48 protein-coding genes and 2 tRNA genes (1 of these 50 only partly in view) are annotated in these 51,301 nt (G+C 33.7%); 31 read left to right on the forward strand and 19 right to left on the reverse strand.

Features of this window, described 5'->3' with window-relative positions:
* Positions 1-98: 98 nt before the first annotated feature.
* The 4 genes from obgE to hpt all read right to left on the reverse strand — a co-directional run bounded on the left by obgE (position 99) and on the right by hpt (position 3,898).
* The gene (gene obgE, locus QLQ96_RS01990; RefSeq protein WP_482494240.1) at positions 99-1,100 is read right to left on the reverse strand and encodes a GTPase ObgE; all 1,002 of its coding nucleotides are present in this window, start codon (positions 1,098-1,100) and stop codon (positions 99-101) included.
* Positions 1,101-1,247: 147 nt separating this feature from the next.
* On the reverse strand, positions 1,248-2,522 hold the full coding sequence (locus QLQ96_RS01995; RefSeq protein WP_482494242.1) for a hemolysin family protein: 1,275 nt from the start codon (positions 2,520-2,522) through the stop codon (positions 1,248-1,250).
* Between the two features lie 201 nt (positions 2,523-2,723).
* Positions 2,724-3,296: an adenylate kinase gene (locus QLQ96_RS02000; RefSeq protein ID WP_482494243.1), complete on the reverse strand. Its 573-nt coding sequence runs from the start codon at positions 3,294-3,296 to the stop codon at positions 2,724-2,726.
* A gap of 71 nt (positions 3,297-3,367) precedes the next feature.
* The gene (gene hpt / locus QLQ96_RS02005) at positions 3,368-3,898 is read right to left on the reverse strand and encodes a hypoxanthine phosphoribosyltransferase (RefSeq protein ID WP_482494245.1); all 531 of its coding nucleotides are present in this window, start codon (positions 3,896-3,898) and stop codon (positions 3,368-3,370) included.
* A gap of 186 nt (positions 3,899-4,084) precedes the next feature.
* Here hpt and QLQ96_RS02010 point away from each other — a divergent pair, with 186 nt between their 5' ends.
* From QLQ96_RS02010 to QLQ96_RS02040, 7 genes are all read left to right on the forward strand, one after another.
* Positions 4,085-5,356, forward strand: coding sequence for a PQQ-dependent sugar dehydrogenase (locus tag QLQ96_RS02010; RefSeq protein WP_482494247.1), 1,272 nt, complete (start codon positions 4,085-4,087; stop codon positions 5,354-5,356).
* Between the two features lie 305 nt (positions 5,357-5,661).
* On the forward strand, positions 5,662-7,764 hold the full coding sequence (locus tag QLQ96_RS02015; protein WP_482494248.1) for a TonB-dependent receptor: 2,103 nt from the start codon (positions 5,662-5,664) through the stop codon (positions 7,762-7,764).
* A gap of 22 nt (positions 7,765-7,786) precedes the next feature.
* On the forward strand, positions 7,787-8,338 hold the full coding sequence (locus QLQ96_RS02020) for a hypothetical protein (protein ID WP_482494250.1): 552 nt from the start codon (positions 7,787-7,789) through the stop codon (positions 8,336-8,338).
* Positions 8,339-8,507: 169 nt separating this feature from the next.
* Positions 8,508-9,662 (forward strand): 5-(carboxyamino)imidazole ribonucleotide synthase, encoded by a 1,155-nt coding sequence (locus QLQ96_RS02025; protein WP_482494252.1) that lies wholly within the window; start codon positions 8,508-8,510, stop codon positions 9,660-9,662.
* A gap of 349 nt (positions 9,663-10,011) precedes the next feature.
* Positions 10,012-10,497: a 5-(carboxyamino)imidazole ribonucleotide mutase gene (gene purE, locus QLQ96_RS02030; protein ID WP_482494254.1), complete on the forward strand. Its 486-nt coding sequence runs from the start codon at positions 10,012-10,014 to the stop codon at positions 10,495-10,497.
* A 122-nt stretch (positions 10,498-10,619) separates the two neighbouring features.
* The gene (locus QLQ96_RS02035; RefSeq protein ID WP_482494256.1) at positions 10,620-12,647 is read left to right on the forward strand and encodes a M3 family metallopeptidase; all 2,028 of its coding nucleotides are present in this window, start codon (positions 10,620-10,622) and stop codon (positions 12,645-12,647) included.
* Between the two features lie 136 nt (positions 12,648-12,783).
* Positions 12,784-13,443 (forward strand): SanA/YdcF family protein, encoded by a 660-nt coding sequence (locus QLQ96_RS02040; RefSeq protein WP_482494257.1) that lies wholly within the window; start codon positions 12,784-12,786, stop codon positions 13,441-13,443.
* A 98-nt stretch (positions 13,444-13,541) separates the two neighbouring features.
* On the opposite strand, the gene QLQ96_RS02045 is transcribed toward QLQ96_RS02040, so the two are convergent.
* The gene (locus QLQ96_RS02045) at positions 13,542-14,804 is read right to left on the reverse strand and encodes a cation:proton antiporter (protein WP_482494259.1); all 1,263 of its coding nucleotides are present in this window, start codon (positions 14,802-14,804) and stop codon (positions 13,542-13,544) included.
* Positions 14,805-14,985: 181 nt separating this feature from the next.
* Here QLQ96_RS02045 and QLQ96_RS02050 point away from each other — a divergent pair, with 181 nt between their 5' ends.
* The 9 genes from QLQ96_RS02050 to QLQ96_RS02090 all read left to right on the forward strand — a co-directional run bounded on the left by QLQ96_RS02050 (position 14,986) and on the right by QLQ96_RS02090 (position 22,320).
* Entirely contained in the window at positions 14,986-16,398 is a 1,413-nt protein-coding gene (locus tag QLQ96_RS02050) for a hypothetical protein (RefSeq protein WP_482494261.1), read from the forward strand.
* Between the two features lie 18 nt (positions 16,399-16,416).
* Positions 16,417-17,583 (forward strand): hypothetical protein, encoded by a 1,167-nt coding sequence (locus QLQ96_RS02055; RefSeq protein ID WP_482494263.1) that lies wholly within the window; start codon positions 16,417-16,419, stop codon positions 17,581-17,583.
* Between the two features lie 2 nt (positions 17,584-17,585).
* Positions 17,586-18,080: a hypothetical protein gene (locus tag QLQ96_RS02060; protein WP_482494265.1), complete on the forward strand. Its 495-nt coding sequence runs from the start codon at positions 17,586-17,588 to the stop codon at positions 18,078-18,080.
* 91 nt (positions 18,081-18,171) lie between these two features.
* The gene (locus QLQ96_RS02065; protein WP_482494267.1) at positions 18,172-18,675 is read left to right on the forward strand and encodes a GbsR/MarR family transcriptional regulator; all 504 of its coding nucleotides are present in this window, start codon (positions 18,172-18,174) and stop codon (positions 18,673-18,675) included.
* A gap of 55 nt (positions 18,676-18,730) precedes the next feature.
* On the forward strand, positions 18,731-19,060 hold the full coding sequence (locus QLQ96_RS02070; RefSeq protein WP_482494269.1) for a hypothetical protein: 330 nt from the start codon (positions 18,731-18,733) through the stop codon (positions 19,058-19,060).
* Positions 19,061-19,065: 5 nt separating this feature from the next.
* Positions 19,066-19,806 (forward strand): YqjF family protein, encoded by a 741-nt coding sequence (locus QLQ96_RS02075; RefSeq protein WP_482494271.1) that lies wholly within the window; start codon positions 19,066-19,068, stop codon positions 19,804-19,806.
* Between the two features lie 27 nt (positions 19,807-19,833).
* Positions 19,834-20,652: a thiol-disulfide oxidoreductase DCC family protein gene (locus tag QLQ96_RS02080; protein WP_482494273.1), complete on the forward strand. Its 819-nt coding sequence runs from the start codon at positions 19,834-19,836 to the stop codon at positions 20,650-20,652.
* A 133-nt stretch (positions 20,653-20,785) separates the two neighbouring features.
* Positions 20,786-21,691 carry a TIGR01777 family oxidoreductase gene (locus QLQ96_RS02085; protein ID WP_482494275.1) on the forward strand — a complete coding sequence of 302 codons (906 nt, stop codon included), beginning with the start codon at positions 20,786-20,788 and terminating at the stop codon, positions 21,689-21,691.
* Positions 21,692-21,870: 179 nt separating this feature from the next.
* The gene (locus QLQ96_RS02090; RefSeq protein WP_482494276.1) at positions 21,871-22,320 is read left to right on the forward strand and encodes an SRPBCC family protein; all 450 of its coding nucleotides are present in this window, start codon (positions 21,871-21,873) and stop codon (positions 22,318-22,320) included.
* Positions 22,321-22,871: 551 nt separating this feature from the next.
* Here the strand turns inward: QLQ96_RS02090 and QLQ96_RS02095 are convergent.
* A complete protein-coding gene (locus QLQ96_RS02095) occupies positions 22,872-23,687 on the reverse strand; it encodes a UbiA prenyltransferase family protein (RefSeq protein ID WP_482494277.1) in 816 nt (271 codons plus the stop codon).
* 196 nt (positions 23,688-23,883) lie between these two features.
* On the opposite strand from QLQ96_RS02095, the gene gcvP reads away from it, so the two are divergent.
* The 6 genes from gcvP to QLQ96_RS02125 all read left to right on the forward strand — a co-directional run bounded on the left by gcvP (position 23,884) and on the right by QLQ96_RS02125 (position 31,512).
* Complete coding sequence (gene gcvP / locus QLQ96_RS02100; protein WP_482494279.1) at positions 23,884-26,733, forward strand: aminomethyl-transferring glycine dehydrogenase; 2,850 nt, start codon at positions 23,884-23,886, stop codon at positions 26,731-26,733.
* 539 nt (positions 26,734-27,272) lie between these two features.
* On the forward strand, positions 27,273-28,331 hold the full coding sequence (locus QLQ96_RS02105) for a 3-oxoacyl-ACP synthase III family protein (RefSeq protein WP_482494281.1): 1,059 nt from the start codon (positions 27,273-27,275) through the stop codon (positions 28,329-28,331).
* Positions 28,332-28,467: 136 nt separating this feature from the next.
* Positions 28,468-28,989 (forward strand): methyltransferase, encoded by a 522-nt coding sequence (locus QLQ96_RS02110; RefSeq protein WP_482494282.1) that lies wholly within the window; start codon positions 28,468-28,470, stop codon positions 28,987-28,989.
* An 87-nt stretch (positions 28,990-29,076) separates the two neighbouring features.
* Positions 29,077-29,925, forward strand: a complete 849-nt coding sequence (locus QLQ96_RS02115) for a glycosyltransferase family 2 protein (RefSeq protein WP_482494284.1) — start codon at positions 29,077-29,079, stop codon at positions 29,923-29,925.
* 79 nt (positions 29,926-30,004) lie between these two features.
* Entirely contained in the window at positions 30,005-30,751 is a 747-nt protein-coding gene (locus QLQ96_RS02120) for an MlaE family ABC transporter permease (RefSeq protein WP_482494286.1), read from the forward strand.
* The gene (locus QLQ96_RS02125; RefSeq protein WP_482494288.1) at positions 30,751-31,512 is read left to right on the forward strand and encodes an ABC transporter ATP-binding protein; all 762 of its coding nucleotides are present in this window, start codon (positions 30,751-30,753) and stop codon (positions 31,510-31,512) included. Before QLQ96_RS02120 ends, QLQ96_RS02125 begins: the two co-directional genes overlap by 1 nt.
* Before the next feature lie 108 nt (positions 31,513-31,620).
* Here QLQ96_RS02125 and QLQ96_RS02130 read toward each other — a convergent pair whose 3' ends face one another.
* The 5 genes from QLQ96_RS02130 to QLQ96_RS02150 all read right to left on the reverse strand — a co-directional run bounded on the left by QLQ96_RS02130 (position 31,621) and on the right by QLQ96_RS02150 (position 35,387).
* Entirely contained in the window at positions 31,621-32,223 is a 603-nt protein-coding gene (locus QLQ96_RS02130; RefSeq protein ID WP_482494290.1) for a SprT-like domain-containing protein, read from the reverse strand.
* A gap of 78 nt (positions 32,224-32,301) precedes the next feature.
* Positions 32,302-32,415 (reverse strand): hypothetical protein, encoded by a 114-nt coding sequence (locus QLQ96_RS02135; protein WP_482496906.1) that lies wholly within the window; start codon positions 32,413-32,415, stop codon positions 32,302-32,304.
* Between the two features lie 2 nt (positions 32,416-32,417).
* Complete coding sequence (locus QLQ96_RS02140) at positions 32,418-33,095, reverse strand: SDR family NAD(P)-dependent oxidoreductase (protein ID WP_482494292.1); 678 nt, start codon at positions 33,093-33,095, stop codon at positions 32,418-32,420.
* Positions 33,096-33,130: 35 nt separating this feature from the next.
* Positions 33,131-34,108 (reverse strand): M20/M25/M40 family metallo-hydrolase, encoded by a 978-nt coding sequence (locus QLQ96_RS02145; RefSeq protein ID WP_482494294.1) that lies wholly within the window; start codon positions 34,106-34,108, stop codon positions 33,131-33,133.
* A 136-nt stretch (positions 34,109-34,244) separates the two neighbouring features.
* Positions 34,245-35,387 carry an acyl-CoA dehydrogenase gene (locus QLQ96_RS02150; protein ID WP_482494296.1) on the reverse strand — a complete coding sequence of 381 codons (1,143 nt, stop codon included), beginning with the start codon at positions 35,385-35,387 and terminating at the stop codon, positions 34,245-34,247.
* A gap of 490 nt (positions 35,388-35,877) precedes the next feature.
* Between QLQ96_RS02150 and QLQ96_RS02155 the strand changes: the two genes are divergently transcribed.
* The 3 genes from QLQ96_RS02155 to QLQ96_RS02165 all read left to right on the forward strand — a co-directional run bounded on the left by QLQ96_RS02155 (position 35,878) and on the right by QLQ96_RS02165 (position 39,349).
* On the forward strand, positions 35,878-36,453 hold the full coding sequence (locus QLQ96_RS02155) for a chalcone isomerase family protein (protein WP_482494298.1): 576 nt from the start codon (positions 35,878-35,880) through the stop codon (positions 36,451-36,453).
* Between the two features lie 142 nt (positions 36,454-36,595).
* A complete protein-coding gene (locus tag QLQ96_RS02160; protein ID WP_482494300.1) occupies positions 36,596-37,822 on the forward strand; it encodes a Glu/Leu/Phe/Val dehydrogenase dimerization domain-containing protein in 1,227 nt (408 codons plus the stop codon).
* Positions 37,823-38,443: 621 nt separating this feature from the next.
* The gene (locus tag QLQ96_RS02165) at positions 38,444-39,349 is read left to right on the forward strand and encodes an energy transducer TonB (RefSeq protein ID WP_482494302.1); all 906 of its coding nucleotides are present in this window, start codon (positions 38,444-38,446) and stop codon (positions 39,347-39,349) included.
* Positions 39,350-39,503: 154 nt separating this feature from the next.
* On the opposite strand, the gene QLQ96_RS02170 is transcribed toward QLQ96_RS02165, so the two are convergent.
* The 3 genes from QLQ96_RS02170 to QLQ96_RS02180 form a co-directional block, all read right to left on the reverse strand.
* Positions 39,504-41,765, reverse strand: coding sequence for a tail fiber domain-containing protein (locus tag QLQ96_RS02170; protein WP_482494304.1), 2,262 nt, complete (start codon positions 41,763-41,765; stop codon positions 39,504-39,506).
* Between the two features lie 358 nt (positions 41,766-42,123).
* Positions 42,124-42,519: an ExbD/TolR family protein gene (locus QLQ96_RS02175; RefSeq protein ID WP_008464192.1), complete on the reverse strand. Its 396-nt coding sequence runs from the start codon at positions 42,517-42,519 to the stop codon at positions 42,124-42,126.
* Between the two features lie 3 nt (positions 42,520-42,522).
* Positions 42,523-43,218 (reverse strand): MotA/TolQ/ExbB proton channel family protein, encoded by a 696-nt coding sequence (locus QLQ96_RS02180; RefSeq protein WP_482494306.1) that lies wholly within the window; start codon positions 43,216-43,218, stop codon positions 42,523-42,525.
* A gap of 130 nt (positions 43,219-43,348) precedes the next feature.
* Between QLQ96_RS02180 and QLQ96_RS02185 the strand changes: the two genes are divergently transcribed.
* The 5 genes from QLQ96_RS02185 to QLQ96_RS02205 all read left to right on the forward strand — a co-directional run bounded on the left by QLQ96_RS02185 (position 43,349) and on the right by QLQ96_RS02205 (position 46,080).
* Entirely contained in the window at positions 43,349-44,575 is a 1,227-nt protein-coding gene (locus QLQ96_RS02185; RefSeq protein WP_482494310.1) for a bifunctional folylpolyglutamate synthase/dihydrofolate synthase, read from the forward strand.
* Between the two features lie 178 nt (positions 44,576-44,753).
* A tRNA-Val gene (locus tag QLQ96_RS02190) sits at positions 44,754-44,828 on the forward strand.
* 59 nt (positions 44,829-44,887) lie between these two features.
* Positions 44,888-45,139: a GIY-YIG nuclease family protein gene (locus QLQ96_RS02195; protein ID WP_482494311.1), complete on the forward strand. Its 252-nt coding sequence runs from the start codon at positions 44,888-44,890 to the stop codon at positions 45,137-45,139.
* A 183-nt stretch (positions 45,140-45,322) separates the two neighbouring features.
* Positions 45,323-45,880, forward strand: a complete 558-nt coding sequence (locus QLQ96_RS02200; protein WP_482494313.1) for a hypothetical protein — start codon at positions 45,323-45,325, stop codon at positions 45,878-45,880.
* Positions 45,881-46,005: 125 nt separating this feature from the next.
* Positions 46,006-46,080: transfer RNA gene (locus tag QLQ96_RS02205), tRNA-Val, on the forward strand.
* Between the two features lie 257 nt (positions 46,081-46,337).
* Here QLQ96_RS02205 and QLQ96_RS02210 read toward each other — a convergent pair.
* Positions 46,338-46,697, reverse strand: a complete 360-nt coding sequence (locus QLQ96_RS02210) for a MerR family transcriptional regulator (RefSeq protein WP_482494315.1) — start codon at positions 46,695-46,697, stop codon at positions 46,338-46,340.
* A 240-nt stretch (positions 46,698-46,937) separates the two neighbouring features.
* On the opposite strand from QLQ96_RS02210, the gene QLQ96_RS02215 reads away from it, so the two are divergent.
* Complete coding sequence (locus QLQ96_RS02215) at positions 46,938-47,501, forward strand: adenylate kinase family protein (protein ID WP_482494317.1); 564 nt, start codon at positions 46,938-46,940, stop codon at positions 47,499-47,501.
* A 94-nt stretch (positions 47,502-47,595) separates the two neighbouring features.
* Here QLQ96_RS02215 and QLQ96_RS02220 read toward each other — a convergent pair whose 3' ends face one another.
* From QLQ96_RS02220 to lpxA, 4 genes are all read right to left on the reverse strand, one after another.
* Positions 47,596-48,681 carry a serine hydrolase domain-containing protein gene (locus tag QLQ96_RS02220; RefSeq protein ID WP_482494319.1) on the reverse strand — a complete coding sequence of 362 codons (1,086 nt, stop codon included), beginning with the start codon at positions 48,679-48,681 and terminating at the stop codon, positions 47,596-47,598.
* A gap of 203 nt (positions 48,682-48,884) precedes the next feature.
* Complete coding sequence (locus QLQ96_RS02225; protein WP_482494321.1) at positions 48,885-49,985, reverse strand: acyltransferase family protein; 1,101 nt, start codon at positions 49,983-49,985, stop codon at positions 48,885-48,887.
* A 99-nt stretch (positions 49,986-50,084) separates the two neighbouring features.
* Complete coding sequence (locus QLQ96_RS02230) at positions 50,085-50,678, reverse strand: YdeI/OmpD-associated family protein (protein WP_482494322.1); 594 nt, start codon at positions 50,676-50,678, stop codon at positions 50,085-50,087.
* Positions 50,679-50,737: 59 nt separating this feature from the next.
* Positions 50,738-51,301: the 3' portion of an acyl-ACP--UDP-N-acetylglucosamine O-acyltransferase gene (lpxA, locus tag QLQ96_RS02235; RefSeq protein WP_482494324.1), read on the reverse strand. It continues 210 nt past the right edge of the window; the window shows 564 of its 774 coding nt (coding positions 211-774); its start codon lies beyond the right edge, outside the window — the gene reads right to left on this strand; its stop codon occupies positions 50,738-50,740.

Here is a 51,301-nt window from a genome sequence, read left to right on the forward strand (position 1 = left end):
ACACCTTTTTTTGTTTAAAGTTACTAAGCGGCTAAGTTTCTAAGATTCTAAGTTTTTTCTTTGAACTTAGAATCTTAGAAACTTAGAAACTCAGAATTTTATTCATTAAGCATTTTCCAAAGTGTGTCTTTCAAATCTGTCAGCCCTTGCTGAGCAACAGAAGAAATAAACATATAAGGAACACCTTTGAAAGAAACATCTAATTCTGCTTTCAATTCTGCTTTCAATTCATCATCCAACATATCACATTTTGAAATAACAACAAGACGTTCTTTATCCAACATTTCTGGATTGTACTTCGTTAATTCATTAACCAAGATATCATATTCTGCTTTAATGTCTGGCGTATCAACAGGAACTAAAAACAATAAAGTTGAATTACGCTCAATATGACGCAAGAAATAATGTCCAAGACCTTTTCCTTCTGCAGCTCCTTCAATAATACCAGGAATATCGGCAATTACGAAAGATTGGAAATCTCTGTAAGCTACGATTCCTAAGTTTGGTTTTAAAGTCGTAAACGGATAATCTGCAATTTTTGGTTTTGCCGAAGTTAATACAGATAATAAAGTAGATTTTCCTGCATTTGGAAAACCAACCAATCCGACATCTGCCAAAACTTTAAGCTCTAGAATAATATCCATTTCGATACCAAGTAGACCTGGCTGTGAATAACGAGGCGTTTGGTTTGTAGAACTTCTAAAATGCCAGTTCCCTAAACCTCCCTTTCCTCCTCTTGCAAGAATCTGTTTCTCTCCGTCTTCAGTAATTTCAAAAAGTGTTTCACCAGTTTCTTTGTCCTTTACAACAGTTCCTAATGGCACTTCAATGTATTTATCATCTCCATCTGCTCCAGTACTACGGTCTCCTCCACCGTCTCCACCGTGTCCTGCTTTAATGTGACGCGCAAACTTTAAATGAAATAATGTCCAGAGTCCTTTATTTCCAACTAAATAAACATGCCCTCCACGGCCACCGTCTCCACCGTCTGGACCTCCTTTTTCAATAAATTTCTCTCTATGTAAATGCGTAGAACCTTTCCCTCCTTTTCCGGAAGAAACATATATCTTAACGTAATCTACAAAATTTCCTTCTGTCATTTTTCTAAGTATTCAGTCGCAGTCGCAGTTTTCAGTATCCAATTGTGATAAAAAAACTGTGACTTAACTATAATTTATTTTTGATTCAACCTCAACCTAAATTCCCAGTTCAAACTGAGACTGTAAACTGTGACTGAAAACTTTACTTTACTCTTTAAGCGCTTTCACAAGCACTTTATCAATCTTAACACCGTCCATGTCGACTACTTCAAGAACGAATTTCTGCCAAACTAATTTCTCGCCTTCTTTTGGAATATGAGAAAGCTCCGTCATAATCATTCCGCTTACGGTGTTTACTTCGTAATCGTTAGTCAACTCGTCCAATTCAAAATAAGTCAAGAAGTCGTGCAACGAATAATGTCCGTCAACCAGCCACGAACCATCTTCTCTTTCTATAAGCTGGAATTCATCTTTATAGAATTCTGCAGCATCTCCAACTAAGGCTTCTAAAATGTCGTTCAATGTAATTAAACCTTGAAAAACACCATATTCATCTGAAACCAAAGCATAGTGTACACCCGTTTTTTTGAAATTTTCTAAAGCTTTGTAAGCTGTAGTCTGTTCCATTAAATAAGGCGCATCAGTCATTATTGATGCTAAATCGAAATTATCTTTTTCAATAGTTGCGAAAATATTTTTAAGTGTTACCACACCCACAATATCATCATAGTTATCATTGTAAACAGGATAAACGGCATGAAGATCCTGAACGACCAATTCTTTAATTTTAGCCTTATCTTCTTTTAATGGCAACATATCAACCGACTTGCGGTGTGTCATTAAAGAGTTTACTTTTCTGTCTCCAATATGGAAAACACGCTCCACAATATCTTGTTCAATTTCTTGAACTTCCCCTACTTCTGTTCCTTCTTTAATGATGGCTTTAATTTCTTCTTCGGTAACTTTTCCGTCAGCAGTTGGTTTTATTTGAAAAACATTCAATAAAAAATCTGTTGATGAAGTTAACAGCCAAATAAAGGGAGCCGTAATAATTGAAATTACTTTCATTGGCATTGCAACCATTTTTGCAATTGCCTCTGGATAATTTAATCCGATTCGTTTTGGAAGCAATTCTCCTAAAACCAATGAAAAGAAAGTTAAAACTACAACTACAATTCCTACCGCCACTGAATGTGCATAAGGTTTCAAAGCTGCAAATCCTGCTACAAAAAGTTCAACATCAGCGGTGATTTTGTCACCAGAATAAATACCCGTCAAAATTCCGATTAAGGTAATTCCGATTTGTACTGTAGATAAAAACTTATTTGGGGAATTGGCTAGATCGAGTGCTGTTTTAGCACTTTTGTTGCCTTTTTTCGCTGCTGTTTCCAACCTGTTTTTACGGGCCGAAATCAAAGCGATTTCAGACATGGAGAAAACTCCGTTTAATAGAATTAGAAAAAATATAATTAGTATTTCCAATTGATAGGGGATTCGTTATAAAATAGTTTTTGTTAAATGTAATTCGCAATCTTGATTTTTAGCCCAGATGGAAGTGAAAAGCCCGGAGCTAAAAAAACTAATTTTTCCTGCCAGAAAACAGCGACCAACGGAAGCTCGTTTTATGGTTTGGAAAAATAGTTTTTTTAGCGAGGACTTGTAACGTACAGCCGGAATAAGCTTCTACAAATTATCTATAACTGACGTTAATCGTTCTGTAATTTGTTCAATAGTTCCGATACCGTCTACAGCATGAAACTTGTTTTGTTCTTTATAATATCCAATAAGAGGAGCTGTTTTCTCATTGTATTCTTGATATCTTACACGAATTTTTTCTTCGTCTTGATCGTCAGCTCTTCCGCTTGTTTTTCCTCTTTCTAATAATCGTGCTACCAAAATTTCGTCATCTGCTTCTAAAGCGATTGTTGCTGTTACGCTAGATCCGATTGTTGGTAAAAATTGATCTAAAGCCTCTGCTTGATTGATTGTTCTTGGGTAACCGTCGAACAAAAATCCTGCTGTATCTGGGTGTTTTTTTACCTCATCAATTAACATTGCAGTTGTTACTTCGCAAGGAACTAATTCTCCATTATCCATGAAAACTCTTGCTTTTTTTCCTAGTTCAGTATCATTTTTTAAATTAAAACGAAAAATATCTCCTGTTGAAAGGTGTGTTAAATTATATTTTTCTTTTAAAAATTCTGCCTGAGTTCCTTTTCCTGCACCAGGCTTTCCAAATAAAACGATGTTAATCATAATTGAAATGAGTGTTGTTACTTCTGTCTTTCAGAAGTCTTAAAATGAATATTTAGTTGTGTTTTGTTTTTTTATTCTGCTAATTTGTAAACTTCAGTTAGGTTTCTTCCTAAACCATCGTAGTCTAAACCGTAACCTACAATAAATTTGTTCGGAATACGAATTCCGACATAATCTATTTTAATGTCTTTTTTATAAGCTTCTGGCTTAAAGAACAACGTTGCTATTTTAAAATGCTTTACATTTTGCGCTTTAAACAAATGCTTCAATTCTTCTACTGTATTTCCAGTATCTACAATATCTTCAATAACAATGACTGTTCGTCCAGAAAGATCATGATTGATTCCGATTAATTCTTTAACCGAATCTGTACTTTCTGTTCCTTCATACGAAGCCATTTTGATAAACGAAACCTCGCATGGTTTTTTATATTTTTTCAAAAAATCTGACACTACCATAAAAGCACCATTCAAAACCCCAATAAAAATTGGAGTATCATCTCCAAAATCGTCTTCTACCTGAGCTACCATTTTAGTCAAAGCAAAATCAATTTCTTTAGCCGAAATAAACGGAACAAATTGTTTATCGTGAAGTTGTATCATTATTTTTCTTTTTAAAATAATGGACAAAGATAAAGAATTAGAAATTAACAGCTTCTATCAAAATAAACTGTATCGAGATATTTTTTATGAATGTTAAATATCAGTTAATGTTTACAAATTCTTTTTTGAAGCCGTCTGAAATTTCCGTAAATTGTTGTGATATAATTATTTAACTCCAAGAAACCAATGAAAAAATCCTTAGCCTTATTTTCGATACCCTTATTAGCCTTAATGACAGCCTGCAATGGACAAGTAAAAAAAGAAGAAAAAGAAGCTTTGGCCAAACAGCCAGGCAATACTGTGAAAACTGCCATTGGAGACATTACACTTCCTCCTCCCTATGCAACCGAGTCTAAAAGCAACAACAGCAAAGTGATTGGCTGGCCTGCCGGAAAAACTCCAAAAGCTCCCGAAGGTTTTACTGTAACTAAATTTGCAGACGGATTTGAAAATCCGCGCTGGACTTATATTGCTGCCAACCAAGATATTTTTGTGGTTGAAAGTAGCACGCGCATGAGTAAAAACCAAATTACCGTTTTACGAGATAAAGATAAAGACGGAAAATTTGAAACTCGTCAAGTTTTCATTTCTGGACTGAACAAACCTTTTGGAATGCTAATTCTAAAAGACTTTTTTTACATTGCAAACACCGACGGATTATACCGTTATCCTTATAAAAATAATCCGTTGAAATTAGAAACTAAAGGAGAAAAAATCCTTGAACTTCCTGCGGGCGGTTACAACAATCACTGGACAAGAAATTTATTAGCAAGTCCTGACGGAAGCAAAATTTATGTTTCCGTGGGTTCTGGAAGTAATAATGGCGAAAACGGAATGGATAAAGAAGTTCGCCGTGCTGCAATTCTAGAAATTAACCCTGACGGAACTGGAGAAAAAATCTATGCTTCGGGGTTAAGAAATCCTGTTGGAATGGATTGGAATCCTGTTAATAAAGAATTGTGGACTGCGGTAAATGAACGCGATGAATTGGGAGATGATTTAGTTCCCGATTATATTACAAGTGTAAAAAGAGATGGTTTCTACGGATGGCCATATTCGTATTTTGGAAGCATTCCCGATCCGAGGATGAAAGGCGAAAGAAAAGATTTAGTCGAAAAAACAATTGTTCCTGATGTTCCGGTCGGTTCTCACACCGCTTCTTTGGGATTGGCTTTTTACACTAAAGATGCTTTTCCAGCGAAATATAAAAACGGCGCTTTCGTTGGTCAGCATGGTTCTTGGAATCGTTCTAAAATTTCGGGTTATAAAGTTTTATTCGTTCCTTTTAAAGACGGAAAACCTTCAGGAAAACCAGAAGATTTTTTGACTGGTTTTATCTCTGATCAAAATAAAGCCGAAGTTTATGGGCGTCCAGTTGCTGTTACAGTAATGAATGACGGATCGCTATTAGTGAATGATGACAGCAGTAATACGATTTGGAAAGTCACCGTGAAATAAATCGTTAAGATTGCTTTTAACCACAAATTACACAAATTTTCGCAAATTTAATTTGTGTAATCTGTGTAATTTGCGGTTAAAAATATTTTCAATTTTTAATCCGATGCCCATCAAAACAACCAAAATATTTTAAACACATAGAAACATAGATTTTTTTAGTACTAAAGTTGATTTTAAGAAGACTCGTTTATACATATCTCAATACTTTGGAAATATGTGGATTACAATTAGCAAAACGCCTTTTTTGCCTCAATCAATGCTACGTTTCTATGTGTTAAAATTATTTACGGCCTTAATCTCATTTTATGATTTCTAAAAAATATTTTCTTCTTCTTTCCACTCTTTTTATTTTTCAAAATATCATCTCGCAACAAAAAGAAGTTCAAAATATTGATTCGGTTAAAACTCAAAAACTGAATGAAGTTTTAATTAGTCCGCTTCATATTAATCGGGATTTACAGAACAGCCCGGCTTCAATTGGCATTTTATCCGAAAAAGAATTACTTCGAAATAATACTACTGACATCAGCAATGTCATCAATACGATTCCTGGCGTTTTTATGCAATCGTCTAATATTACGACAACCCGAATTTCGATTCGCGGAATTGGCGCGAGAACTCCATACGGAACGAATAAAATTCGCGCTTTTTACGGAAGTATTCCGCTAACTTCCGGAAACAGCGAAACCGTAATTGATGATATTGATCTTCAAAATATCAATCAAGTTGAAATTATAAAAGGGCCACTTTCGAGTGTTTATGGCGCTGGATTGGGTGGTGCGATTTTGATTTCGCCACAATCTTTAAAAAAAGGAAATTATCAAGCCGAAGTCAGTTCTGTTTTTGGATCTTACGGATTATTGAAAAATAGAATAAGTTTCGATTTGAATGAAAAAAGTTCGTCTTTAAATCTGACTTATCATAATTTAAAAACTGACGGCTGGCGCGAAAACAGTGCTTACAATCGGGAAGGAATTACGCTTGGCGGAGAATTATTCAGAAAGAAAAACAGCAAACTGACTTATTTCTCAAATTACACTTATTTAAAAGCGTACATTCCGAGTTCGATCAACAAAACCACTTTCGAAAATAATCCGCAAGCTGGCGCGCCGACTTGGGTTGCTTCAAAAGGATTCAAAGAATATAAATCGACTTTGGGTGGATTGGCTTATGATTTTAAAATTAACGATCATTTGAATAATTCGACTTCTGTTTTTATTAATTATAAAGACAGCAACGAACCACGACCTTTTGATATTTTGCGTCAATATACTTTTGCTTCGGGTGCAAGAACCCAATTTTCGGGAGATTTTAAAATCGGAAAAATCAACAATCAATTTATTGGCGGAATTGAATATTTCGCAGATAATTATAGCGGAAATACTTTTCAGAATCTGTATCAGCAAAATAATGGGAACGGAAGTTTACAAGGCGATCAGCTTTCTGCAACGAATCAGAAAAGGCATTTTTACAATATTTTTTCGCAAATCAGAACGTTGCTTTCTGACCGATTTGAGATTCAGGCAGGTTTAAATTACAACAAAACCAAATTTGAACTTCAGAATGATTTTCCCGCTTCCGCGAATAATCCGACGGAACATTATAGTTATGATGGAATTTTTTCGCCACAACTTTCTTTTTTGTTCAAGCCGAATGAAATTCAGACATTCTACTTTTCTGCAAGCCGAGGATTTTCTCTTCCAGCAACCGAAGAAACTTTAACAAGCACAGGAAATATCAATCAAAACATAAAACCAGAAACGGGCTATAATTTTGAATTGGGAAGCAAACTCCATCTTTTCACCAAAAAATTATATGCTGAAATTACGGTTTATCGAATGGAAATTAAAGATTTATTGGTTGCCAAAAGAATTGGAGACGATCAATACGAAGGTGTAAATGCTGGAAAAACATTTCATGAAGGAATCGAAATTGCATTAAAACACAATTGGCAAATCAATCGAACTTTCAATTTGAATTCTTATGTAGGAACTTCTATCGGAAATTACGAATTCAAAGAATTTGTAGATAACGGAAATGATTATTCTGGAAACAAATTAACCGGAGTTCCTGCCAATACCGCAAGCGCAGGTTTTAATTTCAACACCAATTCAGGATTTTATTTTTCAGCCGATTTTCAGTTCACAGATAAAATTCCGATGAATGATTCAAACGCCAATTTTTCAGATTCTTATTCTTTACTGAATTTAAAAACAGGATATCAATTTGAGATTTTATCTGGATTAAAAGCGCATTTGGATGCTGGAATCAACAATGTCACCAACGAAAAATACGCTTCGATGATTTTGACCAATGCCACGGGAGTTGGAAGCGCGCAACCAAGATTTTATTATCCAGGTTTACCAATAAATTATTACGGAATTATCTCATTAAATTACTTATTTTAGCAAAATACTAAACACCCGAACAATGCAGTCTGAATTGCAAAAAAAGCTAGATTACGTAAATGCTTATAGAGAAAATCGTCTAAAAGCGGCACAAGATATTTTGGAAAATCCAGCGCTTTTCAGCGAATTAGTTTCGATATGTTTTACGCCTTCAGACAAAAACAACCATAAAGCCTGCTGGATTTTAGAATTTGTTTCTTACGAAGAATTGCTTTGGCTACAGCCTCATCTTGATTTTTTCTGTTCAAATTTGAAAATTTTGAAAGATGACAGTTCGCTTCGTCCAATTGCAAAAGTGCTTCAGCTTTTAGTAAAATCGCATTATAAGAAAAACGAAAACTGCATTAAACTCTCCGAAGAAAATCTTCAGGATTGCATCGAAGCAAGTTTTGATTGGTTAATTAATGATGTAAAAGTCGCCACAAAAGCCTATTCCATCAGAACATTATATGTTTTAGGAAATCATTACGATTGGATTCATCCCGAATTAAAAGTTATAATCGACAAAGATTTCGGAGATCATTCAGCCGCATACAAAGCAGTGGCAAAAGAAGTTTTGAAGAAAATAAAGTAGAGTTTTGATAGCCACGAATTCACGAATTATTTTTAGACAAAGCGAAAAAGAAAATTCGTGAATTCGTGGCGGAAAAACTTTAAAATACAATTCGTGAATTCGTGGTGAAAAAAACTAAATTTTGGCTGAAAAAAGATTAAAAAGTATCTTTGCAAAAACACAACACAAAATGAATTATTTTTCTTCTGATTTTAAATTAGGAATATTGGGTGGCGGACAATTAGGTAAAATGCTTTTGTTCGACACTAGAAAATTTGATATACAAACTTACGTTCTAGATCCGAGCGACGAAGCGCCTAGTAAAATTGCCTGTAACAAATTCTTTCAAGGTGATTTAATGGATTACGATACGGTTTACAACTTCGGAAAACAAGTCGATGTTTTGACTTTCGAAATCGAATTGGTAAATCTTGAAGCTTTAACGCAACTAGAAAACGAAGGTTTAAAAATATATCCATCTCCAAAAACCTTAAAAGGAATTCAGAATAAAGGTGTTCAAAAAGACTTTTATGCTCAGAATAATATCCCAACTGCGCCATATAAAAGATTCGAAAATTTAGAAAATCTAAAATCAGCTGTCACATCGAGCGGAGTCGAGATGCCTTTCGTATGGAAATGTACCGAATTTGGTTATGATGGAAATGGCGTAAAAATAGTTCGCCAAGTTTCCGATTTAGATACACTTCCAAATGTAGAATGTATTGCAGAAACTATGGTTCCATTCAAAAACGAATTGGCGGTAATTGTGGTAAGAAATCCATCAGGAGAAATTAAAACATATCCGGTTGTAGAAATGGAATTTCATCCAGAAGCCAACCAAGTTGAATACGTAATTTGCCCAGCAAGAATCGACGATAAAGTGGCAGAAAAAGCTAGAGCAATTGCTTTGGAAGTTTCTAAAAACTTCAATCACGTTGGACTTCTAGCGGTTGAAATGTTCCAAACGCAAGACGACGAAATTTTGGTTAACGAAGTTGCTCCGCGTCCGCACAATTCTGGTCATTATTCTATTGAAGCAAGTTATACTTCACAATTCGAAAATCATTTACGTGCCATTTTAGATCTTCCGTTAGGAAACACAGACAGCAAAGTCGCTGGAATTATGGTAAATTTAGTCGGTGCCGAAGGTCATTCTGGAGATGTAGTGTATGAAAACATCGAAACCATTTTAGGATGGAACGGCGTTACGCCACATATTTACGGAAAAAAACAAACACGCCCTTTTAGAAAAATGGGTCATGTGACGATTGTAAACGAAAACATGGCCGAGGCGAGACGAATTGCAGAAGATGTAAAAAATACGATTAAAGTTATTAGTGCCTAGTAATTTAAATGAAAAAAGCATTAAAAATCTTTGGATTAATAATCATAATTTATCTTACAGTACAATTAATAACTATAACTAAACACAGAAGAGGTTTTAATATAGGTTTTCCATTTCATGCATATGGAAAAGTTGATGCGGAATGCTATGTTACCACATATTTTTATCCAGAATTTTTGATTGTAAATTTCATAGTAATTACAATTATCGTATTTATAATCTATTTCATAAGTAAATTAATCAAGTCTCGATTAAAAAAATATCCTGTAGACAGGAAAGTATAGAACAAATGCAATTTTCAGGCTTAACAAAACTTGAAACCTGAAACTTGAAACAAAAAAATAAAAACATGAGCAAAGTAGCCATTATCATGGGAAGCATCTCAGACATGCCAGTTATGCAAGATGCAATCGACATATTAAAACAATTCAATATTGAAGTTGAAGTAGATATCGTTTCGGCACACAGAACGCCAGAGAAATTATTCGATTTCAGCAAAAATGCACACAATCGTGGGATTTCGGTAATTGTTGCCGGTGCGGGCGGTGCAGCACATTTACCAGGAATGGTGGCTTCAATGTCTCCGCTTCCTGTAATTGGAGTTCCAGTAAAATCAAGCAACTCGATTGATGGTTGGGACTCTGTTTTATCAATTTTGCAAATGCCAGGCGGAGTTCCTGTTGCAACTGTTGCTTTAAACGGAGCAAAAAATGCTGGAATTTTAGCAGCGCAAATCATCGGAAGCCACGACAAAAAGGTTTTGGATGCGATTATTGCTTATAAAGAAGAATTGAAAGCTGCGGTTAATAAAGCGGCTGAAGGATTGAAAAAATAATTTTCCTATAAATTACTGCAAGGTTTTCAAAACCTTGTAGGTTTGATTATTGCAATCAAAAATTAGAATACTTAAAAACACCTACAAGGTTTTGAAAACCTTGCAGGACAAAAATATACAATATGAGTATCTTAACACAATATTTCAACACCAAACATAACACCGCACCTTTTTCGCAGATTAAAATCGAAGATTACGTTCCTGCTTTTCAGGAAGGGATTGCTTTGGCTAAAGCCGAAATTGATGCGATTGTAAATAATCCAGACGCGCCGACTTTTGAAAACACAATTGTGGCAATGGATTTTTCAGGCGATATTTTAGATCGTCTTTCTAGTGTTTTCTTCAATTTGAATTCGGCTGAAACGAATGACGAAATGCAGAAAATTGCTCAAGAAGTTTCACCTTGGCTTTCAGAATTCGGAAATGATATTCGCTTAAATGCGGAATTGTTTGCGCGCGTAAAAGCCGTTTACGATCAAAAAGAAAGCTTGAACCTCAACCCGGAACAAACGACTTTATTAGATAAAAAATACAAAAGCTTTTCTAGAAACGGAGCTAATTTGCCAGAAGACAAGAAAAATCAATTGAGAGAAATCGACAAAGAATTATCAAGATTGAGTTTGCAGTTTGGCGAAAATGTTTTGGCAGAAACCAACAACTTCGAATTGCATTTAACGGATGAAAAAGATCTTTCAGGTTTGCCAGAAGGAACAATCGAAGCGGCTAGAATATTAGCTAAAAATCAGGAAAAAGAAGGCTGGATTTTCACTTTAGATCATCCAAGTTATGTTCCGTTTCTGACTTATGCTGACAATCGCGAATTGCGTAAAAAAATGGCAATCGCTTTTGGAGCAAAAGCTTTTCAAAACAACGAATTTGACAATCAGGAAAATGTTTTAAAAATCGCAAAATTACGTTTTGAAAGAGCTAATTTATTGGGATATAAAACGCACGCCCATTTTGTTTTGGAAGAAAGAATGGCCGAAAGTCCAGAAAAAGTATTTTCTTTTTTGAATGATTTATTGGCAAAAGCAAAACCTGCAGCTCAAAAAGAATTTGCAGAATTAACCGCTTTCGCGAAAGAATTAGACGGAATCGAGCAATTGGAAAAATGGGATGGCGCTTATTATTCTGAAAAATTAAAACAACAGCTTTTTAACTTAGATGATGAAAAACTGAAACCTTATTTTCAATTAGAAAAAGTTTTAGACGGTGCTTTCACAGTGGCAAAAAAACTATACGGTTTAACTTTTACTGAGGTTTTTGATATCGATAAATATCACGAAGAAGTTACAACTTACGAAGTTCGAGATGCTAAAAATGATTTAGTTTCGATTTTCTATGCTGATTTCTTCCCAAGAAAAGGAAAAAGAAACGGCGCTTGGATGACTTCATTCAAATCACAATATGTAAAAGACGGCGTAAACGAGAGACCACACATTTCGAACGTTTGTAACTTTACAAAACCAACCGAAACAAAACCTTCGTTATTGACTTTTAATGAAGTAACAACTTTATTCCACGAATTCGGTCACGGATTACATGGAATGTTGGCCGATACGGTTTATCCAAGTTTATCTGGAACTTCTGTTTACTGGGATTTCGTAGAATTACCAAGTCAGATTATGGAGAATTGGTGTTACGAACCAGAAGCTTTGGCTTTGTTTGCGAATCACTATGAAACAGGAGAAATTATCCCGATTGAGTATGTTCAGAAAATTAAAGAAAGTGCGAGTTTCCAAGAAGGTTTGGCAACGTTGCGCCAATTAAGTTTCGGATTATTGGATATGGCTTGGCACGGACAAGATCCAACCAATATTACAGATTTGAAGATTTTCGAAACGGAACAATTTGCAAACACGCAATTGTATCCTGATGTAAAAGAAAATGCAATGAGTACCGCTTTTTCTCATATTTTCCAAGGCGGATATTCTTCTGGATATTACAGCTACAAATGGGCTGAAGTTTTAGACGCTGATGCTTTTGAATATTTCCATGAAAATGGGATTTTCAACGAAGAAGTTGCGAAGAAATTCAAAGATAATGTACTTTCTAAAGGAGGAACAGAACACCCGATGACTTTGTACAAACGTTTTAGAGGTCAGGAACCAAAACCTGAAGCATTGTTGAAGAGAGCGGGATTATTATAAAGATTCTAAGCTTCTAAGTTGCTAAGCAACTTAGGGAATCAAATAAAAAAACCGAAGCAAAAAATGCTTCGGTTTTTTTATTTGATTTTGTCTAGCTATCTTAGCATTTTTGAATCTTAATCTTACAAAATACATTTTGAAAAAATATTTTAAAATAGCCCTTTACCTTGCGATTATCGGATTGGTTGCGATTGTTTCTGTAAACTATTACGTTAAAAATTCTACCAAAAAATACATTCATTATTCTATTAAAAAATTTCCGAAGAATGATGTCGGAATTATTTTTGGAGCTGGAATTAACGGAAATCAGCCGAGCAAATATTTAAAAGATCGACTAGATACAGGAATTATGCTTTGGAAAGCAAAACGCATCAATAAAATTCTGCTTTCGGGAGATAATGGTCGCGACGAATATGATGAATTAACGGTTATGAAAAATTACTGCTATTCTCACGGAGTTGATACTACAAAGATTTTTATTGACTATGCTGGCTTTGATACTTATTCAACGATGTATCGCGCGAAACATATTTTCAAAATAAAAAAAGCCACTTTAATTTCTCAAGAATATCATTTGAACCGTGCGATTTACATCGGAAATAAATTGGGAATAAAATCTGCTGGTTATTCTGCGAATCAAGGAGAATATTTAGGTTATAATTATGTTCGTTTTAGAGAATCTCTTTCGATTTGCAAATCCTTTTTTGACGTTTTAAGAAATCGAGAACCAAAGTTTTTAGGTGGAGAAATTAATATCAATGGAGAATCTAACTATTCTAAAGACGATAAGAGATAAAAAACAAAACCCTGCAAAAGAACTTGCAGGGTTTTTATTTAAAATCTAAAGACAAAGAATAAAAATCTTGCGTCTTTACTCTTTCTTCAATTTTCGATTTACTCTTTCTCTAAAACTCGTTTTGCCAGTTTTCCAACAGTCAATCCTTGCACTACAATTGAGAATAAAACCACAATATAAGTTACCTCAAGCAGTAAGTTTTTATATTCCCCTTCAGGCATAGAGAGCACAAGTGCGATCGAAACTCCACCGCGAATTCCGCCCCAAACTAAAACCATCAAAGAACCTTTGTTATAAGCCGATTTAATTCCGAAGAACTTAAAGATATCAAAGAATTTCCACGGTAAAACAATAGAAGTTAATCTTGAAAACAACACAATAAAAATTGCTACAAAACCTGTCAATAATTGTTTATTTAAGTCTGGTAATAATAACAATTCGAAACCAATAAAAAGGAATAAAACAGCATTTAAGATTTCATCAACAAGTTCCCAGAATTTTCCTAGATAATCTTTGGTGACTTCGCTCATGGCCACTTTTTTACCATAATTTCCAATAATCAATCCGGCAACAACCATCGCTAGCGGACTAGAAACATGCAACGCTTGTGCTACTAAAAATCCTCCTGTTACAATAGAAAGCGTTATTAAAACCGAAACTTTATAGTCATCAACTTTTTTCATGACTCTTGAAGCTGTAAATCCGAAAACCGTTCCTAATAAAAGTCCGCCGATTCCTTCTTTTATAAACAGCCAAGTTATTGAGCTAAAAGTAGCGTCAAATGTTGGATCGGTTGCCATTTTTAGAACTACCGCAAACATTACTACCGCTACTCCATCGTTAAACAAAGATTCACCAACGATTTTAGTTTCAATTCTTTTAGGAACTTTCGCTTCTTTTAAAACTCCCAAAACCACAATCGGATCGGTTGGAGAAATTAAAGTTCCAAAAACCAAGCAAAATATGTACGGTATTTTTATTCCCAAAAATGGCGTGACATAATATAGTATCATTGAGATAATCAAGGCTGACAGTACAACACTTACAGTAGAATAAATCATAATGGACACCTTTTGCTCTTTAAGATCGGCCATATTTACGTGTAGCGCTCCAGCAAACAAAAGAAAGTTCAACATAGCGCCCATAAGGATTTCGTTGAAATCAAATTGCTTTATTAAATCAAAAAAATGTTTGGTGGTTGAAGGAAAATAAGAATCTCCCAAAAGGCGAATTCCTACTGAAACCAGCATAGCAATAATCATGATTCCGATCGTTCCCGGAAGTTTTAAAAATCTTAAATTCAAATAGGCGAAGAAAGAAGCCAGTACGATAAGTACCGAAAAAGTGTAGTATAATTCCATAAAATGTGATTTTTACAAAAATAGCTGTATCATTATTTAATCAAAATTTCGCGGGTTGAATTAACATAACTTTATTATTTGTCAAATCTATTTGTATTGAGAAAAATCCTAAAAAATATTTTGATATCATTTTAAAAAGAATATTTTTGTACGTAATTACCCCTAATTGTAAAACTAACCTATGAAATTAATTTTTAGCGAAACTCAAAATAACGTAATCGATAAAATTTGGGTGTTCGGAATTGTACTTTTCTTATCAAGCATGCTTCTGTATTACATCGAAGTTTTTACCCCAAACACATTTATTTTTACACAAATTTGGCAAATCCTTTTTTGTTTTTTCAACACACTAATTCTTTCCTGGTATTTTTATAAAAACAATAAAATAAAGACTGGAATCATTTTACAATTATTGGGCGCTTTTTATTTTTTCAGAAATAATATTTCATTTTTCTTAGACTATAATTTCACACAATATCTTTACTCTTTTATCTGGTATAAAAGCACTTACATCTACAAAACCATCCGTTTTTTATCATTCATTATTTATTTTGGTTATTTTGTTAAGCACTACTTTACAGTAGAAAACTTTAATGTTTCCAAAAAAACAAAATGGATTTTCCCCATACTGATATCTATACTTTTATTCAACGTTATTGATCTTGAAGTTGCGAATACATTTGGAAATTTTACCTTTTTAACCTTCAGCGAACCTTTTCATCAGGATATCTTCATGACGGTTATGGAAGTTCTAAATACCTTCAAAATTTTATTTGTTCTTATTGGCTTTTTCTACATTACCAATAGATATGAAGGATTTAAAAGTATTCGAAAACCAATCGACCAGCAATTTATTGATGCGAAATTCTTTAAATGGGGTTTTATAATCAGTTTCTCTTTTTTGATTCTTACTCTCTTAAATTTGGGTGAATCTATATTTACAATTTCTATTTTCTCGTCAGATCTTGATTTGTTTGAAATAAGCAAATTAGTTTCAAATTATTTTTTAGTGCTTTATTCAGGAAGATTTTTAGGCAACTTGATTCAATTTCGCGGCTATTCCTTAAAAAAATACTTCGGAATTATGAATGTCTTTACTCTTGTTCCTATCTTGAATATTTTTAGTTTTTTAGTTTTATTACTAACCAAAAGAAGAGAAAACATTACGCAATATTTTCTTAGTTTAAAGAAAAACAAAAAGCTTCATCTAGCTATTTATTGTCTTTTGCTGAGCGCTTTCTTATTATACGACTATTTTACAAGTGAAGTAAAAACCATAAACGATTTGATAAAAATTCCTGTATTTGTAATGGCAATACTTTTGGTTGCGAATTATAAAATCATGACCAAAATTGTTCCTTTTGTAATAGTCCTATTTTTATATTTTGAAGACATAAAATCCTTTTTTGATTTTACTGAAGGGTATCTCATTTTTTTCAAAAACAAGATCTACTCCTTTTTATGGCTTACCGCTTTAGGTGTTTTTATTCTTTATTATGTTCTTTATTATGTTTTACATAAATCCTTTTATGTTGTGTATTCAAATACTAAAAACGAAGAAACAACAACAGTAGGTATTGATAAATTTAATTAAAACAAATAAGTTCATAGCATGAAAACTACCCCAATAATATATTTACTTGTATTGCTTTTATCAATATCAAGTTGCAAAAGATACAATCTTGATGAAAATCAAGGCAATAATGAATTACTTGTGCAAGAGAAAAAAATCACGGCACAAGAAGCTCAGAAAATTTTAAATTCAAAAGTAAACCTAACTTCGTTTTCTGAACCGGGTAAATTCAGTGTTTCTATTCCAGACAATTATATTCCTGCAGTTACAGTCTATCAGCAAGGTAATATTGATTTGGAATTCGGAAAAATAAATTTTGAAACCCTAGCGGATGTCATTTCTATAGAGTTATCGTCAGCTTTATTTCCAAGTGAAAGGCTTTGCTCGCAAAGTATTTACGTTATTAAAGAGGAGAATCCTAATTTGATTAGCATAGCCGAAATCAAAAAACAACATGTAAAGGAAAATCATATTTACTTTGAAGATTCCAATAGCATTATTTATGGCGAAAATTTTAGTGTCATACATTACGAGTATGATACTGCCTCAAAAAGTTATATTATTTACAACGGACAAGTAGATAATTTTGCGAAATTTCCTGATAAGGAAAATCTAGCCTTGCATATGCTTAAAAATGGCAAAAATTTATTAAAAAAGGATTTCAAAAAAGAAACTTTCAATTCTTGGGAAGAATATGTTTTGAATACACCTAAAGCCGAAATCTATTTGTTCAAGTCTATTTTTAATAAATTAGATAAAGAAATGAAAGCGTTCTTAGACATCAACCAATCCATTTCGCCGAGGTCAGAGGGAAATTATGATTATGTCACGTTTTACAGAGTAAATAATGATATGAATTTTACTTATCTAAAGTTTCTAAATGCAGTCAAAACAAATAGTTTAGAAAACTTCGAAATTCCTGAAAAAATTGGTTCTGATTTTGAAAACAACTTTTTAAGCAACAGATTATCACTTGCCAATAAATATACTTATTCGCAAATAGAAAATCTTACAGATTTAAAAATTACAGATTCAAATTACAATGATCGTGTTTTTGAAAAATTAATTTGTTATGTAGAATATAACGATAAAGTTTTTTACTTAATAACTAAAAAGGTCTCAGATCTTACAAGGGACTTTTACATTAAAATGTTTAATTATTATTCAAAAAATAAGACATTAGATATTCCTTCCATAAAAAAATAAATATGAAAATCATACTAAAAACCATTGTCCTAATAGCACTAATAACAGTTTGCGCTTGCCAATCTGCTGGGGAAGAATTAATTGAAATACCAGTAACACAAGATGAGATTACTTCTTCTGGCGAAATCAGTTTAAAAAAGGGAGAAACCGTTGTCTTTTGGACCAAAATAAATAGCAATACTCCATATCCAGAATACACCATTAAATATTTAATTGAAGAGAATAAAAAAACAGTCAAATTTGACAGTATTAGTAGATTTTCTTATAATGCAAATCACATAATTAACGCTACTGGAACTTCTGAAGACGTTACTGAAAAAACTTTTGAAGAAAAAGATTCCATAGTACACAGAGAAAATTTCGAATTTGAACTTGAAAACAAAAAATTTACTGCTCCAAAAGATGGTAAATATACATTTGATTTCAAACTGACAAAATATGGCGCTGAGTCACAATCTCTTTTTAGCAGTGGTTTATCTATCATTTTAAGAAAGTAAAAAAAAATAGTTTTCACATCATTTCCCCATTCCTTAAAACAAACTTTCAATTATTTTTGAAAGTTTAAAAACTTTTGTTTACATTTGATCCATGGAATTCAAAGAAGCAAAAAATAAATTCGTTCAAACATGGGGAGCATTAGGTTCTCAATGGGGCATTAATAAAACCATGGCACAGATTCATGCTTTATTAATGGTTTCCAACGAAGCTGTCTCTATGGAAGACATTATGGAAGAATTGCAAATCTCGCGTGGAAATGCAAGTATGAACCTAAGAGCTTTAATGGATTGGGGAATTGTCTACAAAGAATTTAAAGCTGGCGAAAGAAAAGAATTCTTTACAGCCGAAAAAGATTTAGACGAATTGGCCGTGAAAATTTCGAGAGAAAGAAGCAAAAGAGAAATCAAACCTGCTCTTAAAATCTTAAAAGAAGTTTCGACTATTGAAGCTAGTGAATCTGCAGAAGAAAAACACTTTGTAGATCAAACTTCCAAATTGTACGATTTTGTTTTAAAAGCTGATAATATGTTAGATAAAATGACTGAATTTAATGATAACTGGCTAGGAAAGTTGTTTTTAAAAATGATGAAATAAAAAAATTTAATCAAAACTTTCAATTTTTTCTGAAAGTTTAAAATAATCAATAACTATGAAAACCATAAAATACATCAACATATTTGCAATTGCACTACCAATAATACTTCTTATATCGTCACTTTTATTTGGAGAAGGCGCAATAGCATTGGCATTACTATCAACCATGATTACAGGACTTCTTCAAGTTTTGATAGGAATAAAAATGTTCGTTGACAATCCAAAAGATGGAAATTTACACATTTATCTAGGTGGAGTTATTTGCTTCTTTGGTCTTTGGCTAGTAAATCATCTAATTGGTTACAACAACTTTTTGACTTACATCTTGTTTCCAATTCCTCTTATACTAGCAATTTACATGTGTACCATAATCTATAAAGACTAATCGTTATGAATTTCTTAAAAGCAGAATGGAAAAATTTAGCCTTATTCAATTACGAAGTTGATCGTGAGGTTTTAGAGAAATATGTTCCCGCTGGAACTGAAATCGACATTTGGAATGGCAAATGTTATGTGAGCTTAGTTGGTTTTATGTTCAAGAACACTAAAGTTTTAGGATTAAAAGTTCCGTTTCATGTCGATTTTGAAGAAGTGAATTTAAGATTTTATGTCAAACGTTTTGAAAACGGAGAATGGAAACGCGGCGTTGTTTTCATTAAAGAAATTGTTCCGAAAAAAGCGATCACTTTTATTGCAAATACTTTGTATCAAGAACATTATGAAACTCAAAAAATGAGACATGAAATTATCGAAAATCAAGATACAAATTCTTTCATCTATCAATGGAAAAATGATACAGATTGGAATACAATTGAAATCGAAACTAAAAAAGATTTAAGCAAAATCGAAGTTAACTCTGAAGCTGAATTTATTACCGAACATTATTTTGGATATACTAAAATCAATGAAGAAACGACTTTTGAATATGAAGTTACACATCCGAGATGGGAAAAATTTGAAGTTTTAAATTATCGAATTGATGTTGATTTCAGAAAAACTTACGGTAACGATTTTGAATTTCTTCAAAACCAAAAACTAGCTTCTGTATTCTTAGCAAAAGGATCTAAAATTACAGTAAAAAATAAAAGAAAGATTCAGTTATTTCCAGTTAAAGAAGAATTATACGCTTAGAATTAATCAACCTTAAAACCTAAAATTATGAAAACGCTCGAAAACCAAACTTTGCTTTATGATGAAGATTGTCCGCTTTGCAGTTTATATACTACTGGATTTGTAAAAAGCGGTATGTTAGATCAAAACGGAAGAAAATCTTATTGCCAGTTATCTGAAGAAGAGCAAAATTTTGTGGATTTAAAACGCGCTCCAAACGAAATTGCTTTGATCGACAATAAAACGCAAACGGTAATTTATGGAATTGATAGTTTGATAAAAGTGGTTGGTTTTTCTTTTCCTTTAATTGAAAAAATAGCAAACGCAAAACCAATTCATTTCATTCTGAAAAAACTTTATTCTTTTGTTTCTTATAATCGAAAAGTCATTATTCCAGGAAATGTAAAAGAAGAAAACAAATTGCAATGCACTCCCGATTTCAATTATAAATATCGCTTTCTGTTTATTGGGTTTGCTTTGACTGTAACGACTTTCGTTTTATTCGGATATTCTAATTTGATTTTGAATTTTCCTAAAAGCACCATTACACGAGAATTAATTTTAGCTTTTGGACAAATTGTTTTTCAAGCTTTATTTCTTTTCAAATTTGACAAACAAACGATACTTAATTATGCTGGAAATTTAATGACGGTTTCTTTTATGGGAAGTTTAATTCTAATGCCAATTTTAATCTTAAGTCAGTTTGTTCAGCTTCCACAAATGATTATTTTAGGTTGGTTTGGAGTAACGGTTTTGATTATGTTTTTGGAACATTTTAGAAGAGTGAAACTTTTAAAACTTCCTTTTTATTTATCTTTCACTTGGATTTTGTACAGAATTATTGCTCTGTTTTTAATTTTAAATTAATTAAAGTTTGCCACAAATTACACGAATTTTCACGAATTGACTTTTCAACTTTCACAAAATAAAATTAGTGCAATTGGTGTAATTGCTTCGCCTGTTAGCTTTCGCTCGGGTCGTGGCAAAAAAACCTCACAACATGAAAAAACTTATTATAGCAGCTGGAACTGGATTTTTAGGACAGGTTTTAATAAATCATTTCAAAAATAAATTTGATGAAATCGTGATTCTAACTCGAGGAAAATCAAAAATTGAAGACGGAATTAAATATGTAAATTGGAACGCCAAAACATTTTCTGGTTGGGAAAAGGAATTAGAAAACGCGACGGTTTTAATTAATCTTACAGGAAAATCGGTTGATTGTCGTTACACGAAAGAAAATAAAAAGAATATTTTATGGTCTCGAATTGATAGCACCAAAGTGTTGAACAAAGCGATTCTAAATTGTCAAAATCCGCCGAAACATTGGTTAAATTCATCAACTGCAACTATTTATCGTTTTTCTTTGGACAAACAAATGGATGAAGTCGATGGAGAAATTGGAAATGACTTTTCTATTAATGTGGCGCTTTCTTGGGAAAAAGCATTTTTTAAAACTGAAACTCCTCAAACTTTAAAAACGGCTTTGCGAACTTCAATTGTTTTAGGAAAAAATGGCGGCGCTTTGATTCCGCTGAAGGCTTTAGCGAAAATTGGTTTTGGAGGAAAACAAGGAAAAGGAAATCAGTTTATAAGTTGGATTCATGAAGAAGATTTTGCAAATGCAGTTGATTTTATCATTGAAAAAGAAATGACTGGTGTTATCAATGTTGTTTCTCCTGAACCAATTCGAAACAAAGATTTCATGCAAAAACTTAGAAAAGCTGTTGGTTTTCCATTTGGAATTCCGCTAAATACATTCTTTCTTGAAATTGGTTCTTTTTTCATTCGAACTGAAACGGAATTGGTTTTGAAAAGTAGAAATGTGATTCCGAAAAGACTTTTGGAAAATGGTTTTCAATTTAAGTTTGGGGATATTGATGAGGCTTTGAAAGATTTAATTTAATTCATTTTGTCATTTCGACGAAGGAGAAATCACACTAGAAACTCCGCAAAGAGAATCAACAATCTTTGTCGAGCTACGTGTGTGCTTTCTCCTTCGTCGAAATGACAAGATTGCGCAAAAACAAACTGTAAAAACTTTGTCAAAGTTTCAAACTTTGACAAAATTGAACTTCATCAAGAATGACAACAATAAACCTAATCACAAAAATAAACGCGCCAAAACAAATCGTTTTTGACGCTTCAAGAAATATCGATATTCATCAACAATCTGCAAGTCCATCAAAAGAGAAAGCAATTGACGGAATAACTTCTGGATTAATTAATTTAAACGAAACAGTAACTTGGCGCGGCAAACATTTTGGCTTTTATCTTACGCACAAAAGTCGAATTACTGCAATGAATTTTTACGATTATTTTGTAGATGAAATGGAAAAAGGCAAATTCAAATCTTTCAAACATGAGCATTTTTTTGAGGAAGAAAATGGAATTACGATCATGAAAGATAAATTGCAATATGAAACTCCGTTTGGAATATTCGGAAGATTATTTGATGTTTTATTTTTGAAAAAACATTTGATCCATTTTCTTTTGGAAAGGAATATGGTTTTGAAAGAAGTATCAGAGATTTAGTTAATAAAATATAAATTGCCTCCAGCTTTAGCTGGAGGTAAAAAAAAGTGTTTTCAATCTGGCTTTAGCCTAAATATTAGTTTGGCTAAAGCCGAGAAGCTCCTAATCCATTTCTCCCCCGGCTAAAGCTGGAGGCAATTCATCTTTTGAAAATAATTTTTCCTAGAAAAATCGCCATGAGAAGCTCGCTAAAGATTAATTCAACACAATCTTGTCTTTTCGACGAAGAAAAAATCTCCGCGAGAAGTTCTACATTTCAAACATAGCCCAAGGTTTCAACCTTGGGAAACGTTTTGTGTAAATTGCGTACCAATGGTTGAAACCATTGGCTATCTTTTAAATAAATGATGTTTTTTTAATCTTTTGAAAATGAATTTTCTCGATTTACGGTTTGCGTGAGGGATAGTAGTGGAAAGCCCACAGCTGACGAAGGCAGCGAGGACTTGTAGCGGATAGCCCGACAGCATCCTGATAAAAGGGCGAATATTCGCAAAGTAGATTAGCCCTTTTATCAGGATGGTGGCACGCCCAAATAGTAGAAATGCTACTTTTTATTTCAGAAAAGTAATCATCAGCCACCAAAAAATTGGCACACTTTCTACCCAAAAAGAAGTATAATATTTCGAGCGATTAGTATTTGCAAAAGCAATAAACAACATCAGCATTACAACCATAATCAAATTTATAATGGCATCATGAATATTAAATGTTGAAACAAAAACCTCTAAAAACCAAAACGGAATCAATAATAAAAATCCTAAAAGTTTGGTTCTCTTCACGCCGATGGTTTGAGGAACGGTTTGCAAATGCGGATCGTCATTGGCTAAATCTAAAATTTCAAAAACCAAGATCAGTACAAAAACCAAAATAAAACGCTGGATGCATTTGACAAAAAAATCTGTTGTAAAAGGGATTTCGGCATTTATTAAAGGTAAGACCAAAGTCGCACCAACCCAGCAAAGTGCTACGATATAAATTTTTACGCCTGCCCAGTTTCTGGCATTTCTTCTGTTAGGGAAAAAAGGCAAAGTATAAAGTGCGGTGATGGCAAAAATTCCGACCGAGACTAATTGCGTTATTCTTTTTAAATGGAAAAAATAATAACCAACTAAAATCAACGAAATAAAACTCAAAACGGCGATAATTTTCAGTTGTGTTCCAATCGGATTTTTCTTCACGCGAACCAGCGCGTCATATTTTACGAAATTATATCCTACAATTGTTCCGAAAAAAACGAAAAGCGCCATCGGCTCATCGTACTGAATATGAAACACATGAAACGTAATTCGGACCAAAGCATAACACGATAAAGCCACGTGAATACTGCTGTTTAAATAAAAATCTAAAATTTGTTTTAGGAGTTTCATATCTCAAATCTAATCAATTATTAACAAATCATATCATTAGTTAGAAATTTGATAAAAAATGAAGTTAAAAATACCTATTAAATTATTAATAATACTTAATTTTGCGCCACAAAAAAACAACACATTTACTTTTAAATGTGATTCGTAGATCAAGTTGGTGCACGAACACATTAATTTAAAAAATTTAGATAGCTACATGAAAACAGATGCTTTTGCTTTAAGACACATTGGTCCAAGAGAAACTGATCTTCAGCACATGCTGAAAACTATTGGAGTTGACTCAATCGAGCGACTTGTTTACGAAACCCTTCCGGACGATATCCGTTTAAAAGCACCTTTAAATTTAGATCCTGCAATGACAGAATATGAATTCGCAAATCATATTCAGGAATTAGGAAAGAAAAATAAAGTATTTAAATCATACATTGGTTTGGGTTATCACCCAACGATTGTTCCTGCTCCAATTCAGAGAAATATCTTCGAAAACCCAGGATGGTATACGGCTTACACACCTTATCAAGCAGAAATTGCTCAAGGTCGTTTGGAAGCTATTTTGAATTTTCAAACTACAGTTATTGAATTAACTGGAATGGAAATCGCAAACGCATCTTTATTAGACGAAGGAACTGCAGCGGCTGAAGCAATGGCTTTATTGTTTGACGTTCGTACTCGTGATCAAAAGAAAAACAATACACATAAATTCTTCGTTTCTGAAGAAATTTTACCACAAACTTTATCTGTACTTCAAACACGTTCAACTCCAATTGGAATTGAATTAGTTGTTGGAAACCACGAAACATTTGATTTTTCAAATGAATTTTTTGGAGCTATTTTACAATATCCAGGAAAATACGGTCAAGTAAACGATTATAGTGCTTTTGTTGCTAAAGCAAAAGAAAACGAAATTAAAGTAGCTTTTGCTGCTGATATTTTATCATTAGCGACTTTGACTTCTCCAGGAGAAATGGGAGCTGCAGTTGTTGTTGGAACTTCACAACGTTTTGGTATACCAATGGGTTACGGTGGTCCTCACGCTGCATTTTTTGCAACTAAAGATGAATACAAAAGATCTATGCCAGGTCGTATTATCGGAGTTTCTGTTGATGTAAACGGAAATCGTGCTTTACGTATGGCTTTAGGAACTCGTGAGCAACACATTAAACGTGAAAAAGCGACTTCTAACATTTGTACTGCTCAGGTTTTATTGGCAGTTATGGCCGGAATGTACGCGGTTTACCACGGACCAGAAGGTTTAAAATACATTGCAAACAAAGTTCACGCTTCTGCGGTTACGACTGCTGAAGCCTTAAATAAAATTGGAGTTTACCAAACTAACTCAGCTTACTTTGATACAATCTTAGTAAAAGCAGATGCTCAAAAAGTTAAAGCTGTTGCAGAGAAAAACGAAGTAAACTTTTTCTATGTTGATGCTGATACGATTTCTATTTCGTTAAACGAAACAACTTCAATTGCAGACATCAATCAAATTGTTGCAATTTTTGCTGAAGCTTTAGGAAAAGAAACTGTAGCGGTTTCTGAATTAACTGATGCAAGTCAATTGCCAGCTTCTTTAGAAAGAACTTCTTCTTTCTTAACGCATGATGTTTTCAACAATCATCATTCAGAAAGTCAGTTGATGCGTTACATCAAAAAATTAGAGCGTAAAGATTTATCATTGAATCACTCGATGATTTCATTAGGTTCTTGTACAATGAAATTAAACGCAGCTTCTGAAATGTTGCCTTTATCAATGCCAAACTGGAACAGCATTCACCCGTTTGCACCAGTTGAACAAGCGCAAGGTTACATTACAATGCTTAAAAAATTAGAAGAGCAATTGAATGTAATTACTGGTTTTGCTGGAACAACTTTACAGCCAAACTCTGGAGCGCAAGGAGAATATGCTGGTTTAATGGCAATTCGTGCGTACCACATGTCAAGAAATGAAGGTCACCGTAATGTATGTTTAATTCCTTCATCTGCTCACGGAACAAATCCTGCTTCTGCAGCGATGGCCGGAATGAAAATAATTGTTACGAAAACGACTCCAGAAGGAAATATTGACGTAGAAGATTTAAGAGAAAAAGCGATTGAACACAAAGATGATTTATCTTGTTTAATGGTAACGTATCCTTCAACTCACGGAGTTTTCGAGTCTTCAATTATTGAAATCACAAAATTAATCCACGAAAACGGCGGATTAGTATATATGGATGGTGCAAACATGAACGCTCAAGTTGGATTAACAAATCCTGCTACAATTGGAGCTGACGTTTGTCACTTAAACTTACACAAAACTTTCGCTATTCCTCACGGTGGTGGTGGACCTGGTGTTGGACCAATTTGTGTGAACGAAAAATTAGTTCCGTTTTTACCAACAAACCCAATTTTAAAAGTTGGTGGTGAACAAGCAATTACAGCGATTTCATCTGCACCTTACGGATCTGCATTAGTATGCTTAATCTCTTACGGTTACATCACAATGATGGGTGCTGACGGATTAAAAAGCGCTACTGAGCACGCAATCCTGAACGCTAACTATATGAAAGCACGTTTCGAAGGTCACTACCCAATTCTTTATACAGGAGAATGTGGAAGAGCTGCTCACGAAATGATTTTAGATTGTCGTTCTTTCAAAGAAAACGGAATCGAAGTTGGTGATATCGCAAAACGTTTAATGGATTACGGTTTCCACGCTCCAACGGTTTCTTTCCCAGTTGCTGGAACTTTAATGATCGAGCCTACAGAATCTGAAGATTTAGCAGAATTAGATCGTTTTTGTGATGCGCTTATCTCAATCAGAAAAGAAATCGAAGCTGCAACGGCTGATGACAAAAACAACGTATTGAAAAATGCACCTCACACTTTAGCAATGTTAACTACTGATAACTGGGATTTCCCTTATACAAGAGAAAAAGCAGCATATCCATTAGATTACATCGCTGAAAACAAATTCTGGCCATCAGTTCGCCGTGTTGACGATGCTTACGGTGACAGAAATTTAGTTTGCAGCTGTGCTCCTATTGAAGCTTACATGGAAAACTAAAAATTAGTTTTTCTATAAATATTTCAAACCCGACAAGTTTTTAAAATTTGTCGGGTTTGTTTTTTATTTCAGGTTTCAAGTTTCAAGTTGCCAGCATAACGTGAAACTTGAAACTTTTTTAAACAAAAGAATAATCTGGGCGTGCCACCATCCCGATAAAAGGGCTAATTCACTTTTGCGCTTATTCGCCCTTTTATCGGCATGCTGTCGGGCTATCAGCTCCGCCGCGGCGGATTGCTCCTATCCCTCACGCGGTCAAGACTATAAAGAAGATTCGGATTTATAAAAACACAACTTTTTGTTAGATTTTTGTGAAATTATTTTTGAAAATTATTTCAATTTCCGAAATTTGTTCGCCTAGTAACTCGCTTCAATCGTTTGAAATCTAGTAAATATTAAAAAATCATTAAAAAAAATACAATATATCAACTTAAAAATCGTTTTTTGATAATTATATGCATGCATACTATTTTTTATGATAGTTATCATAATATTATTTATACATTAGCGCTAAATTTATCGGATAATTAAAGGGAAAAATGAAAATAAAAATTATTGGTATTGGAAGTTACATTCCTAACCTCGAAGTTAAGAACACAGATTTTGACAAACATGTTTTTTTAAATGAAGATGGAACTCCATTTGGTTACCCGAACGAAGTCGTAATAAAAAAATTTAAAGGCATTACCGGAATTCAAAACCGTCGTTATGCTGAACCTCAATACAATTCTTCTGATTTAGCATTTTTTGCTGCTCAAAAAGCAATCGCAAATGCAGGAATCGATGCTGAAACTTTAGATTACATTATTTTTGCACATAATTTTGGTGACGTAAAAACTGGAACACATCAAACAGATGTTTTACCTAGTTTAGCAACAAGAGTAAAAAATAAATTAGGAATCAAAAATCCTAAATGTGTAGCTTACGATATTCTTTTTGGATGCCCAGGCTGGATTGAAGGAGTGCTTCAAGCCAATGCTTTCATCAAATCTGGAATGGCAAAAAGAGTTATGGTAATTGGAGCTGAAACTTTATCAAGAGTTGTTGATGATCACGATCGTGATTCTATGATTTATTCGGATGGAGCCGGAGTTTCTATTTTAGAAGCTTCTCCTGATGAAACCGGATTGTTATCTTACGAAAGCGCTACTTACGCAAATGATGAAGCAAATTATCTTTTCTTCGGAAAATCATATAATCCAGATTTAGATCCAGACATTAAATACATTAAAATGTATGGTCGTAAGATCTACGAATTTGCGTTAAGCAACGTACCTCTTGCAATGAAAAGCTGTCTGGATAAAAGTGGCATTGGAATCGATGATGTGAAAAAAATCTTGATTCATCAAGCCAACGAAAAAATGGATGAAGCAATTGTCGAACGTTTCTATAAACTTTATGACAAAACTGCTCCTAAAGATATTATGCCAATGAGTATCCATGATCTTGGAAACAGCAGTGTTGCAACCGTTCCTACTTTATTCGATTTGATTTTACAAGGAAAAATAGAAAACCAAGAAATCAATAAAGGCGATGTTCTGATTTTCGCTTCAGTTGGAGCAGGAATGAATATTAATGCTTTTGTATACCGTTATTAGTCACAGTTTACAGTCGCAGTAATCAGTTTCTGCAAGCTGAAAACTGCCACTGAATACTGAAAACTAAAAAAAGTCCGCATCTTATAGTGCGGACTTTTTTAGTATATTTGCGCCTTTGTTGTTTAAAACATATAAAATGTACGAAAAAACATTTCCGAATAAAAGATTCAAACTTACCTTAGAGTTTTTACAAAAGCACGTTAGCACATCAGAAACCATTTTTGATTTTGGAGTTCCAAATCCGTTTTCTAAAATAATGGAAGAAAATGGTTATACCGTAAAAAATACAAAAGGCGAAGATTTAGACAACGATCAAACGGCTTTACAAACAGAAGATTATACTGTTTTTACTGCATTTGAAATTTTCGAACATTTGCTAAATCCATACACTATTTTACAAAACGTAAAATGTGATAAATTATTAATTTCAATTCCGTTACGTTTATGGTTTTCGCCAGCATATCGTTCTAAAACTGATATGTGGGACAGACATTACCATGAGTTTGAAGACTGGCAATTGGATTGGCTTTTAGAAAAAACGGGCTGGAAAATCACCGACCGCTTGCAATTCACGCACCCAGTAAAAAAGATTGGATTAAGACCTTTATTAAGATATTTTACTCCAAGGTATTATATTGTTGTGGCTGAAAAAATTTAGATTTTTGATTAACGATTTTTGATTTTTGATTTTAGAACTAGGTAAAACCAATCTAAAATCTAACAATTTAAAATCTAAAATTTTTATATGAAGTACTACATCGTCATTCCCGCGCACAACGAGCAAGATTTAATTGGCTTAACACTACAATCTTTAGTTTCTCAAACAGTTTTGCCATCAAAAGTTGTGGTTGTAAATGATAATTCGACTGATAAAACAGAAGAAGTTGTTTTAAGTTTTGCAAAAGAGAATCCGTACATTTCTGTTGTAAATAAAACTTCAGATGCGATTCATATGCCGGGAAGCAAAGTAATTCAGGCTTTTCAAAAAGGTTTTGAAACTTTAGATTCGAATTACGATATCATTGTAAAAATTGACGGCGATTTAATTTTTCCTCCAAACTATTTCGAAACCATTATCAAACATTTCGAATCAGATCCCAAAGTTGGAATGGCTGGCGGATTTTGCTACATCGATAAAAATGGCGAATGGGTTCTAGAAAATCTTACCGATAAAGATCATATTCGCGGAGCTTTAAAAGCGTACAGAAAAGAAACCTTTCAGCAAATTGGAGGTTTACGACCTGCAATGGGTTGGGACACGGTTGACGAATTGCTTTGCAAATATTACGATTGGAAAATTGTAACCGACCAATCTTTACATGTAAAACACTTAAAACCAACAGGAGCAAATTATAACAAAACAGCTCGCTATAAACAAGGCGAAGCTTTTTATACTTTAGGATATGGTTTTTGGATCACAGCAATTGCTTCGGCAAAACTGGCGATGATGAAAAAGAAACCATTCTTATTTTTAGATTATATCAGAGGATTTTGGAAAGCAAAAAATGCTAAAACGCCTTTATTAGTTACACCAGAACAGGCTAAATTTATTCGAAACTATCGTTTCAAAAAAATGAAAGAAAAGTTAATTTGATTGACAAAACGGCCGAAAAACCGGAACTCATAACTCAAAACTCATAACTTATTTTTACCTTAGCCAATATTTAAAAATTATGATGCTAATTCGTTATTTATCCCAAGTCGGGAAATATTTTTTAATGCTGAAAGAAATTTTCAATAAACAGACCAAATGGCCTGTTATGAAAAAATTAATTTTCAAAGAAATTGACGACTTAATTATTGACTCTCTCGGAATTGTCTGCTTTATATCTTTCTTTATCGGAGGAGTTGTTGCCATTCAGACAGCATTAAACTTAACCAATCCTTTAATTCCAAAATATTTAATTGGTTTTGCTACGCGTCAATCTGTAGTTTTGGAGTTTGCTCCTACTTTTATTTCGGTAATTATGGCCGGAAAAATGGGATCTTACATTACATCAAGTATCGGAACAATGCGTGTTACAGAACAAATTGATGCTCTGGAAGTTATGGGAGTTAACTCAGTAAACTATCTTGTTTTTCCAAAAATTATAGCTTTATTAATGTACCCTTTTGTAATCGGGATCAGTATGTTTTTAGGAATTTTTGGCGGATGGATGGCATGTGCTTACGGAGGATTTTCAACTGGTGCAGATTTTATTATGGGAGCTCAGAAAGATTTCATACCCTTTCATATTGCTTATGCATTTATCAAAACCTTAATCTTTGCCATGTTATTGGCAACAATTCCATCTTTTCATGGATATTACATGAAAGGTGGAGCATTAGAAGTTGGTAAGGCAAGTACAACATCATTTGTTTGGACATCTGTTACGATTATCCTTCTAAATTATATATTAACTCAATTATTGTTAGGATAATGATAGAAGTAAAAAATATAGAAAAATCATTTGGTGACAGCAAAGTTTTAAAAGGCGTTTCGACGGTATTTGAAACTGGAAAAACCAACTTGATTATTGGACAAAGTGGATCTGGGAAAACAGTTTTATTAAAAACTTTATTAGGAATTCACACCCCAGACACAGGAACAATTGAATTTGACGGAAGAGTTTATTCTGATTTAGATAAAGATGAAAAACGTGAGTTAAGAACTGAAATCGGAATGGTATTTCAAGGAAGCGCATTGTTTGACTCTATGACTGTTGAAGAAAATGTAGCTTTCCCATTGAGAATGTTTACCAATAACACTAGATCACAAATCAAAGAACGTGTTGATTTTGTTCTAGAAAGAGTAAATCTTGTCGAGGCACACAAAAAATTGCCTTCTGAGATTTCTGGAGGTATGCAGAAACGTGTTGCTATTGCTCGTGCTATTGTAAATAATCCAAAGTATTTGTTTTGTGATGAGCCTAACTCAGGTTTAGATCCAAACACGTCGACTTTGATTGATAACTTGATTCAAGAAATTACAAAAGAATACAATATTACAACCGTAATTAATACTCACGATATGAACTCTGTAATGGAAATCGGTGAGAATATTGTTTTCTTAAAGAAAGGTCTTAAAGCTTGGCAAGGAACGAAAGAAGAAATCTTTACAACCGACAATGAAGCGGTCGTTAAATTTGTTTATTCTTCAAACCTTTTCAAGAAAGTAAGAGAAGCTTATTTAAAAGGCTAAAGTCTTTTAAAATTTAAATATTAAAAATCCCAAACTCCAACTTTTACAATTGGAATTTGGGATTTTTTATTTGGCTATTCAAGCCTACTTTGGAATTTGGAATTTCTATTATTGAACATTGATTAACTCAACTTCCGCATTCGGATTAAAAAGATATGTTTTTCCCGAGCTTATTTCGATGCATTCAAAACGTTTGGTACGAACGGCCAATTTCTTGAAAACTTTTCCGTTTTTGATCCTAAAAACACTTCCATACGGAATTTCAAAAACATAGTTCTTATCATTATCCTTGTCATATTGTTTTAAAGCCAAAGACAAAGTAGTATCGGTATCGCTACTCGCAGATGGATTCTTAAAATGCCTTGCTAACAAAGGCAATATTTGTCCCGGAAATATTTCTGGTCGAATAAAAGGAACCATCAAACGCTGAAAAGTAAATTTCCATTCATTACCATGCGGTTTTATATTTCGTCCAAACTTTTCAAAAACAACCAAATGCGCAATTTCGTGAATCAGCGTAATTAAAAACCGATACTTATTCAAACTTGCGTTAACCGTAATTTCATGTTTTCCACTTGGTCCTCTCCTATAATCGCCATGACGCGTCTGACGCTCGTTTACAATTTTCAAGTGTACCTGATTGGCCACTATCAAATCAAAAACGGGTTTTACCGCGTGTTCCGGAATGTATTTAGCTAAAGTGTCGCTCAAAAGAATTATAAATTATGAGTTATGAATTATGAGTTATGAGTTTCTTTTTGGATGTAATTATTATACTCCTTATAATTTTCAATACTTCATTACATTGCTGATGAATTGAATCAAATCAATAATAGAAATATAATTTGTTTCTTTTAAAATTTCAAGCCAATACATTGATTCATCACATTCTTTTTGGGAGATTTTTACGGATTCGTTGAAGAAACTTCTAAAACTTTTCCATTAAAATATTTATTTCCATTAAGCGTGAAATCATAAATATAAGTTGCCATTCCTTCTGCAGAAATTGGCGCTTGATATCCTGGGAAAGCTTCGTTTAACATTTCGGTTTGAACAGAACCCAAAGCCAAAACATTAAATGAAATTCCTTTTTCTTTATATTCTTCCGCTAATAATTCCGTCAAAGTAATTACCGCTCCTTTGCTTGAACTATAGGCTGCTAATCCTGCAAATTTCAAACTTCCGCGAACTCCGCCAATTGAACTGATCGTAACAACATGACTTCCTTTTTCCAGATACGGAATACAAATGCGCGTTAAATTCGCAACAGCAAAAACATTCACTTTATAAATATTTTCAAAATCTGCCTGAGTTGTTTCTGCAAAAGGTTTTAAAAGCAAAGCCCCAGCATTGTGAACCACTGCATCAACTTTTTTCCATGTCGAAGAAAGAAAACTTTCAACCTGACTCAAGGCCGTTTCATCTGCCAAATCAACGGACAGGCAAGTTATGTTTTGATGCTGCAATAAAGTTTGCGGTATTTTTCTGGAAATGGCCAAAACTTGATGACCAGCTTCAGCAAATTTCAAGGCCAATTCGTAACCAATTCCTCTGCTTGTTCCTGTAACGATAATATTTTTCATTTCGCAAAAATAATCAAATGCTGTAAAACAGCCTCTTATTTGTTCATCGTTATTTCTTGAGTTGGAGAAACCGCAATTTTTGTCACGGCTGGCAATAATTCTTGAGTGAATGCAGTGATGTGCGGAATATCCATTAATTTAAATTCATCCGAAACATGGTGATAATAATCAAAGTTTTCGAAATCAAAAGTACTTAAGGATTGACATGGTTTTTTGAAAGCATCATAAAACGAGTAATTATCAGAACGGTAGAACAATTTATATTCTGCTTCTTTTGGCAAAAATCCGATGGTATTTTTTCCTGTGTACTCGTTTATTTTTTGCGCCATATTCGATTTATCAAAACCAGTAATATAAGCTAAGAAATCTCTTTTCATCGGAACGCCAATCATTTCAATATTCAATTGCGTATACAGATTGAAATTTTGTTTTTTCAATTTCTCCACTAAACTTTTAGAACCCAACAATCCTTTTTCTTCACCAGCAAAAAAGACAATTAAAACACTGCGTTTGTTGGCTTTAGTTTCACTAAAATATTTTGCCATTGCAGCAACAGAAGTCACGCCCGATGCATCATCGTTTGCTCCGTTATTAATTTTATCTGGCTGATCTTTTTTCTCAATACCAATATGATCGTAATGTGCGCTCAATACGACAAATTCTTTTTTAAGTTCTGGATCTGTTCCTTCAATAACTCCAACAATATTAAAAGCTGGAGAATCAAAATTGGTCAATGTATCTCTGTAGGTTTTAAAATACGGTTTGATTTTATTTTTCTTTAAAAAATCTTCCAAGAAAACTGCCGCTTTCTCAATTCCTTTAGTTCCTGTTTCGCGTCCTTCCATTTCATCGGAAGAAAGATATTTTAGAAAATCAGCTATTTCAGTTTCTTTTACTTTATAACTAATTTCTGTTGGTTTTGAATCTGATTTTGTTTCGTTTTCATTATTAGTTGAAGTTCCCGATTTGCACGCCAAAAAAATAATTGGAAGCAAAAAATATAGTTTTCTCATGATTTATGTTTTTTATTGATGATTGAAAATTAAAAATTAATTAGACTATAAACTTATGAAAAGTAATAGAATATTCATAAAAAAACCCTTTCAAACTAAAAGCTGAAAGGGTTTCAAATCTATTGATAACCTAATTTTATCCTGCGATTACTGATCTTGAAATTACGATTTTCTGAATTTCAGATGTTCCTTCATAAATCTGAGTGATTTTTGCATCGCGCATCATACGCTCTACGTGATATTCTTTTACATATCCATTTCCTCCGTGAATTTGAACTGCTTCAACCGCAGTATCCATTGCAACTTGAGAAGCAAAAAGTTTCGCCATTGCACCGCTCACATCATAATTTTTATGCTGGTCTTTATCCCAAGCTGCTTTCATACATAAATGACGAGCCGCTTCAATATTCACAGCCATGTCTGCCAATTTGAAAGCAATTGCTTGATGATTGCAGATTTCAGTTCCGAAAGCTTTACGCTCTTTAGAATATTTCAAAGCCAATTCGTAAGCTCCAGAAGCAATTCCTAAAGCTTGAGAAGCGATTCCTATTCTTCCTCCAGCCAAAGTTTTCATTGCAAATTTAAATCCGAAACCGTCTTCACCGATTCTGTTTTCTTTTGGAACTTTCACATCAGAAAACATTAAAGAGTGCGTATCAGATCCGCGGATTCCCATTTTTTGTTCTTTTGGTCCAACTGAGAAACCTGGCATATCTTTCGTCATAATCAAAGCATTGATTCCTTTGTGCTTTAATTCTGGATGCGTTTGCGCAATTACTAAATATACAGAAGCGGTGTTTCCGTTTGTAATCCAGTTTTTGGTACCATTAACTAAATAATGGTCTCCCATATCAATCGCAGTTGTTTTTTGCGAAGTTGCATCACTTCCTGCTTCAGGCTCACTTAAACAAAATGCTCCGTGAATTTCTCCAGAAGCCAAACCTGGCAAATATTTTTGTTTTTGCTCTTCAGTTCCATATTCTTGCAATCCCCAGCAAACTAATGAATTGTTTACCGACATTACAACAGATGCAGAAGCGTCTATTTTAGAAATTTCTTCCATTGCAATAACATAAGAAATAGCGTCTAACCCACTTCCTCCGTATTTAGGATCAACCATCATTCCCATAAATCCAAGCTCACCCATTTTTTTGACTTGCTCAGTTGGAAAAATTTGTTTTTCGTCACGTTCAATAACTCCCGGCAACAATTCATTTTGAGCAAAATCTCTTGCTGCCTGCTGAATCATTAAATGTTCTTCGGTTAGATTAAAATCCATAGTAGTATACTTTAAATGTTTTTTCAGCTAAAATTAAAAACAGAATTTCAGCATGATGGTTTTATGTTTTTGTGATTTTTCGGATGCCCTTAATTTTTAAATCAAAGGCTTCCAAAGATACTTTTTAAATGTTTAATTACAATGCGCGCATATAAATTTAATAGATCAGCAAAGATTACGATAACGTTTTCGTTATTATTTAGCTTTTCTTTCAAAAGAGCGTTAATTTGGCAACAAATTTTCTAAAATTTAGCATTCAAATTGCACATAAAAATTTAATAATTTTAAAAAAATGACGATTCTTAAACCTTAAAAAAATTAAACAATTCTTAAAATCAGTAAAACTACGTAAACCTAGTCTTACTAAATTGATTTATAATGTAATACAAAAATTAAACATCAAATGATGAATAAAAAAATATCTTCAACATGAACCAAATATTAATAAATTAACATTATTTTTGCCTTAAAAATAAATTTTTGATAGAATATGAAAAAGATTTTACTTTTACTGACAGTCTTGTTAAGCGTGCAATTTTCGACTGTTTCTGCTCAAACTCAAATTGAAGTTAATGGTGTAAGCGTGCCTAGAAAAATTGATTTTCAAGGAAAGCCATTACAACTAAATGGTGCTGGCGGCAGATCTAAAATGTGGTTGGAAGTTTACGTTCAGGCATTGTATTTATCTCAACTAGCCCAAGATCCTCAATTTATTATAAACAGCGATACTGAAATGGCTATTAGAATTGAAATCACTTCTTCGATGGTTTCTTCTAGCAAACTAACAAAAGCTATGAATTCAGGTTTTGAAAAATCTGCAGGAGAAAATCTTGAACAATTGCGTCCTAGAATTGAAGAGCTAAAAAACTATTTAAGCGACGCAATTACTGAAAAAGATGTATTTGTTTTGGCTTATAATCCTTTAGACCAAAATGTTTATGTTTCTAAAAATGAAGTTTTGAAAGGAAAAATCTCTGGATTTGATTTCAAAAAAGCATTATTCGGAATCTGGCTTTCTGACAAACCAGTTGACGAAACTTTGAAAAAACATTTATTAGGACAATAATTCTTAATTTTTTGAATATTCAGAAAGCCGAAAACCAAATAGTTTTCGGCTTTTCTTTTTTGTTTACTAAATTTGATGCAAAATACATTATTCGCATTATTCTATTTTATACATTTACGCAAAATAAACATATCACAACAAAATGAAAGATTTATTACAACAATTTGAAAACAAAGCACCTGAAATTGTTTTCAATTGGAAAGATTCAGAAACAGAAGCCGAAGGGTGGACTGTAATTAATTCACTTCGCGGAGGAGCTGCGGGTGGAGGAACGAGAATGAGAAAAGGCTTAGACATGAACGAAGTTTTGTCTTTGGCTAAAACTATGGAAGTTAAATTCTCAGTTTCTGGTCCTGCAATTGGAGGAGCTAAATCTGGAATTAATTTTGATCCAAACGATCCTCGCAAAAAAGGTGTTTTGCAGCGTTGGTACAAAGCTGTTTCTCCGTTATTGAAAAGCTACTACGGAACTGGAGGTGATTTAAATGTTGATGAAATTCACGAAGTTATTCCGATGACGGAAGAATGTGGTGTTTGGCATCCGCAGGAAGGTGTTTTCAACGGACACTTTAGACCAACAGAAGCAGACAAAATCAATAGAATTGGACAATTGCGCCAAGGTGTAATTAAGGTTATCGAAAACCCGAAATTCTCGCCAGACGTAACTAGAAAATATACCGTTGCCGATATGATTACGGGGTATGGCGTTGCAGAAGCGGTTCGCCACTTTTACGCAACTTACGGCGGAGACATTAAAGGCAAAAAAGCAATCGTGCAAGGTTTTGGAAACGTTGGTTCTGCTGCAGCTTTTTATTTAGCTGAAATGGGTGCAAGTGTTATCGGAATTATTGATCGCGATGGCGGATTAATTAAAGAAGAAGGTTTTTCTTTTGAAGAAATCAGAACTTTGTTTTTAAATAAAGACGGAAATAAATTGGTTGCTGAGAATATGATTCCGTTTGAGGAAATCAATTCTAGAATCTGGACAATTGGCGCTGAGATTTTCACGCCTTGCGCTGCTTCAAGATTGGTTGCTCAAGATCAAATTGACAACTTAATCGCAAACGGATTGGAAGTTATTTCATGCGGTGCAAATGTTCCTTTTGCTGACAAAGAAATTTTCTTTGGTTCTATCATGGAGCAAGTGGATCAAAAAGTGAGTTTGATTCCTGACTTTATTTCAAACTGCGGAATGGCGAGAGTTTTTGCTTATTTCATGGAGAAAAAAGTTCAAATGACCGATGAGGCAATTTTTAATGATACCTCTGAAACGATTAAAAATGCAATCGTAAAAGCTCATGTTTTAAACGCATCTAAAACAAATATTAGTGCAACTGCTTTCGAAATTGCTTTGAAACAGTTGGTGTAATTATAAAACAATTCAATTCTAAATGAGTCAAATTAGTTTTTGGCTCTTTTTTTTTTACCGCTAAGTTTTTTTTTACCGCAAAGCACGCGAAGGTATTTTTATTGAAGCGCAAGCAAGATCTAAATTTTAAGTTCGCAAAGCTTTGTGCACATTTCGCTTTGCGATCTTTTACGGTTTATTAAGATTGCACAAAAAACCTTTGCGTGCTTTGCGGTTAAATTATACGCTTTTTTTACCGCAAAGCACGCTAAGTTATTTTAATTGAAGCGCAAGCAAGATCTAAATTTTAAGTTCGCAAAGCTTTGTGCACATTTCGCTTTGCGATCTTTTGCGGTTTATTAAGATTGCATAAAAAACCTTTGCGTGCTTTGCGGTTAAATTATATGCTTTTTTTACTGCAAAGTACGCGAAGGTATTTTTATTGTAGCGCAAGCAAGATCTAAATTTTAAGTTCGCAAAGCTTTGTGCACATTTCGCTTTGCGATCTTTTGCGGTTTATTAAGATTGCATAAAAAACCTTTGCGTGCTTTGCGGTTAAAAACCACATGGCTATTCCATTCTAAACAATTTTTACTACTTTTAAACGTTTTTAAAATAATACATTTCAAAATTCAGAATTCAATGAGTTTCACTATTTCTTCAGATAAAAAGAAATCATTATTATTTACTACTGCAATCTATGTGGTGATCATTGCATTGCTGTTTTTTATACGTTTTTGGCCTCCTTATAATCCTGAAAACAACGTTGCTCTTGCTGATGGCGGAGGTGGCGGCGGAGGCGTAACTGTAAATTTTGGCGATAGCGACTTAGGTTCTGGAGCGAATTATAAAAGTGAAGTTTTGGATGTTAAAAACAATGTAAAGCAAGCGCCTGCAAAAGCAACTCACGAAGAAGAAGCTATCATTTCTCAAGAAAATACAACTGCGGATAATGATGTTGTTATTCCGACGAAAGAAAAACCTAAAAAACCTGTTCCTGTTGAGAAACCTGTGCAAAAACCTGTACCAGAAAAACCAAAAGTTTCTAACTCAACAAATGATGCTTTAGCCAGCATTATGAAAGGTTCTAACAAAGGTGGCGATGGAGATGATAAAGCAGCTGGAAATAAAGGAAAATCGAACGGAAGTTTAAACTCAAACGGTTATTACGGAAGCGGTGGTTCTGGCGGAGGAACTGGAGGCGGTAACGGAACCGGAAGTGGCATTGGCACAGGAAGCGGTTACGGAGCCGGAAGCGGCGGCGGTTCTGGCGGAGGCTCAGGTTATTCTTTAAACGGAAGAAAAGCATTATCGAAACCTGCACCAAAATACACTTGCAACGAAGAAGGAACGGTTGTAGTTGAAGTAACGGTAGATCAAACTGGGAAAACCGTAAGCGCAACTGCCGGAATTAAAGGAACTACAAACAAAGCTAGTTGTTTATTAGAACAAGCAAAAATAGCGGCTCTAAATACAAAATGGTCTGCTGATGATAAAGCAGCAGCAAAACAAGTTGGGAAGATTATTTATAATTTCAATTTGAATTAAAATTATAAAACGCATTAGAAAGGCTTTCAGATACTGAAAGCCTTTTTTATTAAGCTTTGTTTCGACTCACTTACTTCGTCTAGTTTGTGTGTAAAAAAAAAGACCGCTCTATATTAGAACAGTCTTTTTTTGCTTAAAATATTTTATAAAAATACTATTTTGACATTAGCGTTTTCATTTGTTTTTCTAATGCCTCAATTTTAGCATTTTGTGTTTCTATTTGTGTTTGTTGTTCTTGCATCGCTTTAGCAAGAACAGAAATTAAATCATTGTAACGAACGCTGTATCTGTCTTCACCTTGATCGTATGAAATCATACCGGTTTTATCAACTGGTACGCCGTTTTTCTCTAATGTTGCCATTAGATCCTGTGCAATAAAACCATATTCGTTTTTGTCGCTCACTCCGTTGCCTTGATTGATGTAACGATTGTACACTACAGGTTTCAGTTGTTTTACAAAATCAAGACCCAATGGATTACTTTTTATATTTGTTTTTAATCTTGCATCAGATGTTGTTGTCCAAGCTACACGAATACCAGCGTATACTATATTATTATCCCCTATTGTGACTTGGTTATCACCATTCAAATTTGGTACATTTGCACCACCGCCAATCATTAAGTTGTTCCAACCTGACTTTTGATCAGCACCTGCAGCAACTCCAATAGCTGTATTGCCCCTTCCATTAACTTGATATAATGCATTATCACCAACTGCAACATTATCATTTCCTGTTGTGTTTAATCGAAGTGCACCGAAACCGACTGCTGTATTAAGTTCACCTGTTGTATTTGCTTTTAGTGCTTCGAAACCAATTGCTGTATTGGCAAGTCCTCCGGTGTTAGATATAAGTGCGCTAACACCTACTGCTGTATTCTCCCACCCCCATGTGTTGTTTAAAAGTGCATTTACCCCCATAGCCGTATTATCATGTCCTGTTGTATTTTGTTGAAGAGCACTTATACCAACTGCTGAATTATAAGAACCTGTAGAGTTATTCAAAAGTGAATTAACTCCCATTGATGAATTATAACTCCCCATTGTAGTATTTGCAAGTGAACCCGTACCCACTGCTGAATTCCAAGTACCGGTAGTGTTTGCTACAAGCGCATCTGCACCAATTGCTGTATTATAATCGGCTGTTGTATTTGCTTGAAGCGCTCTAATACCTACTGCTGTATTCTTTTTTCCGGTTGAGTTTGATGCAAGTGCATTGGAGCCCAAGGCTGAATTCTCGTTCCCTGTGGTGTTCTGTGTCAATGCACCAGACCCTAAAGCAACTAGATTACCTCCCGTCGTATTTGCCGCTAAAGCATTCTGACCAATCGCCGTATTTACTGCTCCTGTTGTGTTTTTATTTAGTGCTCTAAATCCAATGGCAATATTATAATCGGTAATGTTTGCTGCCAAAGCTTCATACCCCATTGCCACGTTGTGGCTTGTTGTTTTGTTATCTCTAAGAGCTTCATAACCTATTGCAATATTAGCGAATCCGGTTGTATTGTTTTTTAAGGTACCAGGACCAATTGCCACCAATTGAGAACCTTCTGTGTTTTTACCTAGTGCATCAACACCCATTGCCGAGTTATTAGATCCCGTAGTATTTAAATAAAGTGCAGAATTACCAACTGCTACATTCCTAGTTCCTGTAGTATTTGAATATAATGCATGAGTACCAACTGCTGTATTAAAATCACCAGTAGTGGAAGTGTAAAGTGCATAAAAACCAATTCCTGTATTACGATTACCGGAGATGTTACTTGCAAGCGCATTGACACCAAAAGCTGAATTCTCGTTTCCTATAGTGTTATGGCTAAGTGTATTGATCCCCAACGCCGAGTTATTATATCCTGTAGTGTTTGACGAAAGCGCATCCTTACCTACTGTGGTATTACTAAAAACCTGACCACCTCCTAAACCAACAGTAATATTATTAATCAACGCATCTTTGCTAACATCTAATTGTGCCTGAGGATTATTTTTTCCTATACCTACTTTTCCCATTTGGTAAATATTCTGAGTATTGGCTGTTGCACCTGCTTGAGTTGCTACATCATACCAAGGTTCTGCACCTCCTGATGATGCTGATCCTTCGGCTGCAATGCGCACCCATTTTGTACCGTCGTAGTAATATTCTCCTGGTGTAACGGCTGTTGCGCCAGCACCTGCGGTAGCAAGATTGTACACTTTCATACCAGATAAAACGGTTCCTATAAGCGGCGCTACATTATCGGTCGCGACCAAAGAAACTCTTGGCAGTAATAAACCTTTGTTATTTTGACTATTGGCACCATTCAAATCTAATTGTGCATTTCTTTGAGGATTATTTGTTGGCATTCCAACTTGCGCGTATGCGCTACCCATACCTAAAGCAAGCAATAAAGTGGCTGCTCCTAAAATTTTTTTCGTTTTCATTAATTTCCGCGTTTAACTATTATTTAAAAGTTTTATTGGAGTATAATTTTATACGGAGTAAAATTATAGGGACAGTCTTGGATCAGACGTAGAATGGTTCCCTCAAAAAATGTAGATTAAGTACTACATTGATTAAAGTTTTGTTTGTGAAGAAATGACAAGATTGCGCTCAAAGATTGGCGATTAAGCATAAACGTTCTGTTTGTTATAGAAATCGCAATGACATGTTTGCTCGCGTGAGGGATAGGAAGAAGCTACCGAAGTAGCCTGGATAGCCCGACCGCAATAAAAAAATGGGCGAATCAACGTTATGCTGATTGGCCCATTTTTTTATTGTGGTCACGCCCTAATTATAAATTTATTTGGGACTTGTGGCAATTACAAATTTCAGATTGTTCTTCACTCCTATTTGCAAAACATCTACTAAGTCTTGAACTTGGAGATTAAACGGAATTCGAACCACAACGGTTTGTTCTTTGTCTGTTCCTATTTTTGACATTAAACTCGTTTCTAGATTTTCGAAATCTACTTCTTGTTTGTCAATGTAGAACTTTTTATCTTCTGTAACCGATAAACTTATTAGCTGTTTATTGGTTTTTTCATTCGCTTTGGCTTTTGGCAAAGTCATCTTAATCACATTCGGATTTGCCAGTGTTGAGATAATTAAGAAAAACAACAGCAGGAAAAACATAATGTCACTCAAAGATGAAGTTGCAACTTCGGCGTGAAATCTTCTTTTTCTTTTAATAGACATGGCTTATGCTCTTTGAATTATATTGACAAATTCTAAAATCTGTTTCTGAATTTTTAAAGCAAAATTATCGATCTTTCCGTTCAATAAGTGGTACGCGCTATAGGCAATAATACCCACAATTAATCCAGATCCAGAACTGATCATTTTTTCGTATAAACCTCCAGAAATATTTCCGATACTGATATTTTCTGTAACCGAAATGCTGTAGAAAATTTTAATAACCCCAGAAATCGTTCCGATGAAACCTAACGTTGGCGCAATACCAGCGATAAGTCCGAGGTGGCCTAAATGTCTTTCCATTTCGCCAATTTCGATATCGGCAGCGCGGTCCATGTTAGATTCTATTTCGGCAATTGGTCTTCCGATCACTAGAACACCTTCTTTTAAAATATTTCCGGCTGCAGTATTGCTTCTTTCTACAATGGTACGTGCTAATTCAATATTTCCAGAATTCAATTTATCGCCAATATCTTGCATTAATCGGTCGTCAATTTTAGACGCACGGCTAATGTACATGTAACGCTCAAAAATCAGGTAAATAGTGTAAAACAATAAAATCGCGATCGGAATTAAGAAAACCCCTCCTTTCATGATAAACCCAAACATTGAAATTTCATTTTGTGGCGCTGCAACCTTCTCTATCACTACATTTGAAGCATTTGCGATTGTATCTGTTTGTAACTGAATAAAAGTAAACATATATTAATTCTGGTTTTTAATAATTAATTCTAAAAAATATTTGAAATTTGCAATAAAGATAATTTTCGCTGTAATATTAAACTACAAAAATCGAAATTTATTTCAATCAACAACCATTTTATCTAAACAAATGAACTATCAAGAGACTACCAATTGGATGTTTAATCAATTGCCAATGTATCAATTGCAAGGCGCTTCTGCGTATAAAGAAGATTTAACGAATATCAAATTATTGGCAGCCCATCTTGACCATCCAGAAAAGAAACTGAAATGCATACACGTTGCGGGAACAAACGGAAAAGGTTCGACTTCGCACATGCTTTCTTCTGTTCTTCAGGAAGCGGGTTACAAAGTTGGTTTGTACACTTCGCCGCACTTAAAAGATTTTAGAGAAAGAATTAAAATAAGCGGCAAAGAAATCTCGGAAGAGTTTGTGATCGAATTTGTTGCGAAACACAAAGATTTTTTTGAAGCGAATGATATGAGTTTCTTCGAAATGTCGGTTGGTTTGGCTTTTGATTATTTTGCTGCCGAAAAAGTGGATGTCGCGATTATCGAAGTTGGCCTTGGCGGAAGATTGGACGCAACGAATATTATTACGCCTTTGGTTTCGGTAATTACGAATATTGGTTTAGATCATACTCAGTTTTTAGGAAATACTTTGGAAGCGATTGCTGGCGAAAAAGCTGGAATTATCAAACCAAACGTTCCCGTTGTGATTGGCGAATATAATGACGAAACAAAACCTGTTTTTTTGGCTAAAGCCGAAGCGAACAATGCGTCGATTTATTTTGCTTCAGATTTAATTGATCAGATTTATTTGTCGGACTTAGTTGGCGATTATCAGTTTCATAATAAAAAGACGGTTCAGCAGACGATTTCGATTTTAAACAATGAAACTGATTTTAAAATTTCGATTGAACAACTGAAAGAAGGTTTATTGCATGTTGTAAAAAATACAGGTTTGCAAGGCAGATGGCAACAATTGGGAGAAAACCCGAAAATTATTTGCGACACGGCGCACAACAAACACGGATTATTGGTTGTGATGAATCAGTTGAAGAATGAGAAATTCGAAAATCTTCATATTGTTTTGGGCGTGGTTAACGATAAAGATTTAGATTCTATTTTGCCATTATTCCCAAAAGAGGCTCAATATTATTTCTGCAGTCCGAATTCGTCGAGAGGTCTTCCTGCCGAAACTTTAAAAAATGCAGCTGAAAATTTCGATTTAAAAGGAGAAAAATATGATTCTGTTGCAATCGCTTTCGCGGAAGCAAAGAAAAATGCCTCAGAAAATGATTTTATTTACGCCGGCGGAAGCACTTTTGTAGTTGCCGAATTGCCTTTGGACTAAAATATACTTTTGATTTAGAAAAAACTTTAAAAAATTCATTTTAATAACAAATTCATAAACAAATAGATATAAGTTATTTTTAAAAAAGTTTTATTTTTTCTTTCTTTTTCTTTGCAGAACTCGAAAACAAGCGTATATTTGCACTCGCAATCACAAACGATAGCAACCTAGTAAAATAGGGCGATTAGCTCAGCTGGTTCAGAGCACCTCGTTTACACCGAGGGGGTCGGGGGTTCGAACCCCTCATCGCCCACAGAATTCCAAAAACTCCAAAGTCTTATGATTTTGGAGTTTTTTGCTTTAATACACTTCATGAATTTTACAGTTTATATATTATTTAGCGAAAGCAAGAATAAATTCTATATTGGATTTACTTCCAATTTAGAAGAAAGACTCATTAGACACAATCAAAAAAGCAAAGGTTTTACAGGAAACACAAATGATTGGAAAGTTGTTTATACCGAAAACTACGAAACCAAAGAGCTTGCACACAAAAGGGAATTGCAAATAAAATCATGGAAAAGCAGAATTAAAATTCAAGAACTAATAAAGAATAAAGATTAGCTCAGCTAGTTCAGAGCATTCCGATTTTTCATCGGAAGTGGTCGGGGGTTCGAACCTTCCGACGAATCGGAACAAGCTATCATCGCCCACCAAGAAACTCCTTAAGAAATTAAGGAGTTTTTTTTTGCTTATTAATATCTTACTTTTAAACTCTAAAGAAATCTTTATTAGCAAAAACTGCACATGAGAAACGAAGAAGACTGCCCAAAAGCTGAACGATTCTTATTTTGTGACACATATCTCTCAGACAAAGGAACTGAATTATCACAAAATGCAATAATCAAACGATTTACAAATCGTGATAAAAATGAGTACTATCAAAAATACATAAGCTGGAAAAGAAAAGAAAACGAAATTATTGTCTTTACCATGTATGCTTATGCAGACTTAAAGCTAAAAAAAGAATTTGATTGCATCTTTAACTATAACAATCCAGACGAGTTTGTTTTGGAAAAATTCACTTTAACCCAATCAATTTACGAAGGTTGGATTCCAATCGACAATGTTGAAGATGGACACAAGCATTTAATGGTTTTAAATTTTGAAAATGAAATTCCACAAATACTTTTCAAACTACATAAAGAAGACACATTAGGAGATACAAGACCTAAAACTCACACCAGATTAGGTTTCTGTAATAAAAAAGATTTTGAAGCCATTGCTAACAATCTTAAGAAACGTCATTTGCTAATGGAAAAATACGGATTGGAATACTGGAAACATGTAGACGAAGAAATATAAAATTATTAAAAATCTGAGCTTTCGAAATATTTAAAAACTTATAAAAGTTAAAAAATGTTTGCAGAACTCAAAAACAAACGTATATTTGCACTCGCAATCAGAAATGATAGCAACCTAGTAAAATAGGGCGATTAGCTCAGCTGGTTCAGAGCACCTCGTTTACACCGAGGGGGTCGGGGGTTCGAACCCCTCATCGCCCACAGAATTCCAAAAACTCCAAAGTCTAAAGATTTTGGAGTTTTTTGCTTTAATACACTTCATGAATTTTACAGTTTATATATTATTTAGCGAAAGGAAAAGTAGAGTTAAAAATTCAGGAATTAATTATCAAAATTAGCTAAGCTGGTTTGAAAGATTCCGACGAATCAGAACAAGCTATCATCGCCCATAAAAAAACTCCTTAATTTCTTAAGGAGTTTTCTATAGTCTTTTAGTTCTAACAATTTCTAATTCACTATCAATCCTTATTTTGTATTTTCTCACATACTTTTTCAAGAAGATTTTTCGTCTGTTTGAAATATTTCATTTTATTATCAATCTCTTTTATTTTGGCCTGAAAAAGCTCTAACGTTTCAGGTTTCGAATCAGTATTTTCAAACCAACTGGTCAATATTTTTTTTATTTCCGCTAAAGAAAAACCAACTTCTCTTGCTTCCACAATAATTTCTAAACGCTCAATAGTATTACCATCGTAATGTTTGTAATTATTAGATTTAACTTCTTCATTTGTCAATCCTTTAATCATTCCTAGATTTTCATAATATCTAATAGTATGAATTGACAGTCCCGTTTTTTTTGATAATTCGTTTACAAGCATAGCGCTATTTTTTTAAATAAAAAACAATAAAGCATAGAGTATAGTATATACTTTTATGTTTCAAATATACTAATTATTATTACTTTAAGCACAAGAAATGAAATATAAAATAATTTTAATGATAGAAGGCACAAACGGAGTTAAAACATAGTTTTTCTCGTAAATTTATACTTCTTTATGCCGAAGAATAAATTCATTCATAGCTTTAAAGAATCGAAACGGAATTAACAACATAAATAAATGGAAATATTAATAATAACAGGCCCTCCCTATTCTGGAAAAGGCACGCAATGCGAAATTTTAAAAGAAGAACTTCAATTTGAGCATATTTCAACGGGCGACAGATGCCGTTTGGAAAAACAAAATGAAACAGAAATTGGAAAAATAATGTCTCAATATGAAGAAAAAGGAGATTTGGTTCCTGATTCTATAATGAAAGATCTTTTCAGTAAAATATTGGATGAAAACATCACTGCCAACGGAATTATTTTAGACGGTTATCCAAGAACAGAGCCTCAAGTAAATGATTTACTGGAACTTGTTAAATCTAAAAATCTGGAAATTGGAAAAGTAATCAATATCGATGTTCCGAAGGAAGAACTTTTGAAAAGAGCTAAAATAAGAGCCGAAACTTCTAACAGAAAAGACGACAAAGACGCAAACATTCATCTTAAAAGAATTGAAGTTTTTGAAAGCTCAACCAGACCCGCAATCGAATATATGAAGTCAAAAATAAAAGTTTTAACTTTTGACGGAACGGGCACAATTGAAGAAATCACAAAACGCATTAAGGATAATTTGTAAAAAACCGTCCTATAAAAAACTCCAAAATCAAATGACTTTGGAGTTTTTTTTATTGAATTAATCTCAAGAAACGAACTATTTCTATCGGAAAAAATTATAGATTAACTTTACTTTTTTTTGTGTTTTTTAAAACTATTTCTGAAATTTCATTCAACAAATTTTGTCTGATTTTCGAATTTCTTTGATCTAGCAATATTATAATTCCCCAGTTTTTTGCTCTGTCGTAACATATAATTGAAGATTGCCCCATCGAATCACCAGATTTCATATACAGTTTCTCTTTGTCATCAGTAGCGATGCTTACACCTAATCCTAGTTCTCTTTTCTCATCTTTATAAAAGATTTTTTCTGTAACTAGAGCAGCTTTTCCTACCGAACTATCTTGATTTAAAACTGCCTTTAAATACTTAACCATATCAACAGCGCTAGACTTCACCAATCCTGCCGGAGCAGTAACATTCCATTTAAAGAACTCCTGAATTCCACCATCAGGATTGTGTCCGACAGTTTTATTCTTTACATTAAAATCTGTTGTTAGCGTATTTTTCATCTGCAACGGATTTATAATTTTTTCTTTAATGATTTCATCATAACTTTTGTTATACAGTTTTTCTAGTATTTGTCCCAATAAAGTATATCCAATTGTCGAATAGCGATATTTACCATAATCTTTTAGTTCAGTACAATTATTAACCAAACTAATGAATGTTTCTTTGGTTACACTGCTTACAGGCTGTTGCGGATTTAATTCAATCAATTTTCCAAAATCTATATCTGGCAAACCTGATTGATGCGAAGCTAAATCGGAAATTTTGATTTTGTTTTTTAGATTTTCATTCAAAACATATTCTAAAGGAAGAAAACCATCTATATAATCATCCAATTTTATTTTTCCTTCAAGAGCGGCTTGTGCAATTAAATTTGATGTCAAAATTTTAGTAATCGAAGCAATTTCAAATATGGTTTTTTTATTGATTTCAATTTTACTTTCTGCATTCAAATTGCCATAAGAGGCATAGAATTCCTGATTGTTTTTAATAAAACCAACACTAATACCTATTTGTGGATTTTTTTGATAGCTGTCCTTTACTATTGAATCAATTTTTTTAGAAATATCTTGTCCAAAAGAAATAGTGCTTACTAATAATAGTCCGGTTAAAAATTGTAATGTAGTTTTCATTGTATCGCGTTTTTAGGTTAAAATTTATTTCGATACAAACTTGAGAAAGAAACCAATTATGCGCGACCGAATAAAAGCATTCGTCCGCATTTGCAAGAATAAATGAGTTCGAATCTTTTAATAAAAAAGTACGAGTAATTACAAAACCTACTTAAACAAAGACTTACAGCATATTGCTAATTCAATGTTCTGGAAATTTACAATTAAGAATTTGTCACTATTCTTTTCTTTCTTTTATTATTCAAATAATTTCTAACGGGAATATCATAAAGTACCATTACTAAATACGCAAAACCAACGAGCAAAATCACAGAAGTAATTACAATCAAAGTCAATTGCATTGTATCAGGCTTATAATTGGTATAATAATTTCCAAACATCCATAAAACCGCATAATGTGTCATGTATAACGGATAAGATATTTTTCCAGAAAAAATACAGGCTTTTTTCAATCCAGGCTTTAAGACAGCTCCCGCCCCTAAAGAAATTAGCAACGGAAAATACAATAAGACAACTAAAGGTTCAGAAATCCAATTCCATTCTGAAAATGGCATAATAAAAGCCAGTAATAACAAAATCGTTAATCCGCCAAAACCTAATTTGTTTTTAATAACCCAATTGGATCTGTAAATAAGTAATCCCGCTAAAAAAGAATAGGATATTCTAGCACAGCCATCCCAGAAAGTTGGGCCGCTCCAACCTCCTAATAAATTTCCAGAACTATATCCGACATAACAAATTGCAACTGCAGATAAAAAAGTTAAAATCACTAAATAACTGCGTCCGATTCTATAAGGTACAAATGCATACACAATATTTGCAATATATTCCCAAAACAACGACCAAGCAGGCGCATTAAAACTAAACAAATTAAATCCGCGATCTGCAATAACTGGAAACGGAATAAGAAATAAGGAACATATAAATGTCAAAATAATTTTTCCGGTGCTATACAATTCCAAATGACCACCAAATGGATCAAACAAAAAAGTAAATAATCCTAATATCGATCCCGCTATAACCAACGGATGCAATCTTATTATTCTAGATATAAAAAAATTACGAAGCCCCATTTTTGCAATACGATCATCGTAGGCATATCCGATTACGAATCCTGAAAGGCAAAAGAAAAAATCGACAGCTAAAAATCCGTGTCCAATAAAATTTTGGCTTGGATCGGTAAAAATCCATTCCATAAAATGAAATACAACAACAGCAAAAGCGGCGATGCCTCTTAATCCGTCTAAAATTTCAAAATGCTGTTTGGTTTCAAGAATTGCAGTAGTTGGTTTATTGGTATTCATTAAATTATAATATTCGTAATTAAGGTGATTTGGTAGCGTTGCAAGTTCTACAAATAAATATTCAAATCAAAATCAGAATTATTCAAAACTATGAACTCCCTAATCATTCAATCCTTTTCCATCTAAAATTCTTGGAATATTTTTCTCTATCCTAGCTTCTCTTGTTTTAGATTGTTTTGGCTGAGAAAAATGAAGCAAATATGCGCGCTGTCTTCCTGGAGTTAAAGCATAAAAAGCTTTTTTAAAACTAGCATCAGAATCAAATTTATGCCGAAGCTCTTCTGCTACTTCAAATTCAGAAACTTTTTTCAATTCTACTTTTTGTCCTGATTTTTCAATTTCAGCCGCTTCAAAAATATATTTTTTGAGAATTTCTTTTTTAGTCAAAATATCCTGAACATTCGTAAATCGAACTTGACGAGCCGCCTGTACATTTTCTGACTGCTGAATTAATATTTTATCCGGATCTTTCATTAAAGCGCCTTTAAAAAACAAAAAAGCACAATACTCTTTAAAAGCATGAATCAAAACAATATTTGCTCCATCAAAAGTATAACACGGAGATCCCCATTTCAATTCTTCCGCTAAATGACAGTCCAAAGCAATGTCTCTCAATTGCTCTAACTCCATTTTCCATTTTTCAGCTTTTTCGAAATAAAAATCAATTTTAGAATTCGCACTATATTCCGTCATAACAAATTAATTTAAAATACTAAATTAAATATATGGATTTTAGGCACGATTTCGGACTATCACAATTCGAAACCTTTCAAAATTCCTCTTTTTGACTGCTTAACAAAGTTTAAAATATTTTCACGTTCAACCGTTTCTTGAAATTTTTCAGCAATTAATTCCAAAGCAAATTTTGTATTTCTCTTTTCCTGAAATAAAACTCGGTAAATTGATCGAAGTTCATCAATTTTATTAGAACTAAATCCTCTTCGCTTTAGCCCTACCACATTCACTCCAGCAAATCGTAAAGGTTCATGAGCAGCAATTATATACGGTGGAACATCTTTGACAACCCGACTTAAGCCACTAATCATGGCATGTTCGCCAATAACTGAGAACTGATGTATAGCAGTCAAGCCACTTATATTTACCCAATCTTGAACAATTACTTCACCAGCCATTCCAACGCTAAATCCAATAATAGTATTATTTCCTATTATACAATCATGCCCAATATGAGCATTTGACATAATGAGATTAGAATTTCCAATACATGTTTTCCCCTTAGAAATTGTCCCTCTATTAATAGTCACAAACTCTCGGATTATATTATCATCTCCTATTTCAAGAAGAGTATATTCTTC

Source organism: Flavobacterium sp. B167r (assembly GCF_056824315.1).

Coding starts and splice junctions, on each gene's coding strand:
- QLQ96_RS02050 (WP_482494261.1), top strand. CDS start 14,986: ATGAAATTAATTTTTAGCGAAACTCAAAATAACGTAATCGATAAAATT.
- QLQ96_RS02220 (WP_482494319.1), bottom strand. CDS start 48,681: ATGAAAACTACATTACAATTTTTAACCGGACTATTATTAGTAAGCACT.
- QLQ96_RS02070 (WP_482494269.1), top strand. CDS start 18,731: ATGAAAACCATAAAATACATCAACATATTTGCAATTGCACTACCAATA.
- QLQ96_RS02065 (WP_482494267.1), top strand. CDS start 18,172: ATGGAATTCAAAGAAGCAAAAAATAAATTCGTTCAAACATGGGGAGCA.
- QLQ96_RS02000 (WP_482494243.1), bottom strand. CDS start 3,296: ATGATTAACATCGTTTTATTTGGAAAGCCTGGTGCAGGAAAAGGAACT.
- QLQ96_RS02085 (WP_482494275.1), top strand. CDS start 20,786: ATGAAAAAACTTATTATAGCAGCTGGAACTGGATTTTTAGGACAGGTT.
- QLQ96_RS02210 (WP_482494315.1), bottom strand. CDS start 46,697: ATGCTTGTAAACGAATTATCAAAAAAAACGGGACTGTCAATTCATACT.
- QLQ96_RS02150 (WP_482494296.1), bottom strand. CDS start 35,387: ATGGATTTTAATCTAACCGAAGAACATTTAATGATTCAGCAGGCAGCA.
- QLQ96_RS02120 (WP_482494286.1), top strand. CDS start 30,005: ATGATGCTAATTCGTTATTTATCCCAAGTCGGGAAATATTTTTTAATG.
- QLQ96_RS02225 (WP_482494321.1), bottom strand. CDS start 49,985: ATGAATACCAATAAACCAACTACTGCAATTCTTGAAACCAAACAGCAT.
- QLQ96_RS02195 (WP_482494311.1), top strand. CDS start 44,888: ATGAATTTTACAGTTTATATATTATTTAGCGAAAGCAAGAATAAATTC.
- QLQ96_RS02025 (WP_482494252.1), top strand. CDS start 8,508: ATGAATTATTTTTCTTCTGATTTTAAATTAGGAATATTGGGTGGCGGA.
- QLQ96_RS02010 (WP_482494247.1), top strand. CDS start 4,085: ATGAAAAAATCCTTAGCCTTATTTTCGATACCCTTATTAGCCTTAATG.
- QLQ96_RS02090 (WP_482494276.1), top strand. CDS start 21,871: ATGACAACAATAAACCTAATCACAAAAATAAACGCGCCAAAACAAATC.
- hpt (WP_482494245.1), bottom strand. CDS start 3,898: ATGATACAACTTCACGATAAACAATTTGTTCCGTTTATTTCGGCTAAA.
- purE (WP_482494254.1), top strand. CDS start 10,012: ATGAGCAAAGTAGCCATTATCATGGGAAGCATCTCAGACATGCCAGTT.
- QLQ96_RS02160 (WP_482494300.1), top strand. CDS start 36,596: ATGAAAGATTTATTACAACAATTTGAAAACAAAGCACCTGAAATTGTT.
- QLQ96_RS02185 (WP_482494310.1), top strand. CDS start 43,349: ATGAACTATCAAGAGACTACCAATTGGATGTTTAATCAATTGCCAATG.
- QLQ96_RS02155 (WP_482494298.1), top strand. CDS start 35,878: ATGAAAAAGATTTTACTTTTACTGACAGTCTTGTTAAGCGTGCAATTT.
- QLQ96_RS02170 (WP_482494304.1), bottom strand. CDS start 41,765: ATGAAAACGAAAAAAATTTTAGGAGCAGCCACTTTATTGCTTGCTTTA.
- QLQ96_RS02165 (WP_482494302.1), top strand. CDS start 38,444: ATGAGTTTCACTATTTCTTCAGATAAAAAGAAATCATTATTATTTACT.
- QLQ96_RS02015 (WP_482494248.1), top strand. CDS start 5,662: ATGATTTCTAAAAAATATTTTCTTCTTCTTTCCACTCTTTTTATTTTT.
- QLQ96_RS02110 (WP_482494282.1), top strand. CDS start 28,468: ATGTACGAAAAAACATTTCCGAATAAAAGATTCAAACTTACCTTAGAG.
- QLQ96_RS02125 (WP_482494288.1), top strand. CDS start 30,751: ATGATAGAAGTAAAAAATATAGAAAAATCATTTGGTGACAGCAAAGTT.
- QLQ96_RS02060 (WP_482494265.1), top strand. CDS start 17,586: ATGAAAATCATACTAAAAACCATTGTCCTAATAGCACTAATAACAGTT.
- QLQ96_RS02045 (WP_482494259.1), bottom strand. CDS start 14,804: ATGGAATTATACTACACTTTTTCGGTACTTATCGTACTGGCTTCTTTC.
- QLQ96_RS02075 (WP_482494271.1), top strand. CDS start 19,066: ATGAATTTCTTAAAAGCAGAATGGAAAAATTTAGCCTTATTCAATTAC.
- QLQ96_RS02175 (WP_008464192.1), bottom strand. CDS start 42,519: ATGTCTATTAAAAGAAAAAGAAGATTTCACGCCGAAGTTGCAACTTCA.
- QLQ96_RS02055 (WP_482494263.1), top strand. CDS start 16,417: ATGAAAACTACCCCAATAATATATTTACTTGTATTGCTTTTATCAATA.
- QLQ96_RS02080 (WP_482494273.1), top strand. CDS start 19,834: ATGAAAACGCTCGAAAACCAAACTTTGCTTTATGATGAAGATTGTCCG.
- gcvP (WP_482494279.1), top strand. CDS start 23,884: ATGAAAACAGATGCTTTTGCTTTAAGACACATTGGTCCAAGAGAAACT.
- QLQ96_RS02200 (WP_482494313.1), top strand. CDS start 45,323: ATGAGAAACGAAGAAGACTGCCCAAAAGCTGAACGATTCTTATTTTGT.
- QLQ96_RS02230 (WP_482494322.1), bottom strand. CDS start 50,678: ATGACGGAATATAGTGCGAATTCTAAAATTGATTTTTATTTCGAAAAA.
- QLQ96_RS02115 (WP_482494284.1), top strand. CDS start 29,077: ATGAAGTACTACATCGTCATTCCCGCGCACAACGAGCAAGATTTAATT.
- QLQ96_RS02145 (WP_482494294.1), bottom strand. CDS start 34,108: ATGAGAAAACTATATTTTTTGCTTCCAATTATTTTTTTGGCGTGCAAA.
- QLQ96_RS02105 (WP_482494281.1), top strand. CDS start 27,273: ATGAAAATAAAAATTATTGGTATTGGAAGTTACATTCCTAACCTCGAA.
- QLQ96_RS02020 (WP_482494250.1), top strand. CDS start 7,787: ATGCAGTCTGAATTGCAAAAAAAGCTAGATTACGTAAATGCTTATAGA.
- QLQ96_RS02035 (WP_482494256.1), top strand. CDS start 10,620: ATGAGTATCTTAACACAATATTTCAACACCAAACATAACACCGCACCT.
- QLQ96_RS02095 (WP_482494277.1), bottom strand. CDS start 23,687: ATGAAACTCCTAAAACAAATTTTAGATTTTTATTTAAACAGCAGTATT.
- obgE (WP_482494240.1), bottom strand. CDS start 1,100: ATGACAGAAGGAAATTTTGTAGATTACGTTAAGATATATGTTTCTTCC.
- QLQ96_RS02215 (WP_482494317.1), top strand. CDS start 46,938: ATGGAAATATTAATAATAACAGGCCCTCCCTATTCTGGAAAAGGCACG.
- QLQ96_RS02140 (WP_482494292.1), bottom strand. CDS start 33,095: ATGAAAAATATTATCGTTACAGGAACAAGCAGAGGAATTGGTTACGAA.
- QLQ96_RS02180 (WP_482494306.1), bottom strand. CDS start 43,218: ATGTTTACTTTTATTCAGTTACAAACAGATACAATCGCAAATGCTTCA.